The 57671-nt window shown below is 37.0% G+C and carries 44 protein-coding genes and 5 pseudogenes (1 of these 49 running past the window's edge); 15 read left to right on the top strand and 34 right to left on the bottom strand.

Annotated elements, in window-relative coordinates:
- Nucleotides 1-826 (bottom strand): annotated as a pseudogene (locus EA365_06880) (transposase); it reaches 32 nt to the left of the window's first position.
- Between the two features lie 52 nt (nt 827-878).
- Here EA365_06880 and tnpA point away from each other — a divergent pair.
- Nucleotides 879-1103, top strand: a pseudogene (gene tnpA, locus EA365_06875) (IS200/IS605 family transposase).
- On the opposite strand, the pseudogene EA365_06870 reads toward tnpA, so the two are convergent.
- The 8 genes and pseudogenes from EA365_06870 to EA365_06835 form a co-directional block, all read right to left on the bottom strand.
- Nucleotides 1103-1414, bottom strand: a pseudogene (locus tag EA365_06870) (sodium:proton antiporter). The pseudogenes tnpA and EA365_06870 sit on opposite strands and share 1 nt — an antisense overlap.
- 102 nt (nt 1415-1516) lie before the next feature.
- On the bottom strand, nt 1517-1768 hold the full coding sequence (locus EA365_06865; GenBank protein ID TVQ45926.1) for a hypothetical protein: 252 nt from the start codon (nt 1766-1768) through the stop codon (nt 1517-1519).
- Nucleotides 1769-1875: 107 nt separating this feature from the next.
- Nucleotides 1876-2622: a YaaA family protein gene (locus EA365_06860; protein TVQ45925.1), complete on the bottom strand. Its 747-nt coding sequence runs from the start codon at nt 2620-2622 to the stop codon at nt 1876-1878.
- 160 nt (nt 2623-2782) lie between these two features.
- A complete protein-coding gene (locus EA365_06855) occupies nt 2783-3616 on the bottom strand; it encodes an ATP-binding cassette domain-containing protein (GenBank protein TVQ45924.1) in 834 nt (277 codons plus the stop codon).
- A 5-nt stretch (nt 3617-3621) separates the two neighbouring features.
- Nucleotides 3622-5619 carry an ATP-binding cassette domain-containing protein gene (locus tag EA365_06850; GenBank protein TVQ45923.1) on the bottom strand — a complete coding sequence of 666 codons (1998 nt, stop codon included), beginning with the start codon at nt 5617-5619 and terminating at the stop codon, nt 3622-3624.
- A 13-nt stretch (nt 5620-5632) separates the two neighbouring features.
- Complete coding sequence (gene ntrB, locus EA365_06845; protein ID TVQ45922.1) at nt 5633-6457, bottom strand: nitrate ABC transporter, permease protein; 825 nt, start codon at nt 6455-6457, stop codon at nt 5633-5635.
- 21 nt (nt 6458-6478) lie between these two features.
- Complete coding sequence (locus EA365_06840; GenBank protein TVQ45921.1) at nt 6479-7801, bottom strand: nitrate ABC transporter substrate-binding protein; 1323 nt, start codon at nt 7799-7801, stop codon at nt 6479-6481.
- 266 nt (nt 7802-8067) lie between these two features.
- Nucleotides 8068-8953, bottom strand: a pseudogene (locus EA365_06835) (DUF4351 domain-containing protein).
- Between the two features lie 56 nt (nt 8954-9009).
- On the opposite strand from EA365_06835, the gene EA365_06830 reads away from it, so the two are divergent.
- The 5 genes from EA365_06830 to gnd all read left to right on the top strand — a co-directional run bounded on the left by EA365_06830 (nt 9010) and on the right by gnd (nt 21701).
- The gene (locus tag EA365_06830) at nt 9010-10173 is read left to right on the top strand and encodes a glycosyltransferase (GenBank protein TVQ45920.1); all 1164 of its coding nucleotides are present in this window, start codon (nt 9010-9012) and stop codon (nt 10171-10173) included.
- Nucleotides 10174-10185: 12 nt separating this feature from the next.
- Nucleotides 10186-13599, top strand: coding sequence for a helicase (locus EA365_06825; protein TVQ45919.1), 3414 nt, complete (start codon nt 10186-10188; stop codon nt 13597-13599).
- Complete coding sequence (locus EA365_06820; protein ID TVQ45918.1) at nt 13596-14654, top strand: 4Fe-4S ferredoxin; 1059 nt, start codon at nt 13596-13598, stop codon at nt 14652-14654. The genes EA365_06825 and EA365_06820 overlap by 4 nt, the downstream gene beginning before the upstream one ends.
- Nucleotides 14655-14677: 23 nt before the next feature.
- The gene (locus EA365_06815; protein TVQ45917.1) at nt 14678-20086 is read left to right on the top strand and encodes a hypothetical protein; all 5409 of its coding nucleotides are present in this window, start codon (nt 14678-14680) and stop codon (nt 20084-20086) included.
- Between the two features lie 196 nt (nt 20087-20282).
- Nucleotides 20283-21701: a decarboxylating NADP(+)-dependent phosphogluconate dehydrogenase gene (gene gnd, locus EA365_06810; GenBank protein TVQ45916.1), complete on the top strand. Its 1419-nt coding sequence runs from the start codon at nt 20283-20285 to the stop codon at nt 21699-21701.
- 56 nt (nt 21702-21757) lie between these two features.
- Here the strand turns inward: gnd and EA365_06805 are convergent, their stop codons facing one another.
- The 13 genes and pseudogenes from EA365_06805 to EA365_06745 form a co-directional block, all read right to left on the bottom strand.
- A complete protein-coding gene (locus EA365_06805) occupies nt 21758-23749 on the bottom strand; it encodes a GTP-binding protein (GenBank protein ID TVQ45915.1) in 1992 nt (663 codons plus the stop codon).
- Nucleotides 23750-23770: 21 nt separating this feature from the next.
- A complete protein-coding gene (locus tag EA365_06800) occupies nt 23771-26152 on the bottom strand; it encodes a GTPase (GenBank protein ID TVQ45914.1) in 2382 nt (793 codons plus the stop codon).
- A 25-nt stretch (nt 26153-26177) separates the two neighbouring features.
- A complete protein-coding gene (locus tag EA365_06795) occupies nt 26178-26954 on the bottom strand; it encodes a hypothetical protein (GenBank protein TVQ45913.1) in 777 nt (258 codons plus the stop codon).
- 22 nt (nt 26955-26976) lie between these two features.
- Nucleotides 26977-28920 carry a Dynamin family protein gene (locus tag EA365_06790; GenBank protein TVQ45912.1) on the bottom strand — a complete coding sequence of 648 codons (1944 nt, stop codon included), beginning with the start codon at nt 28918-28920 and terminating at the stop codon, nt 26977-26979.
- A gap of 586 nt (nt 28921-29506) precedes the next feature.
- On the bottom strand, nt 29507-30022 hold the full coding sequence (locus tag EA365_06785) for a hypothetical protein (GenBank protein ID TVQ45911.1): 516 nt from the start codon (nt 30020-30022) through the stop codon (nt 29507-29509).
- A 112-nt stretch (nt 30023-30134) separates the two neighbouring features.
- Nucleotides 30135-30701 (bottom strand): annotated as a pseudogene (locus tag EA365_06780) (Uma2 family endonuclease).
- A 14-nt stretch (nt 30702-30715) separates the two neighbouring features.
- Entirely contained in the window at nt 30716-31453 is a 738-nt protein-coding gene (locus tag EA365_06775; protein ID TVQ45910.1) for a sulfotransferase family protein, read from the bottom strand.
- Nucleotides 31446-32585 (bottom strand): glycosyltransferase family 1 protein, encoded by a 1140-nt coding sequence (locus EA365_06770; GenBank protein TVQ45909.1) that lies wholly within the window; start codon nt 32583-32585, stop codon nt 31446-31448. Before EA365_06770 ends, EA365_06775 begins: the two co-directional genes overlap by 8 nt.
- Entirely contained in the window at nt 32582-33466 is an 885-nt protein-coding gene (locus EA365_06765) for a glycosyltransferase (protein ID TVQ45908.1), read from the bottom strand. The genes EA365_06770 and EA365_06765 overlap by 4 nt, the downstream gene beginning before the upstream one ends.
- A 2-nt stretch (nt 33467-33468) precedes the next feature.
- On the bottom strand, nt 33469-34974 hold the full coding sequence (locus tag EA365_06760; GenBank protein TVQ45907.1) for an O-antigen polysaccharide polymerase Wzy: 1506 nt from the start codon (nt 34972-34974) through the stop codon (nt 33469-33471).
- A 4-nt stretch (nt 34975-34978) separates the two neighbouring features.
- Nucleotides 34979-35893 carry a hypothetical protein gene (locus EA365_06755; GenBank protein ID TVQ45906.1) on the bottom strand — a complete coding sequence of 305 codons (915 nt, stop codon included), beginning with the start codon at nt 35891-35893 and terminating at the stop codon, nt 34979-34981.
- Complete coding sequence (locus tag EA365_06750) at nt 35877-37388, bottom strand: lipopolysaccharide biosynthesis protein (GenBank protein ID TVQ45905.1); 1512 nt, start codon at nt 37386-37388, stop codon at nt 35877-35879. Before EA365_06750 ends, EA365_06755 begins: the two co-directional genes overlap by 17 nt.
- Nucleotides 37385-38170, bottom strand: a complete 786-nt coding sequence (locus EA365_06745; protein TVQ45904.1) for an adenosylcobinamide-GDP ribazoletransferase — start codon at nt 38168-38170, stop codon at nt 37385-37387. Before EA365_06745 ends, EA365_06750 begins: the two co-directional genes overlap by 4 nt.
- Here EA365_06745 and EA365_06740 point away from each other — a divergent pair.
- A complete protein-coding gene (locus EA365_06740; GenBank protein TVQ45903.1) occupies nt 38159-39115 on the top strand; it encodes a DUF3616 domain-containing protein in 957 nt (318 codons plus the stop codon). The genes EA365_06745 and EA365_06740 overlap by 12 nt on opposite strands.
- 26 nt (nt 39116-39141) lie before the next feature.
- On the opposite strand, the gene EA365_06735 is transcribed toward EA365_06740, so the two are convergent.
- From EA365_06735 to EA365_06720, 4 genes are all read right to left on the bottom strand, one after another.
- Complete coding sequence (locus EA365_06735; GenBank protein ID TVQ45902.1) at nt 39142-40398, bottom strand: 2-oxo acid dehydrogenase subunit E2; 1257 nt, start codon at nt 40396-40398, stop codon at nt 39142-39144.
- Between the two features lie 68 nt (nt 40399-40466).
- Nucleotides 40467-41174 carry a pantothenate kinase gene (locus EA365_06730; GenBank protein TVQ45901.1) on the bottom strand — a complete coding sequence of 236 codons (708 nt, stop codon included), beginning with the start codon at nt 41172-41174 and terminating at the stop codon, nt 40467-40469.
- Complete coding sequence (locus EA365_06725) at nt 41171-41575, bottom strand: VOC family protein (protein TVQ45900.1); 405 nt, start codon at nt 41573-41575, stop codon at nt 41171-41173. The genes EA365_06730 and EA365_06725 overlap by 4 nt, the downstream gene beginning before the upstream one ends.
- Nucleotides 41575-42081, bottom strand: coding sequence for a TIGR02652 family protein (locus tag EA365_06720; GenBank protein ID TVQ45899.1), 507 nt, complete (start codon nt 42079-42081; stop codon nt 41575-41577). Before EA365_06720 ends, EA365_06725 begins: the two co-directional genes overlap by 1 nt.
- Nucleotides 42082-42165: 84 nt before the next feature.
- Between EA365_06720 and EA365_06715 the strand changes: the two genes are divergently transcribed.
- The 3 genes from EA365_06715 to EA365_06705 all read left to right on the top strand — a co-directional run bounded on the left by EA365_06715 (nt 42166) and on the right by EA365_06705 (nt 45749).
- Complete coding sequence (locus EA365_06715) at nt 42166-42699, top strand: gamma carbonic anhydrase family protein (protein ID TVQ45898.1); 534 nt, start codon at nt 42166-42168, stop codon at nt 42697-42699.
- Nucleotides 42700-42793: 94 nt separating this feature from the next.
- Complete coding sequence (locus tag EA365_06710; protein TVQ45897.1) at nt 42794-42913, top strand: photosystem II protein Y; 120 nt, start codon at nt 42794-42796, stop codon at nt 42911-42913.
- Nucleotides 42914-43103: 190 nt separating this feature from the next.
- Nucleotides 43104-45749, top strand: a complete 2646-nt coding sequence (locus EA365_06705; GenBank protein ID TVQ45896.1) for a DUF4347 domain-containing protein — start codon at nt 43104-43106, stop codon at nt 45747-45749.
- Between the two features lie 195 nt (nt 45750-45944).
- Here EA365_06705 and pcrA read toward each other — a convergent pair whose 3' ends face one another.
- Entirely contained in the window at nt 45945-48236 is a 2292-nt protein-coding gene (gene pcrA, locus EA365_06700) for a DNA helicase PcrA (GenBank protein TVQ45895.1), read from the bottom strand.
- Between the two features lie 100 nt (nt 48237-48336).
- Between pcrA and EA365_06695 the strand changes: the two genes are divergently transcribed.
- Entirely contained in the window at nt 48337-48873 is a 537-nt protein-coding gene (locus tag EA365_06695; GenBank protein ID TVQ45894.1) for a pentapeptide repeat-containing protein, read from the top strand.
- Here the strand turns inward: EA365_06695 and EA365_06690 are convergent.
- The 3 genes from EA365_06690 to EA365_06680 all read right to left on the bottom strand — a co-directional run bounded on the left by EA365_06690 (nt 48831) and on the right by EA365_06680 (nt 50619).
- Nucleotides 48831-49085 carry a hypothetical protein gene (locus EA365_06690; protein ID TVQ45928.1) on the bottom strand — a complete coding sequence of 85 codons (255 nt, stop codon included), beginning with the start codon at nt 49083-49085 and terminating at the stop codon, nt 48831-48833. The genes EA365_06695 and EA365_06690 overlap by 43 nt on opposite strands.
- A gap of 23 nt (nt 49086-49108) precedes the next feature.
- Nucleotides 49109-49765: a hypothetical protein gene (locus tag EA365_06685; GenBank protein TVQ45893.1), complete on the bottom strand. Its 657-nt coding sequence runs from the start codon at nt 49763-49765 to the stop codon at nt 49109-49111.
- 71 nt (nt 49766-49836) lie between these two features.
- Nucleotides 49837-50619: an RNA polymerase sigma factor SigF gene (locus EA365_06680; GenBank protein ID TVQ45892.1), complete on the bottom strand. Its 783-nt coding sequence runs from the start codon at nt 50617-50619 to the stop codon at nt 49837-49839.
- Between the two features lie 182 nt (nt 50620-50801).
- Between EA365_06680 and EA365_06675 the strand changes: the two genes are divergently transcribed.
- From EA365_06675 to EA365_06660, 4 genes are all read left to right on the top strand, one after another.
- Nucleotides 50802-51779 carry an adenosine kinase gene (locus EA365_06675; protein TVQ45891.1) on the top strand — a complete coding sequence of 326 codons (978 nt, stop codon included), beginning with the start codon at nt 50802-50804 and terminating at the stop codon, nt 51777-51779.
- Nucleotides 51780-52232, top strand: a complete 453-nt coding sequence (locus EA365_06670) for a DUF721 domain-containing protein (GenBank protein TVQ45890.1) — start codon at nt 51780-51782, stop codon at nt 52230-52232.
- A 102-nt stretch (nt 52233-52334) separates the two neighbouring features.
- Nucleotides 52335-53057, top strand: a complete 723-nt coding sequence (locus tag EA365_06665; protein ID TVQ45889.1) for a pyridoxine 5'-phosphate synthase — start codon at nt 52335-52337, stop codon at nt 53055-53057.
- A 7-nt stretch (nt 53058-53064) separates the two neighbouring features.
- Nucleotides 53065-53394 (top strand): DUF2488 family protein, encoded by a 330-nt coding sequence (locus tag EA365_06660; protein TVQ45888.1) that lies wholly within the window; start codon nt 53065-53067, stop codon nt 53392-53394.
- Here the strand turns inward: EA365_06660 and EA365_06655 are convergent.
- From EA365_06655 to EA365_06640, 4 genes are all read right to left on the bottom strand, one after another.
- Entirely contained in the window at nt 53391-53846 is a 456-nt protein-coding gene (locus tag EA365_06655) for a divergent PAP2 family protein (GenBank protein ID TVQ45887.1), read from the bottom strand. The genes EA365_06660 and EA365_06655 overlap by 4 nt on opposite strands.
- 8 nt (nt 53847-53854) lie before the next feature.
- Nucleotides 53855-54781, bottom strand: a complete 927-nt coding sequence (locus EA365_06650) for a polyprenyl synthetase family protein (protein TVQ45886.1) — start codon at nt 54779-54781, stop codon at nt 53855-53857.
- 284 nt (nt 54782-55065) lie between these two features.
- On the bottom strand, nt 55066-56952 hold the full coding sequence (locus EA365_06645) for a long-chain fatty acid--CoA ligase (protein TVQ45885.1): 1887 nt from the start codon (nt 56950-56952) through the stop codon (nt 55066-55068).
- Nucleotides 56953-57011: 59 nt separating this feature from the next.
- A complete protein-coding gene (locus EA365_06640; protein ID TVQ45927.1) occupies nt 57012-57362 on the bottom strand; it encodes an anti-sigma factor antagonist in 351 nt (116 codons plus the stop codon).
- Between the last annotated feature and the right edge of the window lie 309 nt (nt 57363-57671).

Here is a 57671-nt window from a genome sequence, read left to right as displayed (position 1 = left end):
AGTCACATAAATAATGTGCTAGTTTGAATTGCCAATCTTTACGAGTATCTGCTACTTTCTCGTGCAATCTAGCTATTTTGGTTTGGAGTTTTAACCAATTCTTAGACCCTTTAGTTTTAGATTTTAGTCTTCTTTGTAGCAATTTAAGCTTACTCATGACCTCTAATAAAAACCTTGGCGCTTTGATTAATTCTCCTCTAGACGTGGCTATAAACGATTCTATTCCTGCATCTATTCCTAATGAAATATCACCTATCGGATTATCTGGAACTGATTCTTCTGATTGAAAACAAATCATCAGATAATAACCGCTCGCTTTCTTGACTACTCTTATCTGTTTGGGAGTAAACCCTGCAGGATATTCTCTAGATTGTTTGATATTTACCCAACCGATTTGAGGTAGTTTTACCCTATTTGCCCCTAAACAATTTTTAGGAAGCTGAGGGAAAACAAAGCTTTTCAGGTTTCTTTTGAATCTGGGAAAGCCAAAACTCTTAGCTTTCATATCAGCCAACGCTTTATCAACAGTTTTTAATACCTGTTGCAACACTTGAGCGTTAACAGTTTTTAACCGGGGGAAATGTTTTTTTGCTTTGGTTAATTGTTTGGCTTGGTGGTAATAATTGGGATAAGGAGCGTCAGCAGAGATAATGTATTCTGATTTTAGTGAACACGCATTTACAGGTGACTTTCGGCTGTTAATCCAATCTTTTCTCTCTGCTACCGCAAAGTTATAAACACTTTTGCACACAGATAAAATTTCTTCTATCTGTGCTATTTGCTGGGCGTTTAGGTTTAACTTGTATTGGTAGTTAAGAGTAATCACTTGCTTTAACGATTTGTTTGTTATACTGCTATAATACACTTACTGCTTTAAAATTTCAATCAATTATAATAAAGGGTTTAGGTCAGTCTATAAACTTACTGCTCACGTTGTTTTAGTGACAAAATATCGTCAAAAAGCAATTTCAGAACAGGTATTATTGAGGCTAAAAGAAATCTTGACAGAAACCTTGTGTAAATGGAAATGTGATTTAATTGAGTTTAATGGAGAGTCTGACCATATTCATTTAGTGATTGAGTACAAACCAGATATATCTTTACCGAAGACAGCAAAAAGACAAATTGGAATTATATCTTGCTTCAACCTCGACCATTTCAAATTCCAGGCCGCTTCAAACAGCAGTGGCGGTAGAAAAATTAATAGAATCAATTCAGGCGAAAGATTGACCAATCGCACATCTGCCAACGCCAGCCCTAATCCCACAATTACTAGCAGCAGCGTATAAGGAATTCGGCGAAACCAGCTTATAATTTGTGGCAGAGTGGCCACACTCAAAGAAACCGAAAGCACTAGCAAAAATTGCTTCAGATTCTCTTCTATCACAACTTCCTGTAGGCTCGTCTCTATCATTCTTCAAATTCCGATTTGTAATTATTTGGACATTGTTGAGAAAAAAGGCTGGATTCTTAAAAAAATTACAGGAGGTCATCGCGCATTATAACGGGAGTACTCTCACGCGATTAAGATAGGAACTAATTGAGAATCAGATTCACGTACAGTTAATTTTCCTAGGGATAATTCCCGTCGCCATTGATAACCTTGTTTCCAAGCGCGATATTTAGTTGCATTCCAACGCGGATTAGCTGGATATCCTGCGAAACCAGAACGTAGTGCAGCATGGTTTTCAGCAGGGATTTGAGTATAGATCCAGATCTTGTCGGTTAGATCTACTACGATGAGGCTGTTTTGACCTAATTTAACCACAGAGCTCACCCCCTTTCTTATTTATTTTTGGTTATCTTAACCTTATCATAAATATTAAAATTTGTAAACTTGATCACTAAATTTTTTAAATTAGTACACTTGTACGGTTATTTAAGAAAAACTATTTCTTGTTCATTCGATAAACTTTCATTGTAATTATAACCTAATAAACCTGAATAATCTTTTAGTTGTGAAGGGTCATAAATTTTATTTTTAATAATCCAATTAGTCATTAATCCTCTACTTTTCTTAGCTAGTAATCCAATGGTTTTCAACTTGCCATCTCTGATTTCTTTAAAAGAAACTTTAAGAATAGGATAAGGGAAATACTTAGGGTTAATAACCCGATAATATTCATCAGAAGCAAGGTTGATTAAAACTTTTGTTTGGTGTTTTTCTAACTCTCGATTTAAATATTTGCTAACTTTTTCTGTCCAAAACTTAGAGAGATTTTCTGATTTTAACCGCGTATTCATCTCCAGTCTATAGGGTCTAATTTGATCAAGAGGACGTAAAATACCATAAAGTCCCGAGATAATCCTTAAATGTTCTTGGGCAAATAAATAATCAGTATCTTGGAATTTCTCAATTTCTAATTGTTGAAAAACATCTCCTCGATAAGCTAAAATTGCTGCTTGTTTTTGAGTAGTGGTAAATGATTGATATCTTTGATAATTTAAAGTTGCTAAAGATTCACTAACTTGCAATATTTTTCCTAGTTGTTCAGTTGATAAAGTTTGTAGATAATTAACTAAAAATTGTTCCTCTTCTTGAAAAATTGGTCGAGTTATTTGAGGAACTGTCAAAATATCGTCAAATACTAAGGTTTTAGCGGAAGAGAGAATTAATAACATTATTAGCCTGGATAACTGTTTAATCAAAAATATAACAGTAAAACCTAGGGGTTAGGTAGAACGGTAGAACGGTGTTATTATCCCTATATATCATACTTCCCATCTCCCTACTCCCCCTCTCCCCATCTCCCCCATCTCCCCTCGAACCACACGCACCTATTTAAGCATCTTCATCGTGAGCATAACGTCGATAAAGGAAATCTAGAGCATAATTACGTAATTCGTAATAACGAGGATCTTCAGAGAGACGATCGCGATTTCTTGGACGAGCAAAAGGAATATCAAGGATTTCGCCTATTTTAGCAGATGGACCATTGGTCATCATTACGAGGCGATCGCTTAAAAATAAAGCTTCGTCGATATCATGAGTAACCATTAACACGGTTAAACTATTTTGTTGCCAAATTTTGATTAACTCTTCTTGTAACTCTTCTTTAGTAATCGCGTCTAAAGCGCCAAAAGGTTCATCAAGTATTAAAACTTGGGGACAAATAGCCAACGCACGAGCGATCGCCACTCTTTGTTTCATTCCTCCCGACATTTGTTGTGGTTTTTTATGAGCAGCTTCAGTCAAACCTACCATAGCTAGGTGTTCTTCTACGATAGCCACTTTATCAGCCTTAGACTTACCAGGGAAGACGGTATTAACCGCGAGATAAACATTATCAAAAGCGGTTTTCCAAGGAAGTAAAGCATAATTTTGAAAAACCATCATGCGATCGGGACCTGGTTGAGTTACCCTAACGTTATCTACCGTCACCTTTCCCGAACTAGGTTGATTAAATCCCGATACCATATTCAGTAGAGTAGATTTTCCACAACCTGAGTGACCAATAAAACAAACGAATTCACCTTCAGCGATGGTCAAATTAACGCCATCTAAAACGGGATAAGGACCATTAGGAGTCAGATAAACCTTAGAAACGTCCTCAATAACGAGAAAATTAGCTTTTTTCTGGGAGTCTAGTTGATTATATGCTTGCACTTGAGTCATTTTATTTACTTGCTGAGATTAGGAATAACTAAAGGGATTTCTTGAACCGAGAATTCACGACAAATATTGAAACGTTCTAGATAACCCACAGGATCATCAGGATTAAAGACCATTCCGTCAAAAAGCTTGATGTTACTGCGATTAGGTTGAAGATTAGGTAAATCTAGTTGACGACAAGCTTCACCGTATAAATCTGTACGTCTGACTCTAGTAACTACTTCTTGCCAATTTTTAGGAAAAGGAGTGTATCCCCAACGAGCTAATTGAGTTAGAATCCATAAAGCCTCAGTTTCACTAGGATAAGTACTCTGTTCTACAAAAAATTGATTAAAACGATAGAGAGACACAGGTGCGGTATCTCGTCCATAATCATAAGGATCAATAAAACCAGGACGAGTATATTCTGGTGCAGATCCTACATATTCAGGTTTAACCAGTAAAGCTAAGATTTCTTCTCGGTTACGCGGATCATCGCAATATTCACAAGCGCGTAAAAGGGCTTTAATCAAAGCTAGATGAGTTTGGGGGTATTTAGCAACCCAATCCTCTCTTACTCCTAAGACTTTTTCGGGGTGACTATTCCAGATATCTAAATCTGTAGCGACTACAAAACCGAGATTTTCATGTACAGCTAAGGAATTCCAAGGCTCACCCACGCAATAACCATCGATATTACCCGCTTTGAGATTATGCACCATTTGTGATGGTGGAATGACTACTAGATTAACATCGTTATCGGGGTCGATTTCTCCTGATGCTAACCAATAACGTAAGAGTAAATTGTGCATCGATGCGGGGTGTACCATCCCGAGGGAATGAATGGTATCTGGTGTTTTGCTGATGGCTGCTTTTAAATCACTGGCGTTGTTAACGTCAGTAAATTTATTACCTAGGGTAATAGCGTTGCCATTGCGACTTAACACCATCGCACTAACCATAGGGATAGGTTGTTTACCACCTGCGCCAATAGTCATACCTAGAGGCATCCCTGCTACCATTTGTGCGCCGTCTAAACGTCCTTCGGCTACACCTTTGGCGATCGCTTTCCAACTTGGTTCACGACACAGAGTAACTTGTTCTAAACCTTCTTCTTGAAAGAATCCTTTTTCTAAAGCTACTACTAGGGGTGCGCAATCTGTTAGGGGAATAAACCCTAATTCTAGATTGATTTTTTCTAAACCATTACTAGATGTAACTGCTTGAGGTATGCCAACTTTTTGACGAGAACGTTTTTGTTGTTGTAGGAAGTAAACTATTTCTCCTCTGAGTGCGTAGTAACTAGGATGGTTAACTACTTCTAGACGCTGACGAGGATGAGGGATGGCTACTTCTAGTATTTGTCCAATCTGGGCTTCAGGACCTGTGGTTAACATCACTATGCGATCTGATAGTAATAAAGCTTCGTCAACGTCGTGAGTTACCATGATGCAAGTGACGTTATTTTCTTGGACTATTTCGGCTAGTTTTTGTTGTAGATTACCTCGGGTTAAAGCGTCTAAAGCGCCGAAGGGTTCATCTAATAAGAGTACTTTGGGACGTATGGCTAAAGCGCGGGCGATCGCCACTCTTTGTTTCATTCCTCCAGACAATTCCCGAGGGTGTTTATGGGCTGCGTGTTGTAATCCTACTAACTCGATATTGTGTTCAACTATGCCCTTTCTTTCTCCCTTGGGTAGATGTCTCATGACTCTATTAACCGCCAAAGCAATATTTTGTCTGACTGTTAACCAAGGTAAGAGAGAGTAGTTTTGAAAGACTACCATGCGATCGGGACCAGGTCCACGTACTTCTCTTCCTTCGAGGATTACTCCTCCTTCGGTGGGTTGATCTAATCCCGCGACGATATTGAGTAGGGTTGATTTACCACAACCTGAGTGACCAATCAGAGAGATAAATTCACCTTGATTTATTTTGAAATCAATATTTTTCAGGGCAATATAATTACCACCATCAGCCAAAGGAAAAACGCGATGTACGTGATCTATATCTATAAGTGGAAGCATAATTTTATCTACTTTATTTATCACTAGCAACTATCAAATTACTAACTAAACCGACTAATCTATCTAATAACAATCCCACCAATCCTACATAGAGTAAAGCGATAATAATTTCACTCATTCGCGAGCTATTATAAGCATCCCAAATAAAAAAACCTATTCCGACTCCACCTACTAACATTTCTGCTGCTACAATCGCTAACCAAGATAACCCTATCCCGATACGTAAACCAGTAAAAATATAGGGAAGTGAAGAGGGTATAAGAATATTGAAAAAATACTCTATTTTGGATAAGCGCAAGACTTTAGCCACGTTTTGATAGTCTTGAGGTATTTGTTGAACCCCAACGGTTGTATTAATAATTATTGGCCAAATTGCGGTGATAAAAATTACGAAAATTGCCGATGGTTCTGATTGTCTTAAAGCAGCTAGAGAGATAGGTAACCAAGCTAAAGGAGGAATGGTTCTTAAGACTTGAAAAACAGGATCTAACGCATCGAAAACCAAAGATATACTACCGATTAACACTCCTAAAACTATCCCAACTATAGCAGCTAAAGAAAAACCTATAGCAACTCTTCTTAAGCTGGCTAATATTTGCCAAAACAAGCCTTTATCTGTTCCACCATTATCAAAAAATGGGTTAATAATTAGTGGATCATAGGTTTCTTTAATCACCGTAATTGGGGAAGGTAGGTTAGGTTTTTCTCCCATAGTTAGTAGCTGCCAAATAAGTAGTAAAACTGCTATAGCTACGATAGGTGCAATAATTTTTTGACGATTTTGCACAAAAAAACTGACAATTTTGTTACTTTTTCTGCGGGTTAAAACAGTAGTCATTTATCTGATTTCTCCTTAATCTTAAACTTTTTTGATTTTTAAACTATCTAGATACCCTTGAGGATTTTCGGGGTCAAATTTTACACCATCAAAAAACTCCTCAACTCCCCGAGAAGTACTAGTAGGAATTTCGGCTTCAGGTACTCCTAAAGTTGCTGCTGCTTCTCTCCACAAATCCTCTCTATTTACTTGTGCAATTAATCCTTGAGTATCGGTATCAGCGGGAATATAACCCCAGCGAATATTTTCTGTTAAAAACCACAAATCATGACTTGGGAAAGGGTAAGAAGCATTATCAGACCAGAATTTCATCGCGTAGGGGAAGTTTTCTTCTACTACTCCATTACCAAAATCGATTGTACCTTGAGCGCGAGGGAGAATATCAGCTACAGGAACTTTAAACCATCTATCCTGAGAAACGATCGTACACATCTCCTCGATATTTTCGGGCTGATCGCACCACTGTTGTGCTTCCATAACAGCCATTAAAATTGCTTTAGCAGCTTTGGGGTTTTGGTCAACCCAATCTTGACGCATTGAGAGGGCTTTTTCGGGGTGATCGTGCCATAATTGTCCTGTGACTAAAGCGGAAAAACCTTCTTGTTGGTTGATTAATTGCGCGTTCCAGGGTTCACCGACACAAAAAGCTTCCATTGTTCCTACTTTCATATTGGCTACCATTTGGGGTGGGGGAATAGGAACTACAGACACTGTACTAGGATCTATACCTCCTGCTGCTAACCAATAACGCATCCACAGATCGTGAGTTCCTCCAGGGAAGGTCATCGCAAAGGTTGCATCTTTTCCTGATGATTTAAGTTGAGCGACAGAATCTTGTAAGATTGAACTATCTAAACCTAGATTTAAACCTTGATAATTGTTACCAACAGAAATTCCTTGTCCGTTGACATTTAATCTGGCTAGAATGTACATAGGTACTGGTTGTTGCGTAATTGTACCTAAAGTCATTTGATAGGGCATAGGTGTTAAAATGTGTGCTCCATCGATTCCACCACCACCTGATCCTAATTCTAGATTATCTCTGGTAACGGGCCAGGAAGCTTGTTTGAGGATTTCTACCTCAGTCATGCCATATTTAGCAAAAAATCCTTTTTCTAGGGCTATAATTAGGGGTGCTGAGTCTGTTAAAGCAATAAACCCTAATTTAGCTTTATTGGTTTCTGGTGCATCACCACTAGCTACCACGGGAGTAGCGGTAGTTGTTGGTGTCTCTGCTGTAGTGTTTGTGTTATGGTCAGGAGCGCTGCAACCGTGGATTACTAATGTTCCAGCGGCTACTGTACTTGCGGTGAACAGAAATTTTCTTCTGGATAATTTACTCATTGATGTTAGTTAATTGTGATAATTTTGGGTAGATAAAGTTTCCTTGAACTGCCTATAGTTCAAGGTATGATTGATTAGTTATAAGTCAAAATGTTGCTTGATTAAGCTATTTTCAAAGTAATAATCTCTCTAGGTCCTTTGTTATTTTAATGTTGAATAAATGTTAAATTTTTGTTTTGTAAATTTTTGTATATTTTGTAACAAATATTTAATTAATATGCGTTTTAAAAATAAGTATTATGCGTTTATTGCATTTTAACTGGTTATCACGGTAAATTTTCTCTTAACCATATTTGTAAATCTTCAAGATTACTAAAGTCTAATAAAGCTTCGGCTAGGTTTTCTACTTGGGTTAAACTTAGTTGGTTAATTTGGGTAGTTATCTGTGTATCTAAATTCCCTAATTTTTTAGTAAGCTGACATAACGCTAAATTAATCTCTCCTTCTCTTCTTCCTTCTTCTCTAGCTCTAGCTTTATCTTCCTGATACAATGGTGCTAATCTCATCATTAACTCTCTCTTCTGGTTTTGCTAAGGTTTGATTAACTTCTAAATTCTTTTGTAAAGTATATAGTATCTCTATAATAGCTGATTTTAAGGGTTCATCTCTTGGTAAACTGAGCAATTCATCGATACCCTGTTGTTGCACTTTTCCTCTTCCCAACAATCTTAACCATAAAGTCTCTTTGGTTACTGTTAGTTGATGTATTACTATAATTCCTGTTCTTAAAGAGTTCGCTAACTGATAAACTCCTGATTCTACTTGTGTTTGTGCTCCAAACTCAGCTAAAATCCTTTTGGATGCTGTTGGGGTAATAATCCAGAGTTTAGGTAACTCAGAGGGAGAGAGACGTTCTTTATTTCTACTGGCTATTCTTTGTAATTGAGAAGTTAAAGCTAAAAGTTTGAGGAGACAATCCCCTATTTCTTTAACAGTTACGGGATTACGATAGGGTTCAAATAAACAAGGAGTAATAGCTAAACGACCAATTAACCCTAATTCAGGGGGTAAAATCCGGGAATTAGGGATAAAATAGAGGTCGATTTCTCTGACTTCATCAGCAACTTGTTTAGCTGTTTCTATTTGACCATAGGGAGTTAGAATAGTCTCTAAATAGTCTTTGCTAAATTGGTCGTAGATAAATCTAGTCAAGGAAATTAAAGTAATTTATGTCCGATGATAATTATACTTGATTTTCTCTTAACCATATGTTGATTGTACTCATCCTTGTTTGTCTCTCGTTGTTAATTTGGGTAATTTTGTTAACCCTGTGGGGTAATTTTTGGTTGTGTAACCAACGTTTAGATAGTCACCAACAACTAGAGTCTTATCCTACTGTCTGTGGGATTATCCCTGCTAGAAATGAAGCAGAAGTGATCGAATCTAGTTTACAATCATTGTTATTGCAGAATTACCCGAGTTGTTTAAGGATTGTCCTCATAGATGACCAAAGTCAAGATAACACGGGAAATCTAGCCCAAAATTTAGCCAAAACTCTTAATCAAGAAGAGAGATTAACTGTAATTAGTGGTCAACCTTTACCCATTGGTTGGACTGGTAAATTATGGGCAATGGAACAGGGTATAAATTATGCTATGATTAATTACCCTGAGGTAGAATATTTTTTCTTTACCGATGCGGATATTCAACATGGAGTCAATACTCTAACTGAGTTAGTTAATCAAGCAAAAAGTAGGGATTTAGCCTTAGTTTCTCTGATGGTAAAATTACGCTGTGAGAGTTTCTGGGAAAAACTATTAATCCCTGCTTTTGTGTTTTTCTTTCAACAATTATACCCTTTTCCCTGGGTGAATCAACCTAAGCGCTCTATGGCTGCTGCTGCAGGAGGTTGTATCTTATTAAAAAGGGAAACCCTGACAGAAATTGGTGGAATAGGGGTTTTAAAAGATGCACTAATTGATGATTGTACTCTAGCCCAAAAAGTAAAATCTAGACAATACCCAATCTGGTTGGGTTTAACTGAAACTAGTTTAAGTTTACGTCCTTATGACTCTTTACAGACAATATGGGATATGGTGGCTAGGACAGCTTATACTCAACTTAATTACTCAGGGTGGTTATTAGTTGGTACAGTCGTAGGAATGATCATAGTGTATCTATTACCACCAATTGGTCTGATCTTAGGAATAGTAGCCAAAGATAAAGTTTTAATAATTTTTAGTGTAATAACTTGGTTACTGATGGCTGTAGCGTACCTTCCTACGGTAAAATTATATCAAGGTTCATTCTGGCGCGCTTTCAGTTTACCTGTAATTGCTTTTTTATATACCCTAATGACTATAGACTCAGCTTGGCGTCATTGGAGGGGTAAAGGTGGCGCGTGGAAAGGACGTATTTATCCTCAAAATTAATCTCAAGTTATTATGTCTGATATTCTTAATGTACCTTCACCCTATCAACTTCGTGCTGAATTAGAAACAGCAATTATTCAAGATTTATTAGGTCCAGTGGAAGGAGAAACCGAAGAAATAGAGGAAAATAGAGTAAGCGATCGCTATTTAGTCGGATTACTTGCTCCCCAAAAACGTACAGAAAAAACTGTAGAAGAACAACCAGAAACACAAGACAATACGGATAGAGAAGAAGGAACAAGCACGGAAGATGGCACAATAGATAGTAATGTACCTCCTGTTGCTAGTACCATGTTTCCCTCTTCTCTGGGTTTAACCTTTTGTGTAGATAGTCAAGTAAATGCAATCAGTATTAGCGCGAGTTGGGGAAGATACGAAAGAGAAAGAAGCGAAATCAATTTTACTGAAAATGGCAATCCCAAAATAGTCTGGAAACGTTACCCTATGGGAGGAGAAACTATCCTAAAGTTAAGAGAAACTAAAGACTATCAATGGGTTGTTAACCCCGAAGAAGCACCTGAAGTCTATGTAAAAACGACAATCAAGAGATTAGAGAATCAAGACTGGATAATTTCCCTATTTTTAGTTAATGCTCAAAAAGAATTATCTAAAAATAAAGATAAATACTGGTTATTTCAACCTAAACTCAAAATTATGGCAGTAGATAAAAGTGCCATTTTTCGACGTACACCCCTCAGCAACGCTATAGATAATCAAGAAGAACAAATTATGGCGATGCTCTACCGTAATCATGTAGAGTTCGCTGTAGGACATGGAATTAATGTACACGCGGAAATCTCCCGAGATAACCCGCAAAAAGCTATTTCTCTGCAAACAACGATTATCCCTCGTTACGAAGTCCCGAAAACCTCACCCCCGAAAATCTCGGAAATACCCGAATTAGAGGGATTGCTGTTAGATATGCAGCAGTTAAGTAATAGTGAGCCTCAACAATTAGAGATTTTGGCACAAGCTTATCAAACTTGGATCGATAAACAAGCACAAAAATTAACGACTTTACCTGAATATGCGGAAATTGGCGCTATTGCTTTAGCTAAATGTCAAAAAACTAAACAACGTATTCAAGCGGGAATAACTACCTTAATCGAGAATCCCCAAGCTAGAGAAGCTTTTCAATTTATGAATCAAGCTATGTATCAACAGAGGATACATTCGATTTATACTGAAAAAAAACGTCGGGGAGAAGATCTCACCCTAGAAGAGATCGATATTCCCCCCAACCGCAGTTGGTATCCTTTTCAGTTAGCTTTTATTTTACTGAATATACCTAGTTTGACAGATTTAGCACACCCCGAACGCAGTAATCTAGAAGAGGCGTGCGCTGATTTACTCTGGTTTCCCACAGGAGGAGGTAAAACCGAAGCTTATCTAGGAGTAGCAGCTTATACCATGGGTATGAGAAGACTTCAAGGAATAATAGGGGATAGACACCCCGCAGGAATAACCGTTTTAATGCGTTACACATTGAGGTTATTGACCTTACAACAGTTTCAACGCTCTACAACCTTGATTTGTGCTTGTGAAAACATTAGAAGACAAGATGAAAGTAAATGGGGTACAGAGCCTTTTCGCATTGGTTTGTGGTTAGGAGGAAAAAGCACCCCTAATCAAACCTCAGGTAGTGAAGACTTTATCAAAAGTATTCGAGGACAACAACAAAAACCAGCCAGTGGCTCACCCCATCAACTAACTAATTGTCCCTGGTGTGGAACTCCTCTTGATCCAGGTAAAGATATTCAGGTAGAATCCTCTAAACAGGGAAGAGGAAGAACTTTCATAAAATGTGGGGAACTTCTCGGAGAATGTCCCTTTAGTACAGGAGAAGGTTTACCCCTTGTAGTAGTAGATGAAGAGATTTATCGCCTTTTGCCCACACTTTTAATCGCTACAGTAGATAAATTCGCCCAAATGCCTTGGAAAGGACCAGTACAGATGCTTTTTGGGCAAATTAGCGGTTATTGTGAAAGACACGGTTTTCGTTCTCCAGATTTAGAAGATAAGGATCAACACAACAAAACTCGTTTTTTACCGGCTGCTAAAACCATCGATCATCTTCTGTTACGTCCGCCAGATTTAATCATCCAAGACGAGTTACACTTGATTAGTGGTCCATTGGGTAGTTTGGTGGGATTATATGAGACTGTAGTAGATAATCTCTGTAGTTGGGAATTAAACGGTAAAACAATCTATCCGAAAATTATCGCTTCTACCGCGACGATTAAACAAGCAGAAAATCAAGTCAAAAAATTGTTCTCCCGTCAATTAGCTATTTTTCCTCCCCAAGGAATCGATATTCAAGATAACTTCTTCTCACGTCAACGACCAACTAACGAAGAAACACCAGGAAGACTATATCTCGGTATTTGTGCACAAGGTAGAAGAATGAAAGCAGTTACTATTAGAGTGTATCTCGCCGCCATGGCTAGTACGCAATATCTTTATAAAAAATATGGTTCAGTAATTGATCCCTGGATGACCTTGGTAGGCTATTTTAATTCCATACGGGAGTTAGGAGGAACAAGACGTTTAGTTGATGATGATATTCGCATTCGTCTCGGTAGAATGAGTCAAAGAGGTTTAGCCGATCGCCAATTACAAGAAATAGAAGAGTTAACCTCTCGCAAAGCTTCTACGGATATTCCCGAGATTTTGGATCGCTTGGAAATACCTTTTAATGATCGTAAAAGCAAGCACAAAAAACCCCTAGATGTAGTCCTAGCTACTAATATGCTCTCAGTAGGAGTAGATGTTAAACGTCTCGGAATGATGGTTGTTTCTGGACAACCGAAAAATACCGCAGAATATATTCAAGCAACCTCTAGGGTAGGGAGAACTTATCCAGGTTTGGTGATTACTGTCTATAATTGGGCTAGACCAAGGGATTTATCCCATTATGAGCGTTTTGAACATTATCACGCTACCTTTTACCAACAAGTAGAAGCTCTCTCAGTGACACCCTTTGCTACTGGTTCTATTTATCGCGGTTTGAGTGCTTTATTGGTATCTCTAGTTAGACTCAGTGATCAGCAGTTGAACAAAAATGAGCAAGCAGGAGAAATCACCGCTGATCATCCTTTATTACAACGAGCTATAGAAGTCATTGCCACTAGAGCAGGTAAAATTGAAAATGAGGAAAAAGAAGCCCAAATCCGCGGGGAATTAACTAGAAAAGTTGCTCTCTGGTTGCGGAAAATCCAAAGTCTCAAGGGTGGAGCTGTATTAAAATACAGAGAAGAAAAAGATGGTACTAGTATTGGTTTACTAGAAATACCAGTAGGTGAGAGTTGGGATGATTTTGCTTGTCCTAATTCCCTGCGCAATGTGGAAACGAGTATTAATCTCATCTTTACTAATCAACCTACAGATGATGACAATATGCGTTTATATGAACCTTTTCACCAGTGAAAACAGCATTAGATTCTCTTAACCAAGGACATTGGTTTAAATTAATTTGTGGTGCTAGTTATGAATACGTACCCACGATTCGTAATCTAGCCCTAGTTTATACTCTCGCAGGGGCTGATTGTATCGATGTCGCCGCTGATCCTGCGGTGATTGCAGCAGCTAGAGAGGGAATCAATGTGGCTACCTCTTTAGGAGCGATCGCTCAATCTCGCGGTTTTCTCTATCAAAATACACCAATATTAATGGTTAGTCTCAACGATGGCGAAGATCCACACTTTCGTAAGGCTTTTTTTGAGTCTAGTCAATGTCCTAGTGATTGTCATCGTCCTTGTGAACAGGTTTGTCCCGTTGACGCTATCTCTTGGGAAGGTGTATTAACCCCACATTGTTATGGTTGTGGTCGTTGTCTCCCTGTTTGTCCTAGTCAACTCATCGAGTCTCGTTCCTACGTCTCTACTCCTGGGGCGATCGCTCCTAGTTTACATCAATTGGGTATTCAAGCTATCGAAATTCATACCCAAGTAGGACGTGAACAGGATTTCTCCCGACTCTGGAAAGCAATTTTACCCTATCAAGAACAACTGCAAATTTTATCGATTAGTTGTCCTGATGGAGATGGTCTCCTTGACTATCTTTACTCTCTCTCTCAAATCGTCAAAACCTTTACAGGTACTTTGATTTGGCAAACCGACGGGAGACCGATGAGTGGTGATATAGGTGCAGGTACTACCCACCCTGCGATTAAACTAGCTACCAAAGTCTTAGCCGCAGGTCTCCCTGGTATGGTACAATTAGCAGGTGGTACTAATGGTTATACTGTCGCTAAATTGCGATCGCACAATCTCCTGAAGACCCCTGATCTTAACTATTATATAGCAGGCGTAGCTTATGGTAGCTACGCTCGTTCTCTTTTATTACCTATCCTAGATACTCTTAACCCTGATCAAGCTGATTTAGAAGTTGATCCCGATTTACTCTGGAAAGCTGTGAAGACAGCTGATACTCTAGTTTCACCACTTAAACACCAGAATAATCAAGATTCGCTAAAATGCTAACAACGAAAAGTTAGGACAATACTATGAGTCAATCCCCCGATTCTAACTCCTCTGTTGTGAATAAGTTATTCCAGGTAATTAAGCGTCCCTCAACTCTAATAGTTACGGGAAGCGTCATTGTTGTCAGTATGGTTACTTACACAACAGGTCGTATTTGGTTACAGAGAAACTTACCAACTTGGTTGGAAACGGAACTCAATAAAACCTTAAATCGTCCAGTAGAGATTAGCAAGGTTAGTAATTTAAGCTTAAATCGTCTGACTGTAGAAGGAGTATTAATACCAGAAACAGAGTCAGATCCAGATACCTTGAGTATTGCTTTAATAGATATTAAATATAATATTCTCCCGTTATTAATTAGACGTCCTTTAGACGCACAAGTTAGCATAGTAGATTTAGAAGCATATATAGCAGAAGATGAACCTGGGAAATGGTTAGAATTAGAATTACCTCCACAACCAGAAAGTACATCTACAGAATCACCTTTAGAAAAACTACCCATCAAATTAGATATTGGTTTAGAGATAGATAATGGGGTTATTCAATTACAACCTCTAACCACTCAAGAATTATTAGTTATTGAAATTGATGGTAACGGAAGATATCGTAAAACAGAACAACAGCTTATAGACTATGATTTTAATACAAATATAGGCAATGGCAGTCTAAATATCACAGGTAATAGTAACTTAGATAATGGTCAAACTCAAGTACAAATTAAGAGCGATCCTTTAAATTTAGTACCAATTTTTAGCCTGATTCCTAATAGGTTTTTTACTATAGATACAGGAGAATTTCAAGCTAATCTTGAAGCCAATATAGCACCCATAGATAATCTAGAACAAACTAGAGGACAGGGGACAATTAATCTCAATAATCTGCGAGGAAGAATTGATAGTAATCAAGAGACGATTAGTGCAGATTTAGACTTAATCTGGTCAGAACAAACTATCGCTATACAACAAGCACAAGTAAATTTAGGACAATTACAAGGAGAATTAACAGGAGAAATAAACTGGCAACAAGGATATCAGTTACAATTAAATCTAGATAGTATAGATCTAGCAGAATTAGTTGAGAGTTTTCAGTTAGAATTACCAATAGCGATCGCTGGTCAACTTAATAGTCAAATTAACATCAACGGTGCGTTAGATAATCCTGAGTTTACAGGTATTTTAAATAATATTACTCCAATTAGTATTGATAAAATTAGTCTTAGTCAACTTAATGGGAACTTGAGTGGAGATCTCAACCAAGTTAATATTGACAATCTCACCTTAGAACCTACTGTAGGAGGAAAAGTCGAACTGACAGGACAATTAAACCCAGTTTGGTCAGAAACACCCCTAGATTGGCGTCAAATAGCCGTTTTAGCTAATATTAGTGGTGACCTACCCCTAGAAAAATTAATTGAACCTTATTATCAACTACCTGTAGAGGTATCTTTAGATAAATTTCAGACAGTAGGAGTTGTCCAGGGTACATTAGGTAATCCTGCGGGTAAATTGCAATGGTTATTAAGTAATGCAGATCCCACCATTCAAGGACAAGGTGAGGTTCTTTTACAAGACCAAGTTATTAATATTTATAACACATTTATTGATATTAATGAAGGTAATGTAGAAGTCAACGCGATCGCTTCTCTTGATTCACAAACTTGGAATGCGCAAATTGATAGTCAAAATATTGTTTTAACACCTTTTTTACCGACAAATCTTCCTCTAGAGTCAGTTAGACTGAATAACGCTGAAATGGAATTAGCAGGTAATTTCAGTTTAGAAAAAATTGATGATTGGTCTGGTTTAGCTCAACTTAATCTAGATGTTAATCAAGGTAATATTAATGTAGATACTCAACTTAATCAAGGAACATTAAATACTCAATTACAAGCAAGACAGATTAATGTTTATCCTGAAGTTAACCTCAATCAAGCTCAAGCTAATCTCTCACTCCCTCTAGATTTACTATTAAATACTCAAAATATCAATAAAGATACCTTAGAAACTATCCAAGGAGAAATCCAAGCTAATGTTAATATTAACAATCAAGGAGAATTAAACACTAATACTCTCATTAATCAAGGTAATTGGAGTACAATTATTAATGCTAACCAATTGCAACTTAGTAATTTTAACTCATTACTTACCCAACCTGTTAACGCTCAAGTACAATTAGAAGGAGAATTAGAATATCTTTTTCAGGAAAATATCATCATTCCGATTGCTGTTAATCAAGCAGATCTAGCTTTAGGAGAGAATTATTTAAATAGTCAAGGACAAGTACAATTATCACTCAGAAACAATCAACCAGAAATAGATTTAGTCGATCTTAATCTTAATGCTTTAGTTAATTTAGCAGAAATCCCCCTAGAAACTATTTTAGACCAGGTTAATTTACCTGTTGTCTTAACACCTAGTGATATTGATTTAACTGGTAAAGCTAATTTTAGTGGTAATTTATTAGCAGAACAATTACTCAGCAATCCTTTAGAAAATCTTAGTCTAATTGGAGAGTTACAAGTTGCTAATCTTAACCTAAATCAAAGACAATTTGAACCAGAGTTAATAGGCTCGTTGATAGTGAATCCCGAGCAAAATATTAGTCTTGATTTAAGAGGAAATAGAGACATAATTGCTGCTAGTTTAGAGCCTTGTACTAGAGAAGATTGTCGTTTACCCTATTTACCCACAGGTTATCAATTGCGTCAAGGTCAAGATTCAGAAGCTATTATTGTTTCAGGGATACGTCAAGGAGACGAATTAGTTAGCGAAGTTAAAAATTTTCCTCTAAGTATATTTAATTTAGCTCCAGGGGAAAGTTTTGGCATACCAGGTATAATTGATGGTATAGTTACCGCAGATTTAGTTATTAATTTATATAATTTTGCTACCAATGGAGAGTTAAAAGTAGCCCAACCTTCTTTAGGTTATTTAGAAACAGAAGCTTTAGAGGCTAAATTTGCTTATGATTCTCAAGCATCTCAAGCACAATTAATTGATAGTTCTTTTAGATTTAAAAATACAGAATATAACCTTCAAGCTAATTTAGACCTAGATTCGGGAGCTATTCAAGGTGAATTAGACTTAAATCAAAACAATATTGCTGATATTTTTCAGTTATTACAATGGTCAAATGTCAATGATGTTTTACGATTGATTAATCCTCCTGTCTATACCAGCGCTGCAAACGTTCAACCTAACAATCTAGGTAATTCTCTAGCAACTATAGCTGAACAGGTAAACTTATTATGGTTTGTAGAACAAAAAATCAAAATAGCTAATCAACAAATTAGACAGGGTAATTATCCTCTAGAATTAGATATCACAGGTCAATATGGTGGTCAAATTCTGCTCAAGGGTACACTTACTCAACCTGAAGTTAACTTTACTTTTCAGGGGGAAGATTGGCAATGGCGAACTAAACCTGGGGTGTTAACTGTAGTTGACCAACTAGGGTTGGTGTGGTCAAATCAAGAAATGATTGAAATCCCTGAAGTACTTTTAGCTGGTAATTTCTCTAATGGTATATTAAATGTTGAACCCATACGCCTACAAGTCGAGAATAGCATAGTTAATGTCCAAGGTACTTTTGCTTTAGATCAGACACAAAAATCTGAGTTTTCTGTAGAGAATTTATCTCTAGATTTAATTAATGAATTTGTTAATTTACCTTTACCATTAACGGGTTTAATTAATGTCAATGGTACTTTAACGGGTAATTTAAATGCACCTATTGTCTTAGGAGAGGTGACGATACTAGATACTGCTTTAAATGGTCAAGATCTTGTTCCTGAGTTAAGAGGAGAATTTAGCTATGATCCTACCACTACTGCTGAGTTTCGGACAACTTATCCTGAAATAATTCAACTAGAAGCTAATATCCCTTCACCAACTAGTGAAACGGGTAAGGGAATCGCTACGGTTGATTTACAGTTGACTCGTGAGGTTTTTAGGTTATTACAAGTTGTAACCGCAGGACAGTTAAGTTGGACCGATGGTGAGGGGATGTTAAATATTAACGCTAGTTTACCTCTAGACTGGTCTGAGCCTTTGGAGTTAACGTCATTATTAGAAGCTTTAGAAATTACGGGTAATCTGACTCTAGACAATGCTCTAATTGATAATAGCATTATTGATGCTCAATTATATCTTCAAGGTGAAGTACAATTTGAAAATCAATTACTGAAGGTAGAGGATTTAACTGCGACTTTAGCTGATACTGAGATTGCTATTGTGGGTGTTTTTCCTTTGGTTAAACCAATAGGCCCTAATCATCGCGATGCTAATAATCCTTTAACCCTTGATATTCAAGAGGGAAATGTTGATCTAACCAACCTCTATCAAGGTAAGATTGACGGTAATATTGTTTTAACTGGAACAGCTTTAAATCCTGTTATCGGTGGAGAACTAATTCTGACTAATGGTAGGGTGTTTATACCTGAAGCTCAAGAAGAAGAACAAGCACCTTCAGATCTAGCAGAAAATTTATTAGGTCCAGTCGAAGAGGTTGAGCCACCCTTTAAGATTGGGTTGACTGATTTTAATGTCCAACTAGATAATGTCAATTTAACTCAGTTTTCTTTGTATCGCTTTACTTTTGGAGGAGATTTAATTCTTAATGGAGAATTACTCCAATTGCCAGATTTAGAAGCAGATGGGTTAATTACCCTTACCCGAGGCGAAGTAACTTTTGTTGATACCCAATTTATTTTATCTCGTCGTCAGACTAGCACTTTGGAGTTTAAGGGTGATCAGGGTTTATTTAATCCTGATTTGAATATTTACATGGAAACCGCTGTCTCTGAGATTCCTAGTGAAGGGAGACAATCTACTCTTAATGAAATTAGAGATGATATTTTGTCTCAAAGAAGTAACCGTATTCAGGTTAATATATCCATTGAAGGACGTGCTAATCAAATCATTCCTCAGTTAGCTAGAGATCCGGCGATCGCCTGTCGCTTAAGACCTGCGGCAACCCCTCCTATTAACCCTGATCCTGTTTCTGAGGAGATGTTGGCACAGTTATCAACTTGTGTACAGTTAACGAGTATCGCTGAAAGTGGTCAACGTAATAATGATCTGTTAAATTCTCCTAACGTTAATTTAAGTAGTAGTCCTCCTCGTCCTAAATCAGAAATTATCGATCTTCTAGCTGGTCAATTTTTGGGATTAGCTGAGATTTTACAAAATAGTAGCGGGGGAGAGTTACTAGAATTAGGAGTAGATCAATTTATTATTGGTCCAGTGTTTCGAGATAGTATTTTTGCTGTTGAACAGTTTGTAGGTAAAGGTGGTAAACGTGTGGGTTTAAATGACCTGCGTATCTATCCTGTGGTTGAAAATGTCTTTCAAATTAGTAATCAGTCTTCTGTCAGACTTACCTATGATTATTTCTCTACCGAGGGACAGCTTAGATATGAATTTGGTTTTTAATTCATGAGTTCGCAATTCCGAATCAAGAATGGCTCCCCTGCTCCCCTTCTCCCCACACTCCCCCTCTTCCGCCTATGATCTAGCTTGGTTGCTGAGTTAAGAGATTAAAGTTACTATAGAATGATTAGAAATACCTTTAGATAATCTAGAGTTATTTTTGAGGATCTTATAAAATGAACTAGAGTGAAGCAATAATATGGTAAAAAGAAGCTTTGGCGTGATTGGCTTAGCCGTAATGGGAGAAAACCTAGCCCTCAACGTAGAAAGTCGAGGGTTTCCCATCGCCGTCTATAATCGAACTTCTGCTAAAACAGAAACCTTTATGAGCGAAAGAGGACAAGGGAAAGACATTAAAGCTGCTTATTCTTTAGAAGAATTTGTTAACAGTTTAGAACGTCCCCGTCAAATCCTGGTAATGGTAAAAGCAGGAGGTCCTGTAGATGGAGTAATTCAACAACTTAAACCTCTTCTTGAAGAAGGAGATATGATTATCGATGGTGGTAACTCTCTCTATGAAGACACAGAAAGACGTACCCAAGAATTAGAAGCCTCCGGATTAGGTTTTGTCGGTATGGGAGTCAGTGGCGGTGAAGAAGGGGCGTTAAATGGTCCTTCCTTGATGCCTGGAGGTACAGAAGCTGCTTATCAAGAATTAGAGCCAATTTTAACTAAAATCGCTGCTCAAGTAGATGACGGTCCTTGTGTGACCTTTATCGGACCTGGAGGGGCGGGTCATTATGTAAAAATGGTACACAATGGCATTGAATACGGCGATATGCAGTTAATCGCTGAAGCTTACGATATCCTGAAAAATGTTCTAGGATTGACTAATCAAGAGTTAGGAGAAGTATTTACTCAATGGAACGAAACTGACGAGTTAAACTCCTTTTTAATCGAGATTAGCGCCGATATCTTTAAATACGTCGAACCCGACACAGGTAAAGAGTTAATAGACTTTATCTTAGACTCAGCAGGACAAAAAGGTACAGGACGTTGGACTGTAGTTAGTTCTCTAGAATTAGGTGTCCCCATTCCTACTATGTACGCTGCGGTTAACGCTCGGGTTATATCTGGATATAAAGAGGAAAGATTAGCAGCAGCTAAAGAGTTAACAGGACCTGTAGTTAAAGCTTATTCAGGAGATAAACAAGAGTTCATCGCTAAGGTTAGAGATGCTCTCTACTGCTCAAAAATGTGCTCTTACGCTCAAGGTATGGCTCTATTGAGTAAAGCTTCTCAAGAATATAACTATAACCTTAATCTAGGGGAAATCGCCCGTATCTGGAAGGGAGGTTGTATCATTAGAGCAGGATTTTTAGATAAGATTAAATCAGCTTTTAGTGATAACCCTGAGTTACCTAACTTATTGTTAGCTCCTGAGTTTAAACAGTCTATTCTCGATCGACAACAAGCTTGGCGAGACGTTTTAGTGGTTTCTAATCAATCTGGTATCGCTGTACCCGCTTTTAGTGCTTCTCTAGATTACTTTGATAGCTACAGACGCGATCGCCTTCCTCAAAATCTTACCCAGGCTCAACGGGATTATTTTGGCGCACATACTTATGAGCGTATTGACAAACCCAGAGGTGAGTTTTTCCACACTCAGTGGACATAAGAGTTTATACCCCCAACTTTTCAGGTTGGGGATATTTCGATAAAAGTAACAAAATACTAACCTAAAGTAACTTTAGTAATAAATTCGTCTAACTTACTATCAATTTGATTTAACTGCTCCTCAATTTCTTCTAATTCTGTGATTTTTTGAGCTACATTAGCTTCTCCTTTTTGCTTTTCAATCAAGACAGAATTAACCTGGTCGCGAATACTTTGAATTTCCTTTTCTAAACCCTTATCTATATTTGTTTGAAATTCCCGTAATTTGTCAACTATAGAATCAGCAATTTGAGAAGATTGTTCATAATTAGCGTTACGTAATTGCTTAATATATTCTTTAGCAACTGCTTCTTTTACCTTATTGTTGGTGGATTGCATTTTAAACAATCCCTGTACTAAACCACCCCCCATTAATAAGGGAACTAAAACCCAAGGACTAGTCAAACCTAATAAAAGTGCTCCAAATGCTAAAGCTATTTGAGGTATGATACTTTTTAACATTTCTTGGTATCCAAATACCGCTCCAACCGCTGCGCTACCAAAACCACCTATCACAAAACCACCAGCTGTAGCTAAAATTCTTTCTATTGCTGAGACTTTTCTTTCTGAATCAGCTACATTAGAGATATTAAAACTACCAGGAGCGATTGTTAATCGTAAATTATCGACGTTTTCGATAAATTTTTCAGTTTTTGTATCGAGTTCCAACATAAGACTTTCTAGCCTTTGTTTAATCATTGGCTCTAAGTTTTTACTTTGCCAATCACCCAATTCTTGTTCAATTTGCTGGGCAAAATATTCAGTAATCTCTGTAGCTACTCGTTCAATTTGCTTAGTTAAGAGTTCAAATTTAAAAAATTCTATTGGCTCTTTAACTTCATAATTTGCTATCCATTCATTAATCTTAACATCAGCTAATTGTACATAAAATTCTTGTGCTTGTCCTCTCACAGCTAAGCGCATATCTTCAAGAAAATTATTAATGCGACTAACAATTTGTTTACGTTGTAGCTCTAATTGTTCTAGAGGTTTTTGAGCTTCAGCAAAACGTTGTTCAAGGGTTTTAATATCAGTTCTCAGCAGATTGCGTCGCTCTGGTAAGATTCGGCGTGCTTCTTGAAGAGAACGTCTTAACTCCATGGCAGGACGTAATAATTTAACTTTCCCTCGTTCATTTATTAAAAATTCTTGTAAGTCATTTTCTAGGGGAATAATTCCTGATTTTTCTAACTCTTCTTCATCTTCATCTAACCGAGCTTCTAAAGCTTTTAAAGCGCTAATAAAAAAGACTCTTCTTTCACCTTTTTTTGTTAATGGGGCTAAGCGAGAAATACCATATTCTTTCAAGTCTGCTTGTTCTTTCTTGCGAATTGAATCAAAGCGATTACAGACAAAAAAGATATCTTCATGACCTGCTTTTCTCAAAGTATTATTGATAACGTCTATTTCTGATTGAGCTGCTAAAGCTTCACAGGTTAACACAAATAAAATCGCATCAACCGTTGACAAGTAGTCCATCGTGACTTTCTGACGAATTTCGTTTTCATTCAATCCAGGAGAATCAATAATTTCTACACCATTTTGACATAAATCTAGTTGCCAAAAAATTTCCACTTTTTCATAAGGAGTGGTATTAATAGCTTCTCTTTGATCAAAACCATCTTTGATAACTACATAGTTTTCCACTTGGTCAATAGGAATTTCTTGAGCTGGTTTAACATAACCATTTTCATCAGAATTAAAGTGCAACACAGCACGGGGAACATTTCCCCATTTTATTTCATTAATAATTGCTGTACATGGTTTAGCGTAAGAAGGTAAGATTTCTTGACCTAAAAGAGCATTGATAAAAGTACTTTTACCTCTTTTAAACTCACCAACTACCAACACTTTAAAGTTATCAGATCTGACTCTTTCTTGAAGATTATTGAGGGTTTCAATCCAGCCTTTCATTTCTAAAACTTCAAGGAAACTGAGTTGTTGAACAATTAGTTTTTCGAGAATTTTGCGGTTGTGAAGAAAACTGCTGTATCCATTAGTATCTGTCATGATCAACTCCTGATTAATTAGTTATTGGTTTAGAGCGTTAATAATATTGGCTTGGACATCATTAATTTGTTTAACGATTCTTGTCCATTTTTCTATGTCTTGGGGAGAATTGGTTTTCTCAACCAAAGCTTGTTTACGTTGTTGCCATTGTTTTTTTGTTACCCAAGTTTCTTGAATAATTTGTCGATAAACATCGGTTAATCTTTGGGATATTTTTTGACAATACTGAGTAAAAGATAAAGTTATTTTAGACTCTAACTCTTGCTCTATTATTTCTTTTTGGTCTTCTCCTGTTCTATTCATTAGATCTTCCCCATATAACCAGATTCCTGTACTAGCAATAACCCCAATTGGACCTCCTAAAATATAGCCTCCAATAATGGCAGCGCTACTACCTAAACGAGTTAAAAGACGATATTTTTTTAAGTCTGTTAAAGATAATTCTTCTAGGTTATTGAGCAGCATATCACAATTATAATTACTGACGGGAAGGACTGTAGCCATTTCTGTGGCAAAATACTCAGTTACTTTAGTTTCTAACCAGGTATTATCTTCGGCTATTTTTTGAACAAGGGTATTTTCTAGGTTGCGAGAAAAATTAACTAGTTCTTTGCGTAAAATAAATTGTAAATCTTCTTCCCACCACAGTTTAGGATTAGATGTTTTCTTGAGTTGGAATTTAAGTATATCTAATAAATTATGCTTAAATTCTAAGATTTTTTGTTCGAAGTATCGATAATTTGTCATTCTTTTTTGTTCTAAATCTATTTCTAATTGTTGCCAATATATTTCCGCTTCTTGAATTGATTTTTTAATTTCATTGATTTCTTTTTGGCGGTTATCTTCTTCTAATGAATCCTGAGCAATTACTGCTTCTCCTAAACTTTTTAATTGAGTGCAATAATCTAACAACTGTGAAGCAATTTGACGACTACGCCATACTTTTCGTTCACCTTGATCAACCATTTGTTTTAAATAGTTCTTGATATTACCTATGGTATCTGTTGCTGATTGATTTGACTCAAGAGGATGTAATGGTAAAACAGGAATATTGGCGGAGATTTGGGCTAAACGGTTAGTGATATGGTTGAATACTGACTCTCTTTCTTGGCTTTCAATTAGATCTAGTTTAGAAATTACTACCAAAATACGAGGAACATGACGACCGATTATTTCTTCTTCCAAAAAATTAACTTCTGTTAAACTTAGTGGCATTGTGGCACTAATTACTAATATTACTGCGTCACACTGATTGAGCAAGTCAAAAATAATAGCTGCTCTTTGAGTATTTAAATCATTAGCTCCAGGAGTATCGATTAGTTCAACATCAAGTTTTTCTAACCAAGGATTGTTAATTTTCACCCTAATTTTAGCGAGATTATCTTCGGTAATATCTGTTGTTAATAATTCTGACCAAGATTCTTCGCTCAATGTTTTAGTTTTGACTGTTTGATTAGGCAAATAAAAATCAATTTTATTTTCTTGATCTGAACATATGGAGATTAAACAAGATGTGGTTGGCAAATTACCAACAGGTACAACATCTTCTCCTAATAAAGAATTGATTAAGTTACTTTTGCCTCGACTAAATTCACCTACAACTGCTAATCTAAAACCAGGTTGTAATAGTCGAAATTCATAATCATCTAATTCATTTAACAATCCTGGGATTTTCCCGGTATCAACTATCTGCTGTAATTCTTCAATCCATTCCTGTAAATAGATACTTAAATCTAAAGGTAGGGGTAAAGTTGATTCTTGATTAACGGCATTTTTCTCTGGTTGAGTATCAGTAATTATTTCTGTTTCTTGATTGGTAGTTTCGGTTTCATCCTCGGTTGAAAAATGGGGAGTTAACCATGTTTTGCTTTCAGGAATTAACAACCAGTAATAATCATAAATCTCTCTGGGTAATAATCCTAGGTAGTGAGGCGCTAGATTATCTAAAGGAAAAGGCTCTAAAAAGAAGGAGTCTAATAATTCAAAAAGTGTATTTTCTCTGTGCAGTTTAGTTTCATTATTTAGGGTTAAATTAGGCTCAGCAGGTTCAATATTAATAGTTTTGGGTTGATTGGCTTGCAATTCAATAATACTGTCATTCCAGCGTAAATCTTGTATTTGGACAACTATACCTTGGGGGACAACCCATTCAATCATTCCCCAAGGTGAATTAAATATTTGAGTACCGTCTTCGAGAGTCTGGCGAGTCACTAATAATGTTAAAATATGCCAATTATTATGTTTTTTAAAAGGAATAGGTACTAAAGGAATGGATTCCATGGTTACCCAATTTCTCAACTTAGGATCTTGGTGAATACTGTTAAGTAATCCTTTAACACCTATTGATTTATTGGCTAAAGATTGAGTGGTTATTTTTTTGAGCAATTCGGGATCTATTTTCATGATTAAACTTTCCTGATTTATTGATTTAAACTGTTACTAAACTAGGTGAGTTATGAGTAATAACTACATAATTACCAAAGTCATCCCAAGCATTAATAAAGTCCACAGCATCAACAACTTTCATTTGACCGTCAGAAGTACCACTATCATTAATAATGATTTTAATACTACCATCGGGAAGTTGGTCTATTCCTGTTACCCAAACTGCATGACCTGCGTCTAATTGTTCTAGAGGATTATCATTATTATCTCGCAGAGGTTGCCAAATTTCCTGAGCGTCTAGAGCTACAATTACTTTGTCACCGTTGGCTAAGGCTTCAGCGATATCATTAAGGTTCGCATTGTAATAGGATTCGGTGGATAAACCGAAACTATTGAGTATGTTATCCATGGATTCTAGCGTAGTACCAGAATGAGGGTCAAACCAACCATTAGCTTCAGCTATTTGACAAAGCTCACTTTCTAATACATCTAATCCTGTTAGGGATTGAAATACTCCCATTTGGGCAACTATTGCACAAGAATTTGAACCTTCTTGATATTGCCAAAATTGAGCATCTTCCCAAGGATTACCAACACCATTAAATTCAGCTATATCCCAACTTTCTTCATAGATAAAGTAATCTGGAGAATCTAAAAAGCTTTGTCCTAATTCTAAATCTAAGCTTAAATATTGTATTTCTTCGCTAAGATAATATTGTTCAGGGTAATCTATAGGTATTGATTCTAGTTCATCTAAATTCAAGTTTTCTTCCTGGATCAGCCAATCATCGATTAAATTAAAAATATTATCTAAAAACATTAGCTGTTTCTCCTTGCATTCTTTAAATTAATCTAGTTTTTTGTTGTTCTATTTGCTTTTTCCGTCTGGCAATTTCTTTTAAATATGTTTCGGTATTGATTTGCAATTCGTTTAACCGATTTAACTCTTCTTGTTGTTCCAATAGCATTATGTCAACTACACTCTTATATTTATTCATATATAAATCAATATGTTCCTCTAAAGAATTTATTAATTGGTAACCATGAGTAGTAATTTCATTTTGGATTTGTTTTTTTAAATCTTGAAAATAACTATTTAAACTTGGCTCTAATTTAAACCATAAATCATTTTTTCTTTCTTCTAAAGATGGTCCTAGCCACCGAGAAACTGAAGCACCAATTATTCCTCCTAAAAGTGCCCCTACCCCAGGTATTAAAATAGAGCCTATTATACCTACAGCAATACCTGTCATGACTCTACCTGCGGCTTCATTTTCTTGCTGGGTATGAAGTTCTTTCATTTCTGAAAAAATCTGACCTGTATCTTGAGCTAAAGCTTGACTAGTGATATGATTAGATACATTTAAAGTATTTCCTAATGCTTCGAGTTTTTTGTATTCTTGAGAAAATTCTTGTAAAAAGTTTTCTTGTGCTTTTTGGTGTTTATTGTTTAAATCATTAATTTGCGTTTCGATTATTCTTTGTAAGAGTGGTTGTCCTCCTCCAAGTATTGATTCTGCACCATTTTCTGTAAAAACTTTTAATTCATCCCAATCAGTAATAGTCAAAATTTCACGTTTAATTTGTTGTTTTTTTTGTTCTTGATATTCCAGTATTTTAGAATTGAGTTGATTTTGAGTTTGTTGGATAGCTTGCTCTATTTCAGAACGATATTTATTTTTATGTTCTGAAGTAAAATAGCCTAAGTCTTGAATAATATTATTTTTTAAGGCTAATTGACGATCTTCATAGGTTTGCCATTCTTGAGTTAAGTTGATTTCAAGTTGTTCTAGAATATTAGTTAATAGTCGCAGCAAATTTTCAGCAATAATAATTATTCTTTCTGAACGCAGTTTTTGGCTTAAAAAGTTTTCTAAATCCTGAAAACGATTTAACCAAATTTGTTCTTCTGATGAAATTTCGCTTTCTTCATCTAGGGTAAGTTGATCTAAAACAACTTGAGAAGATATTGGCAAAAGATCGGGATTGTCAAGACCTAACATGGTAGTGAGACGATTTTTTAAATCCTCGACTAAACTTTCCCTTTCTCTTTTCCTAATATTATCCATTTTAGTGACTACAAAAATACATCTATGTAAGAAAGGACGTAGAGAAGTATCTAAGAAGTTAGCTAGACTTTGAGATAAAGGGGTGGTTGCGGGAATGATAATTACTGCTGCATCTGCTATATCGGCGATCGTTTGTTTTGTAATAGTTCCGTGTTCTACATTGATAGCATTAGTTCCTGGAGTGTCAATAATAACAGTTCCTTCTTTCAGAAAGTTAGCAGGATGGCTAATTGTTAGATTATTGATTTTTGCTGTGAGATGATTATCGCTAGTCAAGAGATGAATTAATTCTCTTATTGTTATTTTTTGTATATTTAAAGCAGTAATAGTAATGAGTTTTGAATTTTCAAATGTTTTTAATTTCCATTCCTTGCCATTTAAATTTAAAATAGTTTTAAGTACCAAATGTTTTCCAAATCTTATTTCTGTAGCTACAGCAGTGGTTACTAAAGCTGATGTTTTTAACAATTCATCTCTTAGCAAAGCATTGATAAAACTACTTTTACCACTAGAAAATTCTCCCACTACAGCTAAATAAAAGTTAGGATCTAGACTCCGATTCTTAATTTTCTTAACTTGGTTCAGAATGGTTAATTTATCTGCTTGAACAACTAAGTTACTACTGACAATTTTTTCAATAAAGTCCAGATGTTCATCACAACAGGTTAAAGCTTGTAACTTTTCGTGATATTCTATAGCAAAAGTTGATTTAAGCATAATAATAATCTCTTGCAAAAGTAAAAATAAAATCAGTTAAGCTAGAAAAACAATTAGTTTCTAACACTGTTCCCTATTCCCTATAAAAAGTTTTCTGACTTAATGCAAGAAGTATAATTAAAAAGGGCTTAGTGAACTAAATCAGGACAAGGTGATGTGGACCAGCACCTTTACCACCATTGCACCTGATCAATTTTTCAGAGCTGTGGTCAGTAATTAGTAATTAGATACCTGCTGTTTAATTTTTTTATTACTCTTACATATTACATTACAAGTTTAATCATCTTAGATTTATTTATATTTTTTTAATATTTTTCGGTAATTTAATTAATGTTTAGGATTTAATAAGTACTATAGCACTACGTGCAAGGCTCTCTTGCACTCATGCACTCAGGCAAAAGTAGATTAGTACTCGGTTTCATAACTTTAAAATGTCAAACACCGCGCGGAAAGTAATGCTATATTTAAGATTTCTACAGAGTTACGCTGCGCTTCACTCTGAAATTTTACTCTCTTCTGCCTAGAATAAATTAAGGGAAGATTTAACTATACATGCTTTAGATCTTCCCTTATTTGGCTTATTTCTCTAATCACTGTTTGACGGAAAAATAACCTCAGCAAGATCTTTAGCAGCAAGACAATTAGTTAAGGCGTCTTCTCCACTAATCCCTGTATTTTGGTTACTGATACCGACAACACATTGAGCATAACGTCTAGGTAAAAGACTCTTACGACAATTATCAACAATCATATTAGCAGAGGTAACGGTGATGCTGCGATCGATATTTCTGACGCAGGTAGCTAATTCCCGAGGACGTCGTACTTGATAACAATTTTGTAGTGCTTCTTCGGGATTGATTCCTGTCTGTTGGTTAATGCGTTGGACACAAAATCCTAAATCAGCAGGAACAAGAGCTTGAGAACAAGCTATACTAGCGGATTGAGAGTCAATACCTGTACCTACTAAATTTCTGGTACAAGAGTTATAGGGATTAGCTAATACAGAACCAGAGGGTAAACTAGCACAGAGTAGGGTGAGACTAATAGTATATTGTAGTAAATTTTTCATTGATTTATTTTCTAAGAGTTCAAGCTTTAACATTGTGAACGAGAAGTATCCATGGCTTAACAGCCATAGCGTGAAAACAAGCAGTATTTTTATTTTTATGCCATTATAGTTTATCCCTTAACCTATACATCAGTTAGCTACCAAATTAGGGGAAAAAATCTTGGACTTGACTAATGAATTTCGGTAGTAAAGGAGAAGTAAGTTCATCAGGGGTAAAGAAAGTCCCAGCTAAGATTAATTTACCTTGTTGACGACGATAAACCTCTACTTGCTTCCCAAAGCGATCTACTAACCAATATTCTTGTACACCCTGTACTGAATATAATTTCAGTTTAAGTCGGCGATCGCGTCTTTCGTTTTCTTTTCCAGGAGAAAGTACTTCAATTACTAATTCTGGTGCGGCGGTTAAATGACCTTGTTCGTCCTCTATTACTGCTAATCTTTCCTTACTAACCCAGATTAGATCAGGAATCACACTATCAGTATCACTAAAAATAATTCCTGGACTAATAATTGTTTCTCCTCAACCACTTTTTCGTGACCCTAGTTCTAATTGAGTGGCAATTTTTACGATTATTTGCTGATGAAAACGATGGGGACTTCGACTCACTAGCAATTCTCCCGCAATAATTTCATAGTTTATACCTTCGGTATTGGGAAACAATTCTAAATCTTCATTTGTCCAGAAATTATTTACTTGAGTTTCTGTCATAATGATCAATTTCCTTAACTACTTAATATGTTTAAATCATCTTGATCATAACCGAATAACTCTATATCCCTTTGATAACGTTGTGCAACGATCGCCCAGGTTTCAGGAGTATAATAAGTACTATAATGTTGGTGATTAGTTTTCAGTTCGTGGGGAAGATTGGGGGTAGGTAAACCAATTTTTTGCACAATGGTGGCAAAATCAGCGTTTAAAGTTTCAAAATGTCCAATAAAATCAGGTATTAACTTACCTTCAGAATCGGTAATAAAGGTATATTGAGAACGAAAATGTTTATCAGCTTTACTCTCGGGAATATCAGCAACCGCGTAAACAAATTCAGTAAAACTCATCTGGGAATTAATCACGGGATAGGGTAACCAACTCACCTTACCACTGAGAGAAGGTTGTAAAAGTTGGGCTAATCTCACTCTGGTATCGATATTAAGATTATAATCTTTTTTAATTTTACTAAAATAACAAGACACTAACCTATCCCAAGGATTTCTGACAAAACAGAATTTTAAATAATCGGGATACTCTGATAACTTATGGCGATCGAGAGTAGGAAACTTAGTCGTATGGGGAGAAGGAGAGTCGATATCGAGTAAATTTTTAAAGAGGGTTTTAACGCTACTACTAGCTACTTTAGGAATAACAAAATAAATAACTTTATACTCATGAATAACCACATCTTTGAGACTATCATAACCCTGTAAGCGTAAACTGATTTTTTGGACTAACTTATTACTCATTGAGCAGTTTTAAATAAATATCTTCTAATTGTTTGACCATGATTTTAGCATCAAACAACTCTCTAGTTAGTTTTTGAGCATTATCCCCTAGTTGTTTAGCTAGTGGTGGATTTTCCAGTAAGTAAATCAGATGTTGCGCTAATTGATTCACGTCTTTAGGTGGAAACAATAAACCAGTCTCCTGATGATGGACTATTTCTGGAATACCATAAATTTCAGGGACAACAACGGGTTTACCTAATAACATCGCTTCTGTCATTGCTCTTCCTAACCCTTCCCAGAGAGAAGAGAGAGCAAAAATATCAGCTGTTTGTAAAATAGAGGGAATATCCCTTCTAAAGCCTAAGAATTTCACCTTTTGGGCGATTCCTAGTGTTTTTACTTGATGTTCTAGATTAACTTGCTCTTCACCTTCTCCTACTAATAATAATATAGTTTGGGGACAAGATAACAATACTTGAGCAAAAGCATCAATCAGATATTGGGGGGCTTTTTGGGGGTCTAAACGTCCTACCATAACAATAATCTGATAGTCTGGGGGTATATCCAGATTTTGACGCATTGCTTCTTGATTGACGGGTTGATCTAATTTACTAAAGTCTATCCCACTATAAACCGTTTGACTACGTTCTAAATCCAGAATACCCAACTCAACTCCCTGTTGACGATTTAATTCACTGACAGTAATAATAAAATCACTGTAAGATTTCATCATTTTTTCTAGATTGATATAGAGTTGACGTTGCCAAAAAGGCATAAAATCATGAAAAGAAAAACCGTGGATAGTGTGGATAATCACGGGTACACCGACTATTCTAGCAGCTATACGTCCTAAAATACCCGCTTTTGAACTGTGCGTGTGAATTAAAGCAAAATTTTCCCGACGTAACAGAGAGATGATTTCTAATAAAGCTTGTAAATCGGTGACGGGATTAACGGGGTTAACTAAATGGGGTATAGGATGAAAAACATCTGCTACTTGGTTAGCGCGATCGCGCCATATTCCTTCAGGATGAGAAGCTAGATGTATCATAAAACGAGAGCGATCGCCTTTTTCGACAGAAATAAAGGTATTATCCTGAGCCCCACCAACCGCTAATCTAGTAATTAAGTGTAAAATCTTCGTCTTCATAAACCAGCTACAGGATAATTAAGAATATGATTAAGGATAACTTCCGCTTCTTGTTGTTGATTAAGACTCAGAGTTTCATTACGTTGACGCAATAATAAATCTTGTTTCCCCAACCAAGTCAAACCCTGATAAGCTAACATTTTTACAGGGATACTCCCCATTTGTTGTAAAGTACCCAATAAGCCTAAATTAGTCATACCATAGCTTCGCAATAAGCGCCAATTTAGACGAGAAGACAACCAATAGGTTTTCAGATACTTTTGGGGATTAATCAAACTCTCACGATAAAAATACAAAGGCTCGGATATTTTAGCAAAACGAGAAGTATTAGCTACCCGACACCATAACTCCCGATCTTGAGTACGAGGATAAGAAGTATCATAGGGATAACGTCTAAACCATTCTCTAGTTGCCATAACCGTAGGATGAATAATCAAACCCTTATTTAACAATACCTTTTTTGCACTCATATCTGTTAAGTCTTCTAAACCACGGATACCCTGAATCTGATTATCCTGATTAAGAGAATAAACCCCTGTAGCGATTAAATCTACTTGGGGGTTTTGGGTTAAGTATTCTAACTGACGTTGTAACCTTTCTGGGTGCATTAAATCATCTCCATCCATTCTAGCTAAATATTCACCTTTAGCTAACTGTGCAATTTGATTTAAACGCCAAGCTAAACCCTTATTTTCTCCATCGGTTATTACCCTTACCCGACTATCTTGGCTAGATTTAGCGATCGCTACAGAAGCATCACTCGAACCATCATCAACCAATAATAACTCCCAATTCTGGTAAGTTTGGGCAAAAACAGAACGAATCGCTTCAGGTAAAGTGGTTTGATTATTATAAAAAGGAATCCCTACAGAAATTAACATTTTTAGCCAATTCTCTTCCGACGACGAGAAAAAACAGCTATTCCACCCCAGAGATATAGTAAAATTACCGCTTGAATTAATAACTGAACCGCTTTCATAATTACTGTTGTATCAGGACGTATGTAAAATAAAGCGATCGCATACAAAACTATCATCCCCACTTCACCTGAATACTTCCGAAAAGAGTTAGCTAACCACTTATGAAAATAACCATAAAGGAAAAAAGCCACACACACTCCAGGAATACCAAAATTCCAATAAGCTTCCCCAATTGAACCACAAGGAATACCCCAATTGGCGTTTTCAAAATAAAATGTTCTCGACGCGCGACTACCACATAAACCAGGTTTATCGGGCCAAATACTTCTAGGAATAAACAAAGTTACTGCAGCTAAATAAGTACTCCCATACAAATAACCTTCTCGCTTGGGTACATATGCTAACATCGGTAATGGTCCACCGTTACGACCTCCTGTTAATTCTCCTGCTTCTTCATCGTTACCAATCGCTTTAGTTATCCCTCCTTGCAAATCTGTTAAAGTAGTTACATCAGCTACCCCAGTATCTCTAACCACATTTCTAAATGTTCCTAATATCCCCACTCCCAAGATAGCTACTAAAATAATTACGATTACTTTCGTAAAAGAAAATCTTCCTTTGCGCATCATCCAAATCATCACCCCAATCATCAAGAAAAAGATTACAGATCCACGGGAACCACTATATAAAAATCTCGTCATCATCGCTGTAATTGCGCAACCCCAAAACAAGGGTTTTATAAATGCAGTTGAATCCATTCCTAACCAAATTAAACAACCAACTAAACCAAAGTTAATGAAAAAAGCCCAATAATATTTACCCGCGAGATTAGCGTGTCTTCCTCCTAACCAATTGGCGATTAAATGACCTCCTAATCCTCCATGGAGTTGTAAAAAGATAGCAAATACTAACAGAGAAAATAAGACCGCTACTAGAGTTTTAATCCCTGGATATTTTATTGGTCTTAATCTTAGTTTAGGAGTCTTCGGCGCAGGTAAGAGAAAAAAGCCTAAATAATATGCGCCTAAACTGATTATCGTTACTAAAGAAGCAAAAGCATTCAAGTTAATTAAACTTTCTTGTCCCCAACCTCTTAAGGCTACACTAGTTATGGGAACATAATTTAAACTACCACTACCTTCTACTAATAAAGTAATAACTTTCGGAATAAATGTCGGTAAATTAAAAGCAAAAGTATATAGGGGAATAAATACCAAGGGGTGAAACCAACCATAACTCTTACGATAAAAAAATATGGGTAAGTATAACATGATTGATTGTCCTAAAGCAGCTAAAGCAGCCCAACTAGTCGCCTCATTAGGACTATTTAAAAACTCGATAAACTCAATTAATAACTGCAACCCTAATAAAATAACTAAACCAATTCTATAATATAGTTTAATCGGCACAAAAGGAGATGCTTTCGGACGAGGTTTGAGTAAGGTTTTTAAGTCTATGGTTGGATTCATATTTTTACTTCCACAAGGATATATCTAAGTTAAATTCTTCAGCTAATTGTTGATTCATTGGCGCAAAATATTTATCTAATTCTGCCATAGTTTTTAAGTCTTCGCTACTCATTTCTTGTTTTTTATTCTTAGCGAAAACTTTTAAATAACTATTGATTAACACATTTTTCAATAAACTCTTAGGCATTTTTTTCGCTATCTTTCTAGCGTTGCGGTGTAAGAATTGATTTTTAACTGTAAAGGTTTGATTTCTGGGGTTAAAATCGTAATCATCATAAAAACTGGGATCTATATCTAATTTACTAGCTACTTTTTTCACAAATTCTCGGGGATTATTTTTTAACTCTTCAAATAAGAAGACATCTAAATTATCGCCGAATTTAGTCCGCCATTTTCTTAAATATTCTAAATAACAACTCCGCTTAATTATTTGTTTTAAATTAGTAGCTGTGCGAGGATTACTATATTTTTCTAGTAAATCCCATGACTCATTTTCTACTAAATTGATTAACTCAGTAAAAGAGACATTTTTATTAAGCGTAGCTAAATTATTACAGGTAAATTGATAAGCAGAATATAATCTTTTAGTCGGGTTTCTTAACATAAATATTACCCTAGGTAAAGGTGTAATTCCTGCTAAAACTTCTAAAGCGGTTTCTTGATATAAATAATGAGTTGTCGCTTCAATTCTAATTTTACAGTCATCGCTACAGTGATTAAAGTACTTTTGATATCCCTCTAAACCATAAAGATGATAATTATATTCAGGAGATTGTAAAGGGTGACCTTTATCTAAGAGATAATAGGTTTCTTTAATGGTAGAATGACAGACATCTCTGTGAGCTACTAACCAATTATAGAGAGAACTAGTACCCGATTTCGGAGCACCACCAATAATAACATTAGGAATTTTTAGCATTACGTTTACTTTTTAATTTAGCTAGAGGTTTCGAGAGAGTAGTTAACCACCATTCCCCATCTTCTCCTAGAAAGAAATTAGGTTTTAAATAGATTAATAATAAAACTAAACTAGCAGTAATGACCACTGATAAAGTCAAAACTAGAAAATTACCTAACTCTAAACTTCTCCACAGGGTAGCATTACTCCAGACGACTAAACCCGTAACCAGAGTCAAAGGTATTGCAGTAGTATGACTAATAATTACGCTTTGCCAAGAAATTTTAGTTAAACTTACTGCTAATTGGGTTAATAAGAGGTATTGTATAATCAGAGCGATGGTTACCCCAATGGTGACACCTAAGATACCATAAGCCAAACCCCAAAGAGAACCAATAATTACACAAGCTGCATAAATAAACTTAAGCCAAGCCACATGATATAATTGTCCCGAAGACCTAGCTAAAGAACTAGTGACTTTATCCCCAAAACGGAAAAAAGTCCCCAAAGCTAGAATTTCAAAAGGTGCGATTACTTCTGTCCATTGTGAACCTAATAAGACTAGAATAATTTCTTTAGCGAGGACACCCATAACCACGCTAAGGGGTAAGATGGTTAAAGCCACAATCACGATATTACGACGATAAGCCTTAATTAAACGTTCCTGCTCATTTTGTACTCTAGCTAAGGTAGCAAATAAAACCCGATTCAAAGCTTGTCCTAGGGTGGCTGCAGGTAAATTCATTAAGTGGTAAGCTTTAGTATATAGTCCTAAAGCGGTTAAACCTAAACCACGACTGACGACTATATAATCTCCTTGTAGAGCAAAAAACTCTAAGATATTAGTTAACATAAAACCACCACTGAGACTGACTAGCTCTTTAGCGGTGGTTTTATCTAATTGCAGTTGTTTCGGATGAGGTTGTAAGATTAAGGGTATTAAACTACGGATGATAATTTGTACAGTATAAGCTAAAACTAGAGACCAAACCCCAAAACCGAGAAAAGCTAAAGTAATTCCCACCACACCATAACCAATAACGTAGGCTAAAACTTGGATAGTAGATAACCAACGGAATTTTAACTCTCTCTCCATTAAAGCTTCTGCTACTGTAGCTATACTGCGCAGGGGAAAGCTAATAGCGATAAAGCGTAAAATGGGTATAGTTTGCTCATTAGCGATAAATAAAGCAAAAGCAGGAGCACATAACCATAAAATCCCCCCAATTAATAACCCAAACAACAGAGAAAGGGTAAAACCTGTACGTAAATGTTTTGTTTCTAGATGGGGTAATTGAATTAATGCAGGTCCAATACCTACAGGATATTGTTCAATAAATCTAACAATGATTAAAGCTGCTCCCATTAACCCAAAATCTTTAGGGGTAAGTAAACGGGAGAGAATAACCGTCTGGAGTAATTGGATCAGAATCTTTAACCCTGTTCCCGAGAGTAACCACAGGACGGAATTTAGGCTATGATTGGTGAGATTTTTAGCTTTTGGGGTGTTTTTCATCTATTGTTTATGATTATTAAGCAGCAGAGAAAAAGTGTCTCTATCCATTCCACAACAGCTCCATAACTATCACCCGTAAATCCTCCTAACTGACGGTAAAACCAAAAATTAGTAGCAAAAGTAACTACTAAACCAGATAAAATCATAGCAATTCCACACCACCATTGCTGGGGTTCAAAGAAAATCATTATTAGAGTAATTATACTTAATAAGCAGAATAATCCTATCAATAAGTCTTGGGGTAATTGTATATTCTCTTTGTGAAATGCACCCTTTCCCGTGGGTTTAAGATAAGGATAAAGGGCGATCGCCCAAACTTGTCCCCAACGTCCCCAAATTGGCGCTAAAATTAATCCCAGATAGCGTGCGCTTCCTAACTCTACTAGGCTAGTAAATTTCAGTAATAATAAAAACATAGCGGCGATCGCCCCAAAAGCACCTACCCGACTATCTTGCATTACTTCTAGACGTCTATCACTATCAGTTACCCCTAAACCATCTGCTGTATCCATCACTCCATCTAGGTGTAATGCTCCTGTGAGAGCTACCCAGAGAGCTAAAATCAAGCCAGTACGAGTTAATATGGGCATATTTAGCTGAATCAGCAGAAAATCCGTTAGATTAAGTATCCCTCCGATAATTAAACCAATAATTGGTGTCCAACGAGCGATTCTCCCTATCTCTAATCCCCAAGATAGAGGTAGAGGAATTATGGTATAAAATACTATTGCTCCTAAAAAGGACTTAAGGATTGTTTTCACTAGTAAAAAATGAGCCAATATAAATTTAAAGTAGAACGAGAATTAGAACATTATGGTATCTGTGACGCTTCAGCCGCAGTTCCTTTAGCTCAAGATCATTTTCTGGTTGCTGATGATGAGGATAATATTCTCAGGATTTATCGCTCTGATACCTCAGGATATCCGGTCTCTGAGATAGATGTTAGCAATTACTTTGTTAATAATCCTAAACAAAAAGAAGTAGATATAGAAGCAGCAACTCAACTCGGGAAAACTATTTACTGGATTACTTCTCACGGTACTAATAGACAAGGTAAATCAAGACCGGAACGTCGTCAATTTTTTGGTAATAAAATCTCAATTCATAATGGTTGTTGGAGTTTAAAACAGGTTGGCTCTTCCTCTACCCAACTTCTTGAAGATATGTTGCTAGATAGTCGTTTAGATATTTATCAATTCGCCACAGCAGCTAAAATACCTCCTAAAGAAAAAGGAGGATTAAACATAGAAGGATTAACCACAACTCCTGAAGAAGAACTTTTAATTGGTTTTCGCAATCCTCTTCCTCAAGATAAAGCGATTCTTTTACCCTTGAAAAATCCTCAAGATTTACTTAAAAAAGACAGTAAGGCAATTTTTGGTGATGTTATCGAACTTGATTTAAATGGTCTAGGAATCAGAAGTATTGAGTATTGGTCAAGTGAAGGTTGTTATCTTATTGCTGCAGGATCATATGATAGTAGCCATAAGTTTGCTCTCTACCAATGGTCAGGAATAACCACAGAAAATCCTCAACTTATTGAAGTAAAAGGTTTAGCTTCTAATTTTATTCCCGAAAGTGTTATATCTTATCCCAATCGCGATGGTCAATTACACCTACTTAGTGATGATGGTTCAATAGAAAGAATGCTAGGAACTCCTTGTAAAAATCTTGCTCACGATCACCCTAGTAAATATTTTAGAAGTGTTTGGATTAGCAAAGAATAGCCCTAAATAACTTAGGGCAATTTTGCTTAAAGGGTTAAACTTTGGGGTTCAGTTTCGATTAGTTTAGCTAAATCCTGTAAGAAACTAGCCGCATCTGCTCCATAAATAACACGGTGGTCACAGGTTATAGTGACATTCATCTGTTGACGAATTCCCAACATTCCTGTCTCTGTGGCTACAACTTGAGGACGAGAAGCACCGATCGCCAAAATAGAACCCTGTCCTGGTGGTAAGATAGCATCAAAGCTATTTACTCCATACATTCCTAGATTAGAAAGAGTGAAAGTTCCTGTGGTATATTCTTCTGGTTGTAGTTGTTTAGCTCTAGCTTTATCCACTAATTCTTTCCAACTACGGGAGAGAGAGTAAATATCGATTTGTGCAGCATTTTGCAGTACTGGAGTAATTAAGCCACCATTGGGCATAGCTACAGCTACAGCAATATTAATATTAGAGCGGTATTGAATACCACCGTCAGTATAATTAGCATTGAGTAAAGGATGTTTTTGCAGGGTTACTGCTACCGCTTTAGCTAATAGTGCTGTCATAGTCACTCCCTTACTCTTGATTTGACGATAGAGATTATCGAGAGCGTCGGTAGTAATTGTATAACTAACGTGGAAAGTAGGCACTTCTAAACTAGCCATCATATTACGATTAACGGCTTGTTGTAGGGTATTAAAAGCGCTGACTTCTCCTGAAGGGGTAGGAGTAACTGCTACTGTCTGGGGTTTAGACGCGGGTTTAACTTCAAGAGTAGGTGTTGTGGCTACGGGTGCTTTACCTGAAGCTTTTTCGATATCTTCTACTACTACTCTACCATGAGGACCACTGCCAGGGATACTCTGCCAATCTATACCCAATTCTTTGGCTAGTTTACGCGCGCGAGGAGAAGCGACTTTACGTCCATTATTACTAACGGTTGTAGTAACAGGAGGAGTAGGTGTGCTAGCTGTTACTACAGGTTCTGGTGTACTCTCCTCTGGGGTAGTTTGGGGTGCTGATTCTGTGCTAGCTTGTTGTTGAGCTGCTGCAATTTCTGCCTCAGTTTCAGCGATTAAACCAATAGTTGCTCCCACTGGTGCGCTTTCTCCTGCGGGTACAAGAATCGTCGCTAAATAACCCTCAGAAAAAGATTCTACATCCATATCGGCTTTGTCTGATTCAACGACTAAGACGGTTTCTCCTTTGGCGACTTTATCTCCTGGAGATTTTGTCCAAGAGACTATTTTACCTTCTGTCATCGTTGAACTTAACGCGGGCATAAAAACTTCATGTATCATGTAGCGACTTTCCTAAAGTAAAAATAAAATCACATTTTGATTATCTTATCAAGTTTTGAGCACCTGTTTTAGTTCTCATTGACGATGGTTTTTAATCCCCAAAAAATTAGCTTCGGTTCAAAATATAATAAATCAGTCTTCTCAGTATTCAACTCGATTAAATATTGAGACAATATCTCTCCATCTCCACCAGTAAAAATTACAGGACTTTTCGGGAATTGTTTCCACCAATTAGCTAAAAAGTGCTTGATTCCTGTTAAGACAGTATAAATAACCCCACTTTGAATCGCTTCTGGTGTACTTTTTGCCCACAGTAAGGGTAGTTGTGAGCTAAGATGTACCCTCGGTAAGGAAGCTGTACTAGTGGCTAAAGATTCTAATTGCAGTCTTAATCCTGGTAGAATCGCTCCTCCACTAAATTCTCCCTGATTATTAGCTCCTGTTAGGGTTAAAGCTGTTCCCCCGTCGATAACTAAACAGGGATAACCCCAAGTCTGCATCGCTCCCCATAAGGCTAAGGCGCGATCTACTCCCATAGTAGAGTATATCCCTTTAAGAGGTATATCTTCTAGTTTAATAATCCTTAAATCCATATGTTGTTGAAATAATAAATTTTTAGCCTCGACTACTGAGACTAGATAAAGTGGTAATTCTTCCCACTCAGGAGGGATAATCCCTTCTTCACTATCCCAACTCTGTTGTAATTCTTGTTGGTGAAAATAAGCCCAATGCAAGCGGGAATTACCGATAATTACTGCTAACCAGTCAGAACTCATTTGATTACTCTAATAAATTCTAGGGGTAACCCATCGGTATCAGCAATAAACATCACTTCATAAAGGCGATCGCCGATCATTTGTTGTTTTGGCTCTAATAATACCCGTACAGAGTTATCCTTAGCTTGTAACTGCTTTAACCAACTAGTTAAATCTTCGGTTATCTCAGTTAAATCAAAGGAAATATGATAATAACCTACATAATGTTCATCGGCAAAAGCATCTGGTGCGGGTTTGGGTTCGGGTATTTGAATCAATTCGATTCTACCCTGTAAACCTTCTAACCAACAAGCTAGGGTATATCCCGTGGTAAAACGTTCTTGGACAGTGAATCCGAGTTGTTCGTAAAAAGCGATCGCCCTATGAATATCTGCTGTGCGAATGGAAATGTGATGTAACATTACTCAAACATACGAAAATAGGGATAGCGTGTTGGTGCACCTGGTTCTTTTTCTAGATCAAAATTGATTACTTCCCAACAGGGATCTACTGCTGTTTCGGGACTAAAATCTACGGGGAGTCCATAAAGTTTGGGTAAAGCCGCGTCTGATTTATAACGCTTTGTACCGCTTTTATCTAAATAAGCGCTGACTAACTCTCGATAACGTCTAGCTATAATTACTTTCGTAGCTTTATATCCTTCACTATAGAGTCTATCTAAGGCTTCGTGAATTTCAAAACGAATACCGTCGGGATGAGTATGTTGTCTATACCATTTTCCTTCCCAAGAACGCCAATTACGACCTGATTGTAGATGAATTAGTTCACCTGTTTGAGGATCTGCTTCAAAAGCGCCATGACGAGGACAGAGATAGGTATCGGTTAACGTCAAAGCGGGGATAGTTTGTCGGCAATGGGGACAAAGAATTTCAGGACCAAAAATAGGGTAAGTATTAGCTAAATTCATCTTTTAAAATTAGATAATATGTTATGATTTTAACTTAAGTAGATAAACTCAAGGGTTAGGTTCTGACTTTTCTTTAACCATAGCATGAATAATTCTAACCAATCAGTTTGGTCTCCTCCTGACTTAACAGCTGCGGCTTTTATCGCTCCTAATGCTACCGTTATGGGTAATGTGGCGATCGCCTCTGGAGTCAGTATCTGGTATAACTCCGTTGTGCGCGCCGATGTAGAAATGATCCAAATTGGCGCTTATACTAATATCCAGGATGGAGCTATTTTACACGGCGATCCTGGTCAACCAACTATTCTGGAGGAATATGTTACAGTAGGTCATCGCGCCGTTATTCACTCTGCCTGGATTGAAACAGGTTGTCTAATCGGTATTGGCGCGGTGATTCTTGATGGCGTGAGAGTAGGTACGGGTAGTATAATAGGTGCTGGTAGCATAGTTACTAAAGACGTCCCATCTCACTCTCTCATTGTAGGTGTTCCAGGTAAAAAATTACGAGATATCAACCCCACCGAAGCCGAAGATTTAATCTCTCACGCTCAAAAATACTATAAATTAGCTCTAGTTCATGCGGGTAAAGGTACAGATATCGGATTTTACCCTAACTAAAAAAAATTCCTCAAGACCTTGCCAAAAAGAGCCAAAATGTGAAAAAATATAGATAACTTAATTACATATCTGAATTTTAAGAGGATATATAAAAATGGACTGGCGCGTTATTTTGGTTCTTTCTCCGATCATTATCGCAGCCTCTTGGGCTTTGATTAATATTGCTGGTGCTGCTTTAAATCAAGCTCAACAGTTTTTGAATAAAGAAAGTTAAGATAATTTCTTAACTAACATAATAATTAGGTAGTTATGCTTAAGGCACGACTACCTATTTTGATAATTGATTTGCTGTGCGCAATTACTCATCTGGCGATCGTTCGCCATGACTAAAAACTTATTAAATTTACTTCAGTTTACCTAACCACGTGTTATTCTGTAGTGGTTAAAGACCAAATATTAGTGTCATGTACAATAAATCAACCCTAGTGGTTATCGATTCTTCCGTAAGCGATCGCTCTTGCTTACTAGCAGGTTTAGTTTTTGATTCCGAAGTAGTGGTAATTGACTCTCAAGAAGACGGGATCGTAAGTATCACCAATAAGTTACAAAAAAGATATGATACGCTTCATCTAGTCTCTCACGGTAGTCCAGGATATTTATATTTAGGGAAAACAGCCTTAAACTTAGATAATATTGAACAATACGCCTCTTTACTCGGTAGTTGGGGAGTTAAAAATATTCTGATCTACGGATGTCAAGTCGCTTTAGGCGATGGGGGAACAGAATTAATCAGTAAATTACATAAATTAACAGGAGCAAATATCGCCGCTTCTAATACTTTAACGGGTAATTCTAGCCTAGGTGGTAACTGGGAGTTAGAAATCACTCAAGGAAACATAACACCATCTCTAGCCTTTAATTCAGAGACTATAGCCAATTATGCTGGAGTCTTAGAGCAAAATTTTATTGTCGATACCCTAGAAGACGAAGACGACGGGGTAAATAGAGGGGGTATTTCTCTACGAGATGCGATTAACGCGGGAAATCAAAGGGAAGGAGTAACCAATATTACCTTCTCACCATCACTAGAGGGAGAAACCCTCACCCTAACCAATGGTCCACTACAAATAATCGACGATGTAGTTATTGAAGGTGGATTAACTATCAATGGTAATGAGTCTAGTCAGATTTTACGCATCTTTAATAATGATATCTCTGATGATCAAGTTGAGGTAACTATCAAAGATTTAGTTTTAACTAACGCTAGTGAAAGTGCGATTTCTAATAGCGATAACTTAACCCTAGAAGATAGCACCATAATTGATAACTCAGGGGAGGGTATCAGCAACGGGGGTAACCTACAAATACAAAACTCCACCATAATTGGTAACTCAGGAGGTATTAATAACAGTGGTAATTTAGAAATTAATAATAGTGTCATTACCCAAAACAGTAGTAGAGCAATTGGGGGAATATCCAGCAGTGGAACATTAACCATCAGCAATAGCCAAATCAGCAATAATAGTGCTAGTTATTCTCATGGAGGCATAAGTAATACAGGTAATGGTACTATTAATAATGTAATCTTTGAAGAAAATTTTAGTGGAGGAGGAGCAGGAGGACTGGGAAATGGTGGCACAATCAATATCACTGGGAGCCAATTCTTAAATAATAGTGGGACAGGTATTGGTTCTCATGGTGGAATTTTTAATGGTAGTCAGATGATTCTCATCCAGAGTACGGTTACAGGTAATACATCTAATATAGGAACAGGAGGAATAGCTAACAGAGCAAATCTCACTATTATTGATACAACTATTGCAGAGAATATAGGTAATCAAGCAGGGGGTATCTATAATAGAGACCAGAATCTAATAATTGCTAATAGTGCGATTATTAATAATACAGGTAAAACTGGTGGATTATTCAATCGCAATACTTATGGAAGTGGAACTACTACTCTGACCAATGTTACTATTTCGGGAAACTCAGCAACCCTTGAAGCAGGAGGGATATTTAACTTCAGAGGAACTATAACCATCAATAATAGTACTATCACCAATAATACTGCTCGTAGCAATGTAGGTGCAGGAATATTAAGCGCAGGAAGGACTATAGTAGGTAATAGTATTATAGCAGGAAATTTACCTAGTGATGGAGAAACCATCATCAATGTAGATGGAGAAATCTACGAAAGTTTAGGTGGTAACATAATTGGTACAGGACGTGAGATAGATGCTTTTACCGCAACCAGGGATAGAACAGGTGTTCTCCAACGTAATTTAGGACTCGAACCCCTAGGGGATAACGGTGGTTCTACCCTGACTCATAACCTTTCACCCAATAGTCTAGCTTTAGATAATGGTGTTGATAGTATTCTTCCCCAAGATTTCCTAGATTTGAATAATAATCGCGATTTTACCGAGCCTCTTCCCGTGGATCAGCGTGGTTTTCCCCGTATCTCTGGTTCTAGAGTAGATGCAGGAGCATTAGAGGTAGTTGGACCTATTATCGGGACAAATCGTGACGATTTCTTAGTAGGAACAGACGCTAACGATACTATCGAAGGTTTAGGAGGTAACGATACCTTACGAGGGTTCAACGGTGATGATAGTCTTGATGGAGGTCGCGGTAATGACTTACTTGAAGGTGGACCTGGTGACGATACCCTTAGAGGAGGACTAGGTAACGATACCCTAGAAGGTGGTCGCGGGAGAGATTTACTCTTCGGTGGACCTGGTAACGCTATTTTAATAGGAGGACCTGGTAATGATACTCTCGTGGGTGGACCTGGTAGAGACAGATTCCAATTTAATAACTATAGAGAGGGAGTAGATACCATTGCTGATTTTAATCCTCGAGCTGATTTTATTACCGTTTCTCGTCGTGGTTTTGGTAATGATTTATCTAGAGGTTTTCTTCCTGAGGAACAATTCTTAAGTGTATCTCGTTTTACCCAACTTGACGATAGTTTTGATTTAGGTTTTATTTATGCAGAAAGTATCGGGAGACTAGCTTTCATCGATCGCGAGAATAATATTCCCTTGACTCAGTTAGCTGTTTTGCGCAATGAACCTGATTTAACCGCTAGTAATATTATCGTTTTCTAGATAAATCCTAATTTATACTTAGTGCGAGCATCTTGCTCTCTTATTCTTTGGAAAGAACTTTTCCTCAACCAAAGTTAGCCTAAAAATACTGGTGCAAGATTTGAGTATTAGGTATCAGGTGTTATTCCAAATGCACAAATGCACAAAAAATAATTAATTCTTAATTCTTGATTTTAACCCCTTTCCTCTTCTTTCCTAGTCCACAGGGTGTAATTTCGCTAACTTGGGATCGATGATTTTTTGACCTATTCCAGAAAATTTAATCGCTAGAGTCACTTTTTTTCCTGACCCAAAAATATGTGTAATTACACCTTGACCAAAACTAGGATGAATTAGGCGATCGCCTACTGACCAGTTTAGCTTACTTTCGGTCGCTTTAACTTTACTAGTTTTAGTGTTTCTCCCTGTAATTAACTCTTCGGGAAGTTCATCTAAAAATTGAGATGGTTGTGCTATTTCTGTCCTGCCCCAGAGATTACGTTCGCGGGTATAACTTAAAAATAAGCGTTCTTTAGCTCTAGTCACTCCTACATAACATAAGCGTCGCTCTTCTTCTAGTTGTAGAGGATCTTTTAAACTACGATTATGGGGAAATAAACCCTGTTCTAAACCTACTAAAAAGACTACGGTAAATTCTAAACCCTTGGCTGAATGTATCGTCATCAAGGATACCGCTTCTTCACCTTCGCGGAGATTATCCAAGTCAGACGCTAAAGAAGCGTTAGCGATAAATCCTTCTAAACTATTATCCTCATTATTTTCTTGATATTGTTGAATCGCGTTATAAAGTTCGTTTAAATTTTCCAGACGAGTATCTGCTTCTTCTGTATTTTGTTTTTGTAAATCCAAGATATAACCAGAATCTGCTAAGATACCGTTGAGAATTTCTGTAGCTGGTAAATCGGTTAACTGTTGTTGATACTTAATAATTATTCTGGCAAATTCATTTACCCCTTTACTACTCCTTCCCGCTAAACTATTGACAGAGGTTTCATCTGCTAAAATTTGCCATAATGGGATACCTAATTCTGTTGCAGCTAGTAAGAGTGAATCAATGGTTTTTTGACCTATTCCCCGTCTTGGTGTATTAATCACTCTCAATAAACTTACTGTGTCAGAGGGATTGGCAATAATTCGTAAATAGGCGATCGCGTCTTTAATTTCTTTGCGATCGTAAAATCGCATTCCTCCAATTACCCGATAGGGAATACCCGCACCAATTAATATTTCTTCAAAAGAACGAGATTGAGCATTTATCCGATAAAGAATCGCAAAATCTCCCCAATTTAACTCAGGATTTTTTTGCTTTAATTGATTAATTTGTTGAATGACAAAATCAGCTTCTCTTTGCTCATTAGCTGCTTTATAACAATATATCTTCTCTCCACTTCCCCTAGTCGCTTTCAAAACTTTATCAATTCTTTGGCTATTATTTTCAATCAATTTATTAGCTGCTTCTAGGATGTTTTCTTGAGAACGATAGTTTTCTTCTAACTTAACCATAGTTTCGCTTATTTCTGGTTTTAAACCATCCCCAAAGTCTTCTTGAAAATCCAGAAGAATAGTAAAGTCAGCCATCCTAAAAGAATAGATAGATTGATCAGCGTCTCCTACCACAAAAATAGACCGATTTTGCCAAGATAATTGACTTTTTTCTCTTTCTCCATTAGTAGCTAACAGACTGATTAACTCGTATTGAGTGCGGTTAGTATCTTGATATTCATCTACTAGGATATGTTTAAATTGACTATGCCAATAACCTAAAATAGACTCATTCTGTTGAAATAACTTAACGGGAACTAAGATTAAATCATCGAAATCTAACCCATTATTAGCAGCTAATTCTGTTTGATAATTCTCATAGATTTCTGCTATTACTTTCCCGCGATAGTCAGTATTTTCTTGTAAATATTCTTGGGGAGATAAACCCAAATTTTTAGCGTTACTGATTTGATAGCGAACCTGACGTGGGTCAAATTTTTTATCATCTAAATTAAGTTTTTTAGTAACTATACTTTTAATTAAACTTTGGACGTCTGATTCATCAAATATCGAAAAATTCTTATTCCATTGTCTGCCTTTTTGGTCTTGATATTTATTAATATCATAACGTAAAATTCGCGCAAAAATACTATGAAAAGTTCCTATCCAGAGATGTTTAGTAATGTTATGATAAACCTTAGAACGTATTTTAACTTGATCTTCTGCTGGTAATAATTCCCAAGGTGTTTGTTGAGTTTTTTGAGCGATTGTTTGAGCAAAAATCAACTCTAAACGCGCTTTCATTTCCCTAGCTGCTTTATTAGTAAAAGTCACAGCTAAAATATTTTCAGGACTAACTTGGTGTTCTTGGATTAAATGCGCTATTCTGTAAGTTAAAGCCCTCGTTTTCCCTGATCCCGCTCCCGCTACTACGAGTAAAGGTCCACAAAAATGTTTGACTGCTTTGTTTTGTGAGGGGTTAAGACGACTGTAAATATCATTCATTGGACAAATATTAAGAAAAAGTTATAACTAATCTGATTATTGTTAATCTAAGTTAACTTATTTAACTAAGTAATTATGCTTATTTTTAAACAAGTAAAAGATGCAGAAATTGAGTAGAGAGGAATTATTAGTACAATATTCTCAAGGAAGAAGACAATTTCAACAAGTTAACTTACAACAAGTAGAGTTATTTGAAGCCAATCTCAAGGATATAGACTTGAGTCAGAGCAATTTAACTCAAACTTACTTACCCTATGCTAACCTAGCTCAAGCCAATTTAGTACAAACTAATTTAGAAAGAGTCCAATTAGATAATGCTTCTCTCTATCAAGCTAATTTAACAGGGGCTAATTTAAGCCGTGGGAGTCTTTCCCGAGCTAATCTTCGTTACGCTAATTTACAGGGGGTTAGTTTAAGATTAGCTAATTTAATTGAAGCTGATTTAACTGAAGCTGACTTAACGGGAGCTGATTTAACTGGGGCTAACCTTAGTCGAGCTAAACTCAATAATGCTAAATTATCCTCGACTATTTTAAAAGGGGCTAATTTATCTGGAGCTAAAAACATGGATTTAACCGAAGGGGTTATGGATGCTCAAACCGTATATCCCGATGGGTTAAGACATTTTTCCCGATAATAAGTTAAAATTTGTTGTAATAAGGTAGTATCTAAATCCGAGGGATACTCCAGTAACAATCCACCAACTTGACTCTGGTAATAATCAAAAACAGTGTCTAGTTGGGGGAGTATAGTAACTTTTACACCATCTATTTGACTGAGATGAGCGGCTATTTCCCGATAGACTGCTAAAGGAAGGTTAGGATAGGTTACGGTTTGTTGTGTGGTCAATGTAGTAGCTTGCATGAATGCTCCTATGATGAGGTTGAGGGTTCAGTGTTACCAACAGGTCTGCGTACTTCTACTCCTGATTGCTCAAATACAACAAACATATTTCTATTATCTCCTTCTTCGATTCTCTTCACGAGAACTTCTCCATTAGAGACGTATTGACCTAATTCTACGTAGCGAGTAAAATTCTCTCTTGGTGCTGTGAGGATAATTTGCACCGTATCCCCTAAAGTGACTATACCGCTAACTACTACGGATCTAGCTAATTCTAGATTAGGCTCTGTTTCCCCTTCTGAGGTTGGGGTTTGATTACCTTCAGGGGGTAGAACTCCCTCAGGTGGTGGCTCAGGTAGATTTGATACATCCCCTCCTTCTGTGGGGATTTGGTCTTCAGTTATCGTAACTACTGGTGTAGGAGCAAGTGAAGCAAAGGGGTTACTAACACCTCTAGCAATTCCTTCAACTCTGGTTTCAGGATTAGTGGGGGGTATTAAACCAGATACAGCTACTCTTTCGCTGGTTTCTTCGACAATTTCAGCTTCGGGTTGAGCTTCTGGTTGAGGTTGTTCTGCGGGTGGGGGTATGGGAATATCTGCTGTCTCGTTATTAGAAGAGGGAGCACAACTTCCTATCCCAAGACCGATTAAAACTATGATTAAGCTTAGCCATGTTTTGCTCATACCGCAACCTTTTGCTTATTACCACTAATTAAAGTTTAATATTAATTGGCGCTGAGGATCAAGTAGAAAACCTACTCTTGACCCATTAAATTTTTCAGAGAGTTTAAACCCTTCTTCATATGACGAGAAACAGTGATAACGCTTATTCCTAGACGCTCTGCGGTTTCTTTTTGGGTTAAATCGTATAAAAAGACGAATTCTAAGACATTACGGGTTTTTTCTTCGAGATCATTTAAAGCGCTTTGCAGACGGATTTTATCTTCTTGTGCTAGTTGGAAACTGCGATACTCAGCATCAGGAACTAAATCAACTAGAGTAGTTGAGTTGTCTTCGTTATCATTGACAGTAGCGTCTAGACTGATGGGATCTCTATTTTGATGAGCTAGTTTAATTTCGCGCCATTCTTGTTGGGAGATTTCGAGAATTTGGGCGATTTCAGAGTCTAAGGGAATACGATTATATTGTTTTTGAAAATTTTTAGTGGCGGTAGCTGCTTGTTGTCCTAATTCTAACCAACGACGAGGAATTTTAACAGAATGGTTTTTATCTCGGAGGTAGTGTTGAATTTCTCCTCTGATATAGGGTATAGCAAATGAGCTAAAGGCGTAACCTTTTTCTAGATCAAATTTTTCGATCGCTCTGAGTAATCCTAGACAACCTACCTGTAACAAATCTTCATAACTTTCGTGATATTGGTTAATCCAGTTATATACTTCTTTTTTAACTAACCCAAAATTAAGGTGCATAATTTTGTTACGTAACTCTAGATCACCCGAAGCGCGGTAATCTTGGAATAGACGCAAACATTCTAGTTTTAAATTGTTATTGACTTTTTGAGTCGTAGAAGTGGACATGGACGAGTTCCTCTTGTTTCTGCTACCAGAATTGATCCTAACGATTAGCATAAGATTTCAAGATCAACTTTAACAACAGCGTTTTTACCATTGCTCATCTTTCTTTACAAAAGAATTTTACTGGTTTTTACTGAAGTTTTTAAACCTATAATATAATCGCAATTGTACCTAGATAAAAAGATATGGCAAAATATAACGTATATGGTATCGGTAATGCTCTAGTGGATATGGAGTTTGAGGTAGATACCGCCATGCTGCAGAAACTAAAGATTGACAAAGGGGTTATGACTCTGATGGATGAAGCCCATCAAGCAGAAATTGTGCAAACATTACAAGACTATGCTTGTAAAAAAAGTTGCGGTGGCTCAGCAGCTAATACCATGGTAGCAATTAGTCAATTAGGGGGAACTGGTTTTTATTCCTGTAAAGTGGCTAATGATGAGACGGGCAATTTTTATTTACAAGATTTAATCGCTTGTGGTGTAGATACCAATGTTCATAATGGCACTCCTGGAATTACGGGTAAGTGTATAGTTTTGGTGACTCCTGATGCTGATCGCACTATGGGGACTTTTTTAGGGATTAGTGGTAGTTTATCAGAACAGGAATTGGTTACGGAGGCTTTATCTGATTCAGAATATTTATATCTCGAAGGGTATCTAGTAACTTCACCTACAGGGAAAGCAGCCGCGATTAAAGCCAGAGAATTAGCTCAAAGTAAGGGGGTGAAAACTTCTTTATCTCTTTCTGATGCTAATATGACGGAATTTTTTGCTGATGGTTTGTTAGAAATGATCGGACCTGGATTAGATTTTATCTTTGCTAATGAAACAGAAGCACTGAAAATGGCTAAAACTGAGGATCTTAATCAAGCGATCGCTCATTTAAAAACTCTAACTAAAGGTTTTGCCATTACCCAAGGTGCTGAGGGTTCGTTAATTTTTGATGGGGAAAAACTTCACGAAATAAAAGCAATCAAAGTAAAAGCTGTAGATACTGTAGGTGCCGGAGATATGTACGCCGGAGCTTTTCTCTATGGAATTACCCATGGTTTTAGTTATCCTGATGCGGGTAATTTAGCTTCTCAAGCAGCTGGATTAGTAGTTAGTCAATTTGGCGCGAGATCTGCTACAGCTGAACTTAAAAATCTCCTGAAGTAAATGTCTTTTAAACCTCTACCACAGATTATTCAAAGTCTAGAAGCACAACCAGAATGGGAATCTATTCGACTTTATCGTCGTTTGGTGGAGTCTTGGGGTCAAATTGTTGACCCCTTGGTAGCGCAACATAGTCGCCCTGTCTCTCTAACTCGTCGGGTTCTCTGGGTGGCTACCGCTAATTCTGTTTGGGCGCAAACTTTGACTTTTCAACGTTATCAGATTCTGCAAAAGTTAAATATTCTTCTCCCCGATACTGTCAAGGATTTGCGCTTTAATACGGTTAATTGGGTGAAAAAACAGACTGTAGTTAAGCAGGAGGTTGAGTCAACCAAGATTGAACACCAACTAACTATCTGTCCTCGCTGCCATTGTCATACTCCTGTTGCTGAGTTAGAGCGTTGGTCTGTTTGTGCTTTTTGTATCGCTCGTGAGTGGAGTAAAAGTAGGGAGTAGGGTGTCGGGTGTAGGGGAGCATGATATATAGGAATAATAGCACCTAAAACCTAAAACCTAATGTGCTAAAATAATCTGTTTAGCGTGATTAGCCAAGAAAATATGCCTAGTTTAGGTGTCAATATAGACCATATCGCTACTATTAGACAAGCCCGACGTACCGTAGAGCCAGATCCCGTTACTGCTGCTGTGTTAGCAGAACTTGGGGGAGCTGATGGCATTACGGTACATTTACGGGAGGATCGCCGTCATATTCAAGATCGCGATGTTCGTATTCTAAGAGAAACGGTACGTACTCATTTAAATTTGGAAATGGCCCCAACTCCAGAAATGGTGAGCATCGCTTTGTCTATTAAACCAGATTATGTTACTCTAGTACCCGAAAAGCGAGAGGAGATTACTACTGAAGGTGGAATCGACCTGTTGAGCAATTTTGAGCGTTTTACTGAGATTGTCGATAAGTTACAAAGCGGGGGAATACCTGTTAGTTGGTTTATTGATGCAGATACAGCCCAAATTGAGACAGCAGCTAAAACTCAGGCTCAATTTATCGAATTACATACGGGTAAATACGCTGAAGCTCAATCAGAAATAACTCGTCAACAAGAGTTAGAAGTGTTGCGCTTAGGTTGTGAACAGGCGATCGCTCAAGGATTGCGGATTAATGTAGGACATGGTTTGACCTATAATAATGTTTATCCCGTTGCTTGTTTAAGGGGTGTTGAAGAGCTTAATATCGGTCATACCATCATTAGTCGTGCGGTTTTCGTTGGTATAGAGCGAGCTGTACGAGACATGAAACTTGCTATCAAAGGACAATTATAAGGAAATTATGACGACATATTATTACGTTTTAGCGAGCCAAAAGTTTTTACTAGAAGAAGAGCCCTTAGATGAGGTATTACAGGAGCGTATCCGTAATTACCAAGAACAAAATAAAGAGATAGACTTTTGGGTAGTGACTCAACCTGCTTTTCTAGAAGCTCCCGAATTCGCCGAAATTAAAGCTAAAGTCCCCCGAGAGTCAGCAGCGATCGTCTCGACTAATTCTACCTTTATTACTTGGCTTAAATTGCGGTTAGAATTTGTGATAACGGGTGAGTTTGACGCTCCCTCGGAAACTATCCCTGACCCGTTAGCTTCTCTATCTACTACAAGTTAAACTATGGGCAGAGCCACAAAAGCGATAAAAATACCTAGGGCTAAACCCACAAAGACTTGAAAGGGTGTATGTCCTAGTAATTCTCTCAGCTTTTCTTCGTCAAACTGTTTACCATCTTTTAAGAAATTATCCAACATTTGGTTGATAACGCGGGCTTGTTTACCCGCAGCTTGACGAATACCCGCTGCATCATACATGACAATCACAGCGAATAAACAGGCGATCGCAAATTCGGTAGATGACCACCCTGTTAATATGCCTACGGATGTAGCTAAACCTCCCACTAAAGCTGAGTGAGCACTAGGCATACCCCCAGTAGTAAACAAGTACGTTATAGTAACCTTACCATTTCTAATTAACTCAATCAGCACTTTTAAAACTTGAGCTGATACACAGGCGATTAGAGAGACTAATAAGACCTGATTGTCAAAGATGGTAGCGAATTCCTCCATATTAGCTGTTAATTTTTACGAGTAATAATGTAATTAGCGATCGCTTTTAAAGGCTCACCTTTAATCCCATAGGGCTTCAATTGCTCGATGGCTACGTCTATGAGTTCTTGGGCTTGTTTTCGAGAAGCTTCTAAACCCCATAATCGAGGGTAAGTAATTTTTTGAGCTTTGAGGTCTTTACCTGCGGTTTTACCTAATTCTTCCCCTGTAGCCGTAATATCGAGAATATCATCGATGATTTGAAAAGCTAGACCAATATTTTGAGCGTATTTAGCTAAACCTTCTAAATCTTCTTTAGTTGCTCCTGCGAGTACTGCACCTGAGAGTACACAAGCTTCTAACAAAGCGCCGGTTTTATGAGTATGAATAAAGGTGAGAGTTTCTGCGGAAATATCGTTTTTCCCTTCTGACTCTAAATCCAAAACTTGACCACCTACTAACCCTTCTGCACCTACTGCGTGACTCAGATAAGTAATTACCTGTAAAAGTCTTTCTGGGGGTACGTCTTGAGTTTGAGTCGCCACGTATTCAAAAGCATAAGCTAAAAGACCATCTCCTGCCAAAATCGCGATATCATCGCCATAGACTTTGTGATTAGTGAGTTTACCGCGACGATAATCGTCATTATCCATAGCGGGTAAATCATCGTGGATCAGAGACATAGTGTGAATCATTTCTAAAGCGCAGGCTGTAGGTAAAGCCATGGCTGTAGTCCCTCCTAAGAGTTCACAAGTTGCTAGACAGAGAATCGGACGCAAACGTTTACCTCCTGCTAACAGAGAGTAACGCATTGCTTCATAGATTTTTTCTGGTTTACGGATAGAGAGTGAGCGGTCTAAAGCTGCTTCGACAATGCTTTTTTGGGATTCTAAATAAGTTTTTAAGTCAAATTGGGAGTTGAGATTATCAGCTAGTATTTCGTTCGCTTTGACCATAATATAATGCCTGTGACCAACCGATTGCTGTTATTATTTTACAGGTATTGGGTAATTTTAGCTTAATCCTGAGAAGCCTCACACTTTATTTTTAAAAAATAAGTGTGAGATGAATCGCTTTTTTATTGTACAATAAAAGGAGTTCAACAAAGCTTAAAATGCTGGTTGAACCGAAAAACTGGGGATGGGTATCGCCTCAGTATAAAACGACCAATTCTTTAATAGGAAAGGTAAGAAGCCTACATCATAATCTTTGATTTGGTGTAGGATTATGTCACCTTAGACTAAAACATACTGTTGATTAAATCCTGATAGTGTTGAGTAACTACAGGTCTTTTAATCTTAAGGGTTTGAGTCATCATGCCATTTTCTTGAGAAAAGGGTTCTAGGATCAAACTAAAAACACCAATGCGATCGTCGATGCGATAACCTGGACGATTTTGTACCTCACGATTTAATTCACGACGGAATAAGTCTTTCACTACTTGTTGATTGATAATATCTGTATTCGGTTGACTAAAATCTAAATCCAGATTAGAAGCGATCGCCCATGTTGCTAAAGCCTCTAAATTAGGGACAATCAGTGCACCCAAACAACGTTGATCTTGTCCAACTAACATAATTTGGTCTATATAGGTACTGCGTAAACAAGCATCTTCTATGGGTTGGGGTTCGATATTTTCCCCATTAGTTAAGACTATGGTATCTTTAGCTCTACCTGTGAGCACTAGATCCTGTTCTTTAGTTACCCATCCTAAATCTCCCGTATCAAACCAACCTTGATCATCAATTACTTTAGCCGTTGCTTCAGGTAGTTTATAGTAGCCTTGCATAACTTGAGAACCACGCACCAAGACTAAACCCCTTTCTCCTTGGGGTAAATCTGCTTTAGTTTCGGGATTAACGATGCGGATAGCTGTCTCTGGTAGAGGACGTCCTGAAGATCCTCTCAAATTATGTGTTAAAACACGAGCATTAGTGACGGGAGAGGTTTCGGTGAGTCCATATCCTACTAATAGAGGAATATTGACAATTTCGTAGAAGTTTTCTAGGTGCATAGCTAGAGATCCACCTCCACTGATCAGGGTTTTTAGTTTTCCACCTACCCCTTGGCGGATTTTGGCATAAACTAGTTTATCTGCTAATTTGTGCAAGGGTGCAAGCAAAATAGCTTGTATTCTAGCTAAGAGTTTTTGACTTTTACTAGAGTTAAGATGTTCTAAACTCAATCCATTAGCGATACGACGATTAAGAAGATAACGTTGAGAAATAGCTAGACAATTGTTAACGATACGTTGTTTTTTAGCTGGTTGTTCCCTAAATTGTTTTTGTATCCCTTCGTAGATTGATTCCCAGAGTCTGGGAACTCCTACCATATAGTTAGGTTGATAGTCTTTGAGGTCTTTTTTAAAGTTACGGATATTGGTATAGATTTGAGTACAACCTCGGGATAAGAGAAAGTATTCTGCAGCGCGTTCATAAGAATGCCAACTCGGTAATATACTTAAAACTGTTTCTCCTGGTTGTGGTTGAATAATGGTTTCTAAGTATTGAACTTGATGTAATAAATTACCGTGAGATAACATTACTCCTTTGGGTTTACCCGTAGTTCCTGAAGTGTAGATAAGTGTAGCGAGGGTTTCTGGGGTTTGTTCTACTGTTTGGCGGGTTGATTTAGCCCCTATATCCATTAATTGGTTAAAATTAAGGGGTTTGATTGGGTTTTCTGTGGTTATTATTTCATCAGAGAGTAGGATAATTCTGCTTATTGGTAAATCTGCTAAACCTGACTCAATCTTATTGAAGGTTTTTTGGTTTTCAACTATTAAAGTCGTACTATCGCTATTAGCTAGAATATAAAGTAGTTCTTGTTGTTCGGCTTGACTAGACCTAACTACGTTGACTCCTCCGGCGGTCATAATTCCTTGGTCAGCTATGAACCAACGAGGACTATTATCAGCGATTAGGGCGATTTTATCTCTCGGTTGTATGCCTAAAGCTTGTAAACCTGCGGCAAAGGTTTTAATCTGTGTGTTTAATTCTCGATAAGTTATGCTGACTTGGGGATGACTATGAGGATCTAACAGAGCAATGATATCCCCAAAACTGGCTGTTAGATCCCAAATCTGCGCTAATGATTGAATGTTTTGATAGTTATTGGTTGTTTTCACGGTAGATGGGCTAGCTAGAGTTAATATATCCTCATTCTACCGTTTAGTCATTCTTAATTTTAGGCTGCAGTTAGTACCTCTTCAAATTGTTTAGGACTCTCAAAAATCTCTAAGGATTGATCTAGTTGAGTTAATTCAAAGATCATCTTGACACTAGGATTGAGAGAACAGATACTGAAACGTTTACCTAATTCTTTAGCTAAACGATAAGCGGATACTAAACACATCAACCCTGCACTATCTAAAAACTCTACTTTACTCATATCTACTAAAATAGCTTTTTGACTTGGGGAAGAGACAGAGGATAAAGATTGACTTAGTTGCTGTTGAAAGATAGCAGCGTTAGCAGCGCATAGGTATCCTTCTGGTGCTAAACTCAGAAAGTCTGCCTTAGTTAATATGCTCCTCATCACTTTTTCCATCCTTAATTTCTAATGATTTATTGTATTTAGTCTAGTTGCTCGTAACAGGTATAGTAATTTGTTAATTATTATAAAGATAAGTTATCACAAGTCAAGTTAAAATAGCTACCATTTGTAAGTATTGCCACTGATAAAATAGTTCGCTACTCGGTTTGAGCGATCGCGCTGAGGATTTGTTTAGTGATTTTGGGTTAATATAGGGCGGAGCATGACATCTTCCACATTGAGCATTTTCTAATTAACTTTTAGCTTAACCGCGAGAAGCCTCAAGCTTTATTTTCTCAAATAAGCGTGAGA

The organism is Gloeocapsa sp. DLM2.Bin57, assembly GCA_007693955.1.
Taxonomy (GTDB): Bacteria; Cyanobacteriota; Cyanobacteriia; order Cyanobacteriales; family Gloeocapsaceae; genus Gloeocapsa.
Note: the sequence above shows the minus strand (reverse complement) of the source record. Positions and strands in the feature narration are given on the sequence as shown.

Excerpts from the sequence above, each read along its gene's own strand:
- EA365_06755 (TVQ45906.1), bottom strand. The coding sequence starts at position 35,893 with ATGCTAAAAATTCCTAATGTTATTATTGGTGGTGCTCCGAAATCGGGT.
- EA365_06695 (TVQ45894.1), top strand. The coding sequence starts at position 48,337 with ATGCAGAAATTGAGTAGAGAGGAATTATTAGTACAATATTCTCAAGGA.
- EA365_06855 (TVQ45924.1), bottom strand. The coding sequence starts at position 3,616 with ATGACTCAAGTGCAAGCATATAATCAACTAGACTCCCAGAAAAAAGCT.
- pcrA (TVQ45895.1), bottom strand. The coding sequence starts at position 48,236 with ATGAATGATATTTACAGTCGTCTTAACCCCTCACAAAACAAAGCAGTC.
- EA365_06680 (TVQ45892.1), bottom strand. The coding sequence starts at position 50,619 with ATGTCCACTTCTACGACTCAAAAAGTCAATAACAATTTAAAACTAGAA.
- EA365_06725 (TVQ45900.1), bottom strand. The coding sequence starts at position 41,575 with ATGTTACATCACATTTCCATTCGCACAGCAGATATTCATAGGGCGATC.
- EA365_06860 (TVQ45925.1), bottom strand. The coding sequence starts at position 2,622 with ATGTTATTAATTCTCTCTTCCGCTAAAACCTTAGTATTTGACGATATT.
- EA365_06665 (TVQ45889.1), top strand. The coding sequence starts at position 52,335 with ATGCCTAGTTTAGGTGTCAATATAGACCATATCGCTACTATTAGACAA.
- EA365_06735 (TVQ45902.1), bottom strand. The coding sequence starts at position 40,398 with ATGATACATGAAGTTTTTATGCCCGCGTTAAGTTCAACGATGACAGAA.
- EA365_06705 (TVQ45896.1), top strand. The coding sequence starts at position 43,104 with ATGTACAATAAATCAACCCTAGTGGTTATCGATTCTTCCGTAAGCGAT.
- EA365_06740 (TVQ45903.1), top strand. The coding sequence starts at position 38,159 with ATGAGCCAATATAAATTTAAAGTAGAACGAGAATTAGAACATTATGGT.
- EA365_06750 (TVQ45905.1), bottom strand. The coding sequence starts at position 37,388 with ATGAAAAACACCCCAAAAGCTAAAAATCTCACCAATCATAGCCTAAAT.
- EA365_06830 (TVQ45920.1), top strand. The coding sequence starts at position 9,010 with ATGTTGATTGTACTCATCCTTGTTTGTCTCTCGTTGTTAATTTGGGTA.
- EA365_06765 (TVQ45908.1), bottom strand. The coding sequence starts at position 33,466 with ATGTTAATTTCTGTAGGGATTCCTTTTTATAATAATCAAACCACTTTA.
- EA365_06775 (TVQ45910.1), bottom strand. The coding sequence starts at position 31,453 with ATGAGTAATAAGTTAGTCCAAAAAATCAGTTTACGCTTACAGGGTTAT.
- EA365_06650 (TVQ45886.1), bottom strand. The coding sequence starts at position 54,781 with ATGGTCAAAGCGAACGAAATACTAGCTGATAATCTCAACTCCCAATTT.
- EA365_06655 (TVQ45887.1), bottom strand. The coding sequence starts at position 53,846 with ATGGAGGAATTCGCTACCATCTTTGACAATCAGGTCTTATTAGTCTCT.
- EA365_06800 (TVQ45914.1), bottom strand. The coding sequence starts at position 26,152 with ATGAAAATAGATCCCGAATTGCTCAAAAAAATAACCACTCAATCTTTA.
- EA365_06790 (TVQ45912.1), bottom strand. The coding sequence starts at position 28,920 with ATGCTTAAATCAACTTTTGCTATAGAATATCACGAAAAGTTACAAGCT.
- EA365_06640 (TVQ45927.1), bottom strand. The coding sequence starts at position 57,362 with ATGAGGAGCATATTAACTAAGGCAGACTTTCTGAGTTTAGCACCAGAA.
- EA365_06730 (TVQ45901.1), bottom strand. The coding sequence starts at position 41,174 with ATGAGTTCTGACTGGTTAGCAGTAATTATCGGTAATTCCCGCTTGCAT.
- EA365_06675 (TVQ45891.1), top strand. The coding sequence starts at position 50,802 with ATGGCAAAATATAACGTATATGGTATCGGTAATGCTCTAGTGGATATG.
- EA365_06815 (TVQ45917.1), top strand. The coding sequence starts at position 14,678 with ATGAGTCAATCCCCCGATTCTAACTCCTCTGTTGTGAATAAGTTATTC.
- EA365_06685 (TVQ45893.1), bottom strand. The coding sequence starts at position 49,765 with ATGAGCAAAACATGGCTAAGCTTAATCATAGTTTTAATCGGTCTTGGG.
- EA365_06805 (TVQ45915.1), bottom strand. The coding sequence starts at position 23,749 with ATGACAGATACTAATGGATACAGCAGTTTTCTTCACAACCGCAAAATT.
- EA365_06715 (TVQ45898.1), top strand. The coding sequence starts at position 42,166 with ATGAATAATTCTAACCAATCAGTTTGGTCTCCTCCTGACTTAACAGCT.
- EA365_06825 (TVQ45919.1), top strand. The coding sequence starts at position 10,186 with ATGTCTGATATTCTTAATGTACCTTCACCCTATCAACTTCGTGCTGAA.
- EA365_06660 (TVQ45888.1), top strand. The coding sequence starts at position 53,065 with ATGACGACATATTATTACGTTTTAGCGAGCCAAAAGTTTTTACTAGAA.
- EA365_06840 (TVQ45921.1), bottom strand. The coding sequence starts at position 7,801 with ATGAGTAAATTATCCAGAAGAAAATTTCTGTTCACCGCAAGTACAGTA.
- EA365_06720 (TVQ45899.1), bottom strand. The coding sequence starts at position 42,081 with ATGAATTTAGCTAATACTTACCCTATTTTTGGTCCTGAAATTCTTTGT.
- EA365_06770 (TVQ45909.1), bottom strand. The coding sequence starts at position 32,585 with ATGAAGACGAAGATTTTACACTTAATTACTAGATTAGCGGTTGGTGGG.
- gnd (TVQ45916.1), top strand. The coding sequence starts at position 20,283 with ATGGTAAAAAGAAGCTTTGGCGTGATTGGCTTAGCCGTAATGGGAGAA.
- EA365_06850 (TVQ45923.1), bottom strand. The coding sequence starts at position 5,619 with ATGCTTCCACTTATAGATATAGATCACGTACATCGCGTTTTTCCTTTG.
- EA365_06760 (TVQ45907.1), bottom strand. The coding sequence starts at position 34,974 with ATGAATCCAACCATAGACTTAAAAACCTTACTCAAACCTCGTCCGAAA.
- EA365_06795 (TVQ45913.1), bottom strand. The coding sequence starts at position 26,954 with ATGTTTTTAGATAATATTTTTAATTTAATCGATGATTGGCTGATCCAG.
- EA365_06710 (TVQ45897.1), top strand. The coding sequence starts at position 42,794 with ATGGACTGGCGCGTTATTTTGGTTCTTTCTCCGATCATTATCGCAGCC.
- EA365_06670 (TVQ45890.1), top strand. The coding sequence starts at position 51,780 with ATGTCTTTTAAACCTCTACCACAGATTATTCAAAGTCTAGAAGCACAA.
- ntrB (TVQ45922.1), bottom strand. The coding sequence starts at position 6,457 with ATGACTACTGTTTTAACCCGCAGAAAAAGTAACAAAATTGTCAGTTTT.
- EA365_06785 (TVQ45911.1), bottom strand. The coding sequence starts at position 30,022 with ATGTTAAAGCTTGAACTCTTAGAAAATAAATCAATGAAAAATTTACTA.